The organism is Arthrobacter sp. THG-b23, assembly GCF_059091265.1.
The window spans coordinates 509,778-565,618 of sequence record NZ_JBNHGM010000002.1 but is presented as its reverse complement, the minus strand read 5'-3'; the positions used below and the strand labels follow the sequence as shown (position 1 = coordinate 565,618).

Here is a 55,841-nt window from a genome sequence, read left to right as displayed (position 1 = left end):
CGCGTGGCTGACCGCCGGCGTCGGGGTCCACCCGGTGCGGGAATCGACCAGCGCCGAGACGCCGTTTCCGGCCAGTACCTCGAGGGCGGTGTCCTGGGCCGGGTCCGAGAGGGAATGCGTGTCCTTCCCGACGAACAGCGGTCCGGCGATGCCCTGCCCCGCGCGATACTCCACGATCGCCTGCGTGATGGCGGCAATGTGGTCCTCGTTGAAGGACGCCTTCAGGCTGGAGCCGCGGTGCCCGGAGGTACCGAAAACCACGCGCTGGGACGGGTCGGCCGGATCGGGCTTGACGTCGAAGTACGCGTCGCGCAAAGCGGTCAGGTCAACAAGGTCGCTGGGAAGGGCCACTGTGCCCGCACGGTTTGCCATGCCTCCAGCATGCCAAAAAACCACGGATCCGTGGCGGTTCCGTGACGGATCCGACCCAATGGCCGCCGATCTTCCCGCGCGCCTAGACTGGAAGCAGCACCGCAGCTGCGCGCAGCAGCGAATCAATCCCAGGGGGAATCAACATTATGTCCGGCACGGAGAACAGGCCGCCTTTCAACGACCCGAAGCACCCGGGGTGGTACACGGATCCCAACGCAGGCCAGGCCTTGCCCCAGCCGCCGTCGCTGCCCGAAGCGGCGAACCCGTACTCGTACCAGCCGGGCCCCGGCGCGCAGCCGTACACCGGCCAGCAGCCGTACGGCGGACCGGACTACAACCAGCCGATGTACTACACGCCGCAGGCCGAGCCGAAGGGCCTGAGCATCGCGGCGCTGGTGCTGGGCATCGTCTCCGTGGTGACGTTCGGCTTCATGCTGGTCCCGCAGGTTTTGGCCATCGTGTTCGGCCACATCGCGCTGGGCAAGGAGCGTGCCGGCCGTACCCTCGCGCTGGCCGGCCTGATCATGGGCTACGCGGTCACCGGCATCTGGTGCCTGCTGCTCTTCATCGGCATCCTCAGCGGACTGTAGATCCGTCCAAACACCCATCACGACGGCGATGCCCGGGCGGGATTGAATCCCCGCCCGGGCATCGCCGTCGTTGTGGAGGCCGGTCCTAGCGGATGCCGCCCATCAGCTTCTTCAGGGACGGCACGGCCGCAGCCAGGCCGGCGCCGAGGATGATCGCCGTCACGCCGATAAAGCCGAAGTACGGGGCTTCGTTGGCCGGGTCGTAGTAGCCGGCCAGGATGCCCGCCAGCGTGGTGCCCAGTGAGATGGAGAGCAGGAACAGTGCCACCATCTGGGTCTGGAAGGCCTTCGGCGCCAGCTTGGTGGAGACCGAGGAGCCGGTCGGGGAGAGGAACAGTTCCGCCATGGTGAACAGGAACAGGATGCCGACCATGGCCAGCAGCGGGGTGGAGTTGGCGCCGCCGCCGGTGAGCGGGATGAACGCCAGGAACGCCAGGCCCATCACGACCAGGCCCAGGGCGAACTTCAGCGGCGAGCTGGGCTGCTTGGGGCCGAGCTTGGTCCACAGGGCAGCGAAGATGCCGGCGAAGATGATGATGAACACCGGGTTGATGGACTGCACCCAGCTGGCCGGCATTTCCCAGCCGCCCAGCGTGCGGTCCAGCTGCTTGTCCGCGTACAGGGCCACCACGGTGAACTGCTGCTGGAACAGCGCCCAGAACGCGGCGGAGGCGATGAACAGCGGGATGAAGGCGTAGACGCGCTTGCGCTCCACGGCGTCGACCTGCTTGCTGGAGAGGATCACCACGAAGTACGCCACGGCGGCGATGATCGCCAGCCAGGCCATGATCGGGGCCAGGTTTGAGGCGGTCACAAAGCCGAAGGCCACCAGCAGCACCACGACGACGACGGCGGCCACGGCCACGGCGGCGACCTTGCCGTAGTTGCCGCGCGGCAGCGGGTTGGCCACATGGTGCGCGGCCTCGGGCAGGTTCTTGCGGGTCAGGGCGTACTGGGTGAGGCCGATTGCCATGCCCAGCGCGGCCAGGCCGAAGCCGTAGTGGAAACCGAGCTGCACCTGGGCCAGGCCGGTGAGCAGCGGGCCGAAGAGGCCGCCGATGTTCACGCCCATGTAGAAGATGGAGAAGCCGGCGTCGCGGCGGTCGTCCTTCAGGCTGTAGAGCGAGCCGACCAGCGAGCTGGCGGTGGCCTTGAGGCCGCCGGAGCCGATGGCCACCAGGATCAGGCCGATGGCCAGCCCCACGCCGCCCGGGATCAGGGCCAGCGCGATGTGGCCCAGCATGACCATGATGCCGGTGTAGAAGAGGACCTTCTCGGACCCCAGCATGCGGTCGGCAACCCATGCGCCGAGGATCGAGGAGAGGTACACGCCGCCGCCGTAGGCGCCCACCAGGCCGGTGGCAATTCCTTCGTCAATCCCGAGGCCGCCCTCGGCGACCGAGTAGTACATGTAGTAAAGCAGGATGCCCTGCATGCCGTAGAAGGAGAAACGCTCCCAGAGTTCTACGGAGAAAAGATTCGCCAGCATCCGTGGATGCCCGAAGAAGGTTTTGCCGGTCTGAGTGGACTGTTTTGTTGTTTCCGGCTGCGGGTTCCCGGACTGCACGGTATTGCTCACGGTGTTCTATTCTGACAGTCCGCTACATGTATTGTCATATTCTGCGCCCGGGACGGGGCTGCGTGCTAATGCATATCCGCAGGTCAGGCCGGGGTTCAAGGATTCATTGCGCGCTCTCCAGTTGCGCAGCGGCGGCCAGCAGCACCGCCTCCGAGCCGGGCTTGCCGATCAGCTGGACGCCCATGGACAGACCCTCCTCGGTGGTGCTGACGGGCACCGCGATGGCGGGCAGCCCGCACACGTTGACCAGCGACGTGTACGGCGAGTACTGGCACTGGCGCATGTAGTCAACGTCCGCGCTGTTGGACGTGTACCAGCCCACCGGCCGGGGGGTCTGGGCCAGCGCCGGCGTCAGAACCAGGTCGTACCGGCCGAACTGTGCCCGGGTGTCGTCCTGGAAACGCGCCAGCTCGGCCAAGGCTTCCGGCAACGCCTCCGGCCTGCGCTTCAGGGCGCGGCGCCGGAAGGCGCGGGTGAGCGGCATGAGCTGCGGTTCGCGGCCGGCTGGCAGCTCCAGCCGGTTCAGTCCGGAGGTCCACACCGTGGCAAACGCTTCCGGGTAGCGGTTGTCATAGCTGATCTCTGCTTCCTCCAGCGCGTGGCCCAGCCCCAGCAGCAGCTCCACCGCCGTGTCCAACGCCTCGCGTGCCTCCGGCTCCAGCGACAGCGGATAGGCGGACTCGAACGGAGAGTCGGTGCTGACGCCGATCCGGAATCGCCCTTCGGCGCGTAGCGCGGCAGCCAGGAAGCCGGGTTCCCCCGGGAAGGCCGCGCGGGCCCGCGGCTCGTCCGCCATGGCGTCCATCAGCAGTCCGGCATCGGCCGCCGTGCGGGCCAGGGGCCCGGCGACCACCAGCCGGCCGGCGTCGTCTCCGGTGGTGCCGGCCGGGAGCCGGCCGCGTCCCGGTTTCAGCCCCACCAGCCCGGTGGCGGCCGCCGGGATCCGGATCGAGCCGCCACCGTCGGAGCCGGGGGCGAAGGGAAGCATGCCGGCGGCCACGGCAGCGGCGCTTCCGCCGGAAGAACCGCCCGGACTCAGCGCGGGGTCCAGCGGGTTGCGGGCCGGCGGCGCCACACGGTTCTCGCTGTAGGAGGTTAGGCCGAACTCGGGGACCTGCGTCTTGCCCAGGCTGATGACGCCGGCGGATTCGAGTACGTCCACCAAGGGGTGGTTGGCCAATGCCGGCCGGTGCTCCAAAGCCGCGCTGCCGTGCGTGGTCGGAACGCCGGCCACATCCGTGAGGTCCTTGAAAGCCACCGGCAGGCCGTGCAGCCGGCCCAGGGGCCCGCCGCGTGCCTGGTGGTCGTCCGCGGCGCGTGCCTGTTTGAGCGCCTGGTCGGCCGTGACGGTGATGAAGGCGCCGAGCCTTGGATTCAGGGCGTCGATGCGTTGGAGGTAATGCTCCGTCAGTTCGCGGGCGGACAGTTCGCCGCGGGCCACGGCGTCGCGCTGGGCGACAGCCGTCAAGTCATGCAAAGCAGTCATCGCCCGTAAGCGTAGCCCTGCCCGGCGGTGGGGGCTAATCCCCGCAACCCATCGGCGCGCCGGTGTCTCGCCCTGCCCGTGTCCGCCCGTGGCTGCCGCCCCGCTGTTCCCGCCCGCCCGGTCAGCCGAGGAACCTGGCTTCGATGGGTTCCTCCACCGCGACGGCATCGGGCCCGTCGCCGGCCTGGGCTGTCACGCGGTAGGCCAGTTTCCCGTCGGTCTCGCTGACCGCCTCAGCCAGTTTTGTGCCGCGGTAGACCAGCCCGACGCCGTCGTCGGTGCAATGCGTTTCGCCCAGGATGCCGTCCGCCACGAGCCGGTGCACCAGCGGCCGGCGCTGCGGTTCCGAGTCGTAATGGACGCCGTTGTCGTAGGGCAGCAGTGCCAGCCCGTTCGTGACCAGCCGCAGCTCGGGGCCGAAGGAGTCGGTGGTGCCGCCGCGGAACCAGCAGATGGAGCCGGCGGAGACCCCGGCCAGGACCACGCCGGCCTGCCAGACCCGTCTGAAAATATCCTCCAGCCCGTGGACCCGCCACACGGCGAGCAGGTTTGCCACCGAGCCGCCGCCTACCCACACCACGTCCTGGCCCAGCAGGTGCTCCTCGATGTCCGGCACATTGGGCATGGTGAACAGGTTCAGATGGCTCAGGCCGTAGCCGGCACCCCTGGCCGCCTCGTCCAGCTCGGCTTGGAACCAGCGCTGGTCGCCCCCGGCGGTGCCCAGGTGGACCAGCCGGGGTGCCCGCCCGGTGGGCCCCGCCAGTTCGACGGCGTAGTGCACCAGGTGGTGGAACGCGATCCGGCTGCGAACGCCGGCCTTGATTCCGCCGGACGTCGCGAGGATGGTCGGCTGGTCTGCGGCCATGGGTGCCCCTGTCTCATTAAGGTGCGGCGGACGATCCCACTATAGGCTTGGAAAGGGGGCAAATCGCGGGTACGCCCGGAGCAGGAATTGACCAGCGGCGGAACGGCCTGCCGCGGATAACGGAGGTTGCCATGAGCGATGTAGAGAACGTGGACGTCAACAGCGTCGGCGGCGACGCCACCATTCTGGACGTGCGCGAAGACTACGAATGGGAAGCCGGACATATTGCAGGCGCCGTGCACATTCCGCTCAACGAGCTGCCCCTGCGCCTGGAGGAGCTGGACCCCGACGTGGACCTGCATGTGGTGTGCCGCAGCGGCGGGCGGTCCTTCCGGGCCACCGAATGGCTGATCGGCAACGGATACTCCGCAGTGAACGTCGACGGCGGGATGGGTGCCTGGCTGGACGCCGGCAAGCCGATCGTCTCGGAGAACGGGCAGGAGCCCCGGGTCCAGTAATGGCAGGCGTCTATACCTTCCTGGGGCCGGAGGGAACGTTCACCGAAGCCGCCCTCCTCCAGGTTCCCGGGGCGGCTGACGCGCGCCGGATTCCGGCCGCGAGTGTCGAGGCCGCCGTGGACGCCGTTCGCGCGGGCGAAGCCGGCGCGGCCATGGTTCCGATCGAGAACTCGGTCGAGGGCGGAGTCAGCGCCACGCTGGATGCCATCGCGGGCGGCGAGCCGCTCCGGATCATCGGGGAGGAACTGGTCCCCATCCGGTTTGTGCTGGCCGTCCGGCCCGGCATCGAGCGGGGGGACGTCGCGGTGGTGTCCACCCATCCGCATGCCTGGGCGCAATGCCGCACCTGGTCCGGAGCAAATATTCCCCAGGCGGAATATCTTCCCGCCTCCTCGACGGCCGCGGCAGCGGTGGGACTGCTGGAGCCTGCCGCCGGCTACGATGCGGCGATCTGCTCGCCGCTCGTGGCCCGGCAGCGCGGCCTGCAGGTGCTTGCCGAGGACATCGGCGACATTCCGGACGCCGTCACCCGGTTCATTCTGGTGAGCCGGCCCGGTGCCCTGCCCGTGCCGACCGGCGCCGACAAGACCACGCTGGTGGTCCCGCTGCCGCAGGATCATCCGGGGGCGCTGGGGGCAATCCTGGAACAGTTCTCCAGCCGGGGCGTGAACCTGAGCCGGATCGAGTCCCGCCCTACCGGCCAGTTTTTGGGGGACTATTTCTTCAGCCTCGACGCCGAAGGCCACTTGGCCGAGGAGCGGGTGGCCGACGCCGTCCGCGGGCTGCACCGGCTCAGCCCGGGCATCCGGTTTTTGGGCTCCTACCCGCGCGCCGACCGGCGCGGACTGACGGTTCCGCGCCGCAACCAGGACGAGGCCTTCCGGAAGGCCGACCTATGGGTGCAGGACCTGCTGTTGGCCCGGTGACGGCCTCGCCGGGCTGTCGGCCCGCGGTTATGGTCAGTATGCTGAGGAAAATCGCACCTGCGACCAAAGATCGGAGCACCATGACGCATCAGAACGACAGGGACCAGTACCAGGACGGGGAGCCGACGCCGGTGGAGGCGCTGAACCAGACCCCGAGCGAAAACCGCGCGGGCGACCTCGGGGACCAGGGCAATGACCTGCGCTTCGCCGAGGAGCAGCAGTTGATCGACCAGCAGGCGGCCGGCGAATTCCCGATTCCCCGGGACGAAGACCTGCAGCAGCCGGATGCAGATGTTCCGGTGCTCGAAGCAGACGAACAGCCCATCGACGTTCCGGGCGAGGAACTGCACAACACGGACCGGGCCGATGCCAGCGACGACCCCCTCAACGCCGGTGGCGACGACACGTAAACGCTGACAACACGTCAACGCTGCAGCGCACCGGGCGGCCGCCGGTCCCAGGCCGCCGCCCGGTCGCTGCCGGCGGAGGGGACCGACTCGGTCCGCACCGCCAGCGACCGCGGCCTGACCTGAACGGTCAGCGACGTGACCGGCCCGGACGGATCGCCGTCGAGCTGGCTTCCCATCGGCTCGTGCGCGGTGATGCGGACCTTCCGTCCACGGTGGTACTCGATCACCGGAATCGGGGCGCTGTGCCGCACCAGGGTCTTTGCGGCAATCCACAACCAGCCGATCGCGCTGCGCGGACTGAGCACCACGATGTCCAGTTCGCCGTCGTCGATCTCCGCGGTGGGGATGAAATCGATGCCCGCCGGCAACTTCCCGCAGTTGGCCAGCAGGATGCTGCGGACCCGACGGAGTTGGGCCGGCCCGTCGTCGATGCTGACCATGACCCGCTCCCGCTGGCCGGCAAGGTGGCGGACGCCGGCTTCCGAATAGGCCATCCAGCCGAACCGGCGTTTCAGGTCGTCACGGGTGTCGGCCAAGACGTCCGCATCCACGCCGATGCCGGCGATCACCAGGAAGCTGTCCTGCGACCGTTCGCCGGTTGCCTCGTTCTCCAAGGTGATGTCGGCGGTGTCGATCTTGCGGATGACCCCGTGCAGGGCCACGTGGATGTTGGCCCGCAGGGCACTCGGCTCGAGACCCAGGTTGCGGGCCAGCAGGTTGCCGGTGCCCAGCGGCAGCACGCCCATCGGCACCTGGGTGCCGGCCAACTCCGAGGCAACCACCCGGATCGTGCCGTCTCCGCCGCCGGCGATCACCACGTCGGCACGCTCTGCGATGGCCCGCTTGGCTTGCCCGTGCCCCGGGTCCTCGGGCGTGGTTTCCAGCACCAGGGGCGGGCTCCAACCGGCCGCTGCGCAGGCTGCTTCCACCTCCCGGCGCGCCTCGGCGGCCGCGTTCTTGACCGGGTTCAGGATGAATACGACGCGCTGGTCGGGCAGGTCCGGGGACGGGACAGGAGCGGCCGGCACCGCTTTCGGGCGGGACCCGAACATGCGGCGGAGGCCCGGCCATCCCGCCACCAGGGCGGCCACCGCCGGAACGACGATGAGGGCGGGCATCCATTCGGCAGTCATGTTGGTCATAGACTATCCAGCCCCGCCGGTTTGGCACATTGGAGGCCCCGATCGGCGGCGGAGGCCGCGGATCGAGGCCGGAAAGCCATTTTGGGTACCCTTAGCAGGTGATCGATGTAAACGAACTCCGCGCCAATCCAGAGATTTTCCGTGCCTCCCAGCGCGCCCGGGGCACCGACGAGTCGGTGGTCGACGCCGTGATCGCGGCCGACACCGCCCGCCGGGAAGCGATCAACCGCTACGAGGGCCTGCGCGCCGAACAGAATCTCTTCGGCAAGAAGGTGGCCCAGGCCAAGGGCGAGGAGAAGGCAGAGCTCCTGGCGCAGGTCAAGGAGTTGGCAGCATCGGTCAAGGAAGCCCAGGCCGCGTCCGACGCCGCCCGGAACCAGCAGGAAGCGCTGCTGCGCAGCATTCCCAACCGGATCGAAGACGGTGTTCCGGCCGGCGGCGAGGATGACTTCACCGTGGTCAAGACAGTCGGCGAGCCCCGGGACTTCGCCCGTGACGGGTTCGAGCCGAAGGACCACCTGGCCATCGGGGAGCTGATCGGCGCCATCGACATGGAACGCGGGGCCAAGGTCTCGGGCTCCCGCTTCTACTTCCTCAAGGGCGTGGGTGCCCGGCTGGAGATTGCCCTGATGAACATGGCGCTGGACCAGGCCGTGTCCAACGGCTTCATCCCCATGATCACCCCCACCCTGGTCCGGCCCGAAACCATGCAGGGGACCGGCTTCGATGTGGAGCACGACGACGAGATCTACCGCCTGGAGCGGGACAACCTGTACCTGACGGGCACCTCGGAGGTGGCACTCGCGGGCTACCATGCCGACGAAATCCTGGACCTGTCCGGCGGACCGACGCGGTACGCCGGCTGGAGCTCCTGCTACCGGCGCGAGGCCGGTGCCGCCGGCAAGGACACCCGGGGCATCATCCGCGTGCACCAGTTCAACAAACTGGAAATGTTCATCTACTGCCAGGTTGAGGAGGCCGCCGAGGAACACGCACGCCTGCTCGCCTGGGAAGAAGAAATGCTGGCCAAGGTGGAACTGCCCTACCGGGTGATCGACACCGCCGCGGGAGACCTCGGCATGAGCGCGGCCCGCAAGTTCGACTGCGAGGCCTGGGTGCCCACCCAGCAGGCCTACCGGGAGTTGACGTCCACCTCCAACTGCACCACCTTCCAGGCCCGCCGGTTGAACATCCGCGAACGCCAGGCGTCGGCGGACGGCGAAAAGAAGGGCACGAGGGCAGTGGCCACCCTGAACGGGACCCTGGCCACCACGCGCTGGATCGTTGCCATCCTCGAGCACCACCAGAACGCCGACGGCTCCGTGAACGTGCCTGCGGCACTGCGGCCCTACCTGGGCGGCATGGAGGTCCTGCCGGTGCTCTCCTAGCGCGCCGTTCCGCCCGGCCGGCATGTGGGTGCCGTTGGGGCGGGATGGCGTTCACCGGCACTTCATTCGCCCGTAGAAAATTTCCTACCCGGGTGTATGCCGCCCATGTTTGACTAGGGACATGACAACTACAGCTGATAAGGCTAACGCTGGCACCGAGGACCAGCGGATTGCTACAGAAGATATGACAAACGATAAGAAGAACGCGGCCCGGCGCCACAACTTCGTGGAAAACGGGTCCCGCAAGCTGGTGGCGCTGGACGTGGACGGCACGTTGGTCAACCACGACGGTCACATGAGCGATGCCGTGCGCGAAGCGGCGCGCGCCGTCGTCGACGCCGGCCACGAGGTGGTCGTCTCCACCGGGCGGTCCCTGAATGCAACGCTGCCGATCATCGAGCTGATCGGCGTCACCAAGGGGTATGCCGTCTGCTCCAACGGCGGTGTCACCCTCCGGATCGACACCTCGCTGGAGGACGGCTACGAGGTGATCGACCGGGTGACGTTCAACCCCGGACCGGCCTTGCGGGTGATGCGGTCCAAGCTGCCGACTGCCAAGTTTGCGCTCGAGGACGAAGAGGGCAATTTCCTGGCCACGGAGCGCTTCCAGGACGCCAGCTTTGGGATCGAGGCCATGGGCGTCGACTTCGAGACGCTGCTGGAATCCACGGCCGTGCGCGTGGTGGTTTCCAGCGCCGAAAACACTCCCGAGGAGTTCAAGGAGGCCATCGACACCGCAGGGCTCAAGGGAGTGACGTACTCGGTGGGCTGGACCGCGTGGCTGGACATCGCGGCCAACGGCGTGACCAAAGCCAGTGCGCTGGAATCCCTGCGCCGGAAGCTGGACGTCGAGCCGTCGCATACCGTCGCGATGGGCGACGGCCGCAACGACATCGAAATGCTGGACTGGGCCGCCCGCGGCGTCGCCATGGGACAGGCGCCCGAGGAGGTCGTGGCCGCCGCTCGCGAGGTCACGGGAACCGTGGAGGAAGACGGGGCGGCAGCCGTGCTGCGCAGCCTGCTGGACTGAGGAGATTCCCGGGTTGAACAACCCGGGCACACCGGTTCCCGCCGGCTGCCTGGCGGTCCGGCGGCGGTCCTCAGGCTCCGGTGATGCCGAAGAGGCCGATGACCAGTGCCATGACCAGGAAGGTCACGAGTTCGTGCACGATGTTCAGCACGGTCAACCCAACGGGCCGGCCTTCGAAGGCATCGTGCGTTGCGAAGCGGGCGGCGGTGAAGCCGGCCCAGAGGATGATGGCGGTCAGCACCGTGTTCCACAGGAAGTTGCCGCCGTAGAAATCCTGTGCAATGGCCGCCGAACCCGCCAGCACCCACGCGCTGATCAGGCTGACGACCACCGTGATGATGATCGGGCGTACGGCGTCTTTGCCTTCACCGGGGCTGACGTTGGCGACCCTCATCCAGTAGTTGCCGAAGACCTTCGGCATGTACCAGACAGATCCGACGATCAGGGTCGAAAGGGTAGCCACGATGACCGCCCAGATGTTGATCTCCGGAACCATATGAATACTCCTCTTGTCGTTGTACCACTGACGGAGGCGGGCGCCGTCTCCCTAGGAGTCTAGGCGCCGCGGCCGTTGTTACCGTAACGAACGGGGCGAGTCAGCCGGGCGGCGCGACGGCGGGCAGGGCGGCGGGTCCGTGGACAAGGTTTAGCAGCCGGGCGGCTGCCGGGCGGCAGGCCCACTCCTCCACCCAGTGCGAGCGGACCACCGCCTTGCTCACGGCCTGGCTGGTGATGCCCAGTTCTTCGGCAATGTACTTCTGCTGGCCGCGCGCCCCCGGCGTCATCAGGTCCAGCACCTTCCACTCCGCGTCGGTGCGGGTGGCGACAATCCGGCCGATGAGCCGCACCACGGCTTCTGCTTCCGCCGCGGCCTCCGCATCGGGGCCGGATACGGCCAGCGGAACGCGCTCGCCGGTTTTCTGTGCACGGTTCACCGCGCGGCGTGCGTAGACCAGGCCGAGCCCCTCGGCGTCCTTGACGTCCTGCGGAAGCGGCGGCCGCAGTTCACCCACTCCGATTCCCACATGCCAGCGCCGGCTGCGCAGCGCGATCAGCGCCGCGTCGATGGCCGTGGACGGCTGCTCGACCGCGCCGATCGCTTCGTCGCCGACGGACCGCTGGAAGGGGATCGCCGCGGGCAGGTGGCGCAGCGACCTGATCAATTCGGGCACCAGATCGCCCACCTCGCGGGAATCGCGCTGGTTGATGGTGAGCACGTACATGGCACCAGTATTGCGCCCGTCCGGGCAGGAACAACCGATTCCGGTTGGCTGGTGTGTCCTGCCGCCGGTAGCTCCGACGCATGCAAAAGCGGCCCGGACCTAGGAGGGTCCGGGCCGCAGCCGTTGTTCCCGCCGGTTCCGGCGAGGTTCAGTTCAGGCCCGGCGTGCCCGCCCTGCGGTACGCCGCGCCGGGGCCTTAGCCCTGGTCTGCGAAGCGCCGGATGGAGGCTTCCAGTTCCGCCTCGGCGGCGGCCCGGTCCGCCCAGCCCTCGGCCTTGACCCACTTGCCCGGCTCCAAATCCTTGTAGCGGGTGAAGAAGTGCTCGATTTCCTTGACCAGGAACTCCGGCACGTCGGAAAGCTCCTGGATGTGGTCGAAGCGCTTGTCGGCCGGAACGCACAGCACCTTGGCGTCGCCGCCGCCCTCGTCGGTCATGTTAAAGACGGCAATCGGGCGGGATTCGACCACGACACCCGGCAGCAGGTCATAGTCCTGCAGCATGACCATCGCGTCCAGCGGATCGCCGTCTTCGCCCAGCGTTTCCTCGAAAAAGCCGTAGTGGGTGGGGTACTGCATGGAAGTGAACAGCACCCGGTCCAGGCGGAGGCGGTGGGTTTCATGATCGATCTCGTACTTGACCCGCGAACCCTTGGGGATCTCGATGGTGACGTCATGCTGCATGGCTTCGCTCCTTGGAGGCGTTCAGAATTTTCGCTTCGGCGCCGCCGATGCACAACCGTGACCCGGCGCCAGACTACGCTTAACGATATAGGTCTTGCCCTTCCGTGCCGGCATTGGGGTCGGAGCTGGGCGTGCGCAACACTTCAAGATCCTCGAGGAGGGGCAGCATGGGGCGTGGCTTCCGCGTGCTCACCTCCGGGCTGCTGGCAGTGGTATTCGCCGTGCTGGCTGTCCCCGCCGCATTCAACCTCGCCCAGGCCATCGAATGGCCGGAGCCGGAGCCGGTCATCAGCACCCCGGCCGCGCAGCTGCCGCCCACCGAACTGGCGGTCCCGCCGGCGGCCGAACCGGCCGGCGGGGCACCGGTGCCGGATCCGGCCGTGCTGGGGCCCGCCCTGGACAGGGCCTTGGCGTTCGACGGCGCCGGCGGCTTCACCGGGATCGTCACCGATGCGGCCACGGGTGACGTCCTGTACGACCAGGCCGCCGCCGAGCCGCTGGTTCCGGCGTCCAACCTGAAGCTGCTCACCGCCGTCGCCGCCCTGGATACCATCGGTGCCGACCGCCGGTTCACTACTTCGGTCAAGCGCGGCGGCGAACCGGGCGTGGTGTACCTGGTCGGCGGCGGCGATGCCTTGCTGGGCGCCGGGGATTCCAACCCAGGCGCGGTATGGGGCGAAGCCGGGCTGGCAACGCTGGCAGCCGAAACGGCCGAACAACTCGCCGCCGACGGGTACACCGGTGAACTTTCGGTGGCGGTGGACGACTCCCTCTACTCCGGGGCCGCCCTCAGCGCCGCCTGGGACCCGGGCGATGTGAAGAACGGCGAGATCGCCGCGGTGTACCCGCTTGCCCTGTACGCCGGGCGGGAACAGGCCGACGGCGGCGGCGACCTGGTGGCCGACGCCGCCGCCCTGGCGGGGGCAGCGTTCCGCGACGCGCTGGCCCAGGCCGTGGCCGGGCAGGAGCTCACCGTGAGCGGCGCGGTGGCACGCGAAGCGGCGCCGGCGGACGCAGCCGTGCTCACCGAGGCGGAATCCGCCCCGGTGGCCGACCAGGTGGCCTACATGATGCAGCACTCGGACAACTATCTGGCCGAGGTCCTGGCGCGCAACACCGCCGTGGCGGCAGGGAAACCCGGCTCCTTCGGCGGCGGAACCGAAGCCGTCCGCGAGGCGGTGCAGCGGCTGGGCATTCCGGTGGAGGGCATGGTGCTCGCCGATGCCAGCGGGCTGTCGATGGAGAACCGGGTCAGTCCTGCGCAGCTGGCCGCGGCGGTCAGGCTGATGGCCACCTCCGAGGATGCGGACCTGCGGGCCGGCATCGGTTCCCTGCCGGTCGCCGGCCTGACCGGCACCTTGTCCGGGCGCTATTTGGAAAACAACCCCGCCGGCGCCGGACTGGTCCGGGCCAAGACCGGCACGTTGAACACCGTGACGTCGCTCAGCGGCTACGTGGCCAGCGCCGACGGACGCCTGCTGGTTTTCGCCTTCGTGGCCAACGGCCTGAAAGGCTCGACCGACGCCGCCCGCGTGGCCGCCGACCGGGCGGCGACCGTGCTGGCCGGCTGCGGCTGCCGCTGAGCCGCAGCAGGGAAACCGCGCGCTGCTGAAGTGCTGCCGCTGAGCCCCGGCCGCCGGGCCGCAGCCGCCGGGATGCTTCCAATCGATGCCCGCCGGTAGTGACCCGCTCGCCGCTGATGTGATCTGATGGGACGCATGGACAGTAGCGCACCGACCCCCAGTGAATCCGGCGCCACCCCGGGCCCCGTCCCTCGGCTGGTCAACTGGGAACTGGCCGCGTCGACGGCAGCCACGCTGACCCCGGCCGGCCCCCGGATGAAGGCCGCGGAAATGCGCGCCGCGGTGGCGGAAATGCGCCGTCTGGCCGAAGCATCGGTGGACCACGTGCACCGCATCACGGGGTTGGAGGCTGCCCGCGACCTGCACGACTCCGACGTCCTGATCGTCGACCGCGCCGCCTGGTCCAAGGCCAACGCCCGCAGTTTCGAAGTCATGCTGGCCCCGGCCATCACCACGCTCGCCGAGAAGCGCCCGGATCAGCTCAAGAACGCCACCACGGCAGTGGGCAGCGTGCTCACCGGCACCCAGATGGGCGCCATTCTGTCCTTCCTCTCCAGCAAGGTGTTGGGCCAGTACGACCCGTTCTGTTCCCTGTTGCCCGGCGGCCCGGCAGCCGGGCGGCTGATGCTGGTGGCGCCTAACATCGTCACCGTGGAGCGCGAACTGAATGTGGTGCCCTCCGACTTCCGCCTGTGGGTGTGCCTGCACGAGCAGACCCACCGGGTGCAGTTCGCCGCGGCTCCCTGGCTGCGGGACCACATGATGGAGCAGATCGGCGGGCTCTCGTCCTCGCTGGTGGAAAAAGCGGACACGCTGGGCGAGCGGCTGCAGCAGACCGTCAAGGCCGCCGTCGCCGCGGCCAAGGACAGCGGAAAGGACGACGGCGGAGGGCCGGGTTCATCGCTGAAGGGCTCCCTCCTCGACCTCATCCAGGGCCCGGAAGAGAAGGCCGTTTTCTCCCACCTGACCGCCGTGATGAGCCTGCTGGAGGGCCACGCCAACGTGGTGATGGACGCGGTTGACTCCTCGCTTGTCCCGACGGTGAAGACCATCCGCCAGCGTTTCAACGCGCGCGGCAAGAGCCGCGGGGCGCTGGAGAACTGGGTCCGCAAACTCATGGGGCTCGATGCCAAGGCCCGGCAGTACTCCGACGGTGCCAAGTTCGTCCGCGCAGTGACCCGGCAGATCGGCATGGAGGGTTTCAACACCGTGTGGGAGCGTCCCGAAAACCTGCCCACCGAAGAGGAGATCCATCACCCCGATCTGTGGATCAGCCGGATGGACCTCAGCCGCCCATGAGCGGTGTTGCCGCGGACCGGCGCAAGCCCAAGTTGCATCCGCGCGTGGCGGACGCCCGGCACCAGCTGCGGCAGGCGCTGGAACAGTTCGGGCCGCCGGCAGCGACAGCGGAGACCGCCGAACCGCAGGTGTTGTTGGTGGCCTGCAGCGGGGGACCTGATTCGCTGGCCCTGGCCGTCGCCGCCGAATTCTTCAACCGGCCGGCGCGCAACGGCGTCCGTCCTTACCGGGTGGGGGCCGTCGTCGTCGACCATGGCCTGCAACAGGGCAGCGCGGAGGTGGCCGACGGAGCCCGGCTGCAGCTGGAATCACTGGGACTTGCTCCGGTCCAGGTCCGCCGGGTGGCCGTGGAATCGGCCGGCATGGGGCCGGAGGCAGCCGCCCGGACGGCACGTTACGCGGCGCTCGATGCCGCGGCGGCGGAACTCGGGGCCTCTGCAGTGCTGCTGGGGCACACGCTGGACGACCAGGCCGAGCAGGTGCTGCTGGGTCTGGGCCGCGGTTCGGGCACACGGTCGCTGGCCGGCATGCCGGTGAAACGGGGCCGGTACCTGCGTCCGTTCCTGTCGCTGCGCCGGGAAGACACCGAGGAGGTCTGCGCGGTTGCCGGCCTGCAGCCCTGGCACGACCCCGCGAACAGCGATCCGCATTACATGCGCTCACGCATCCGGACCCGGGTGATGCCGTTCCTGGAGGACGAAATGGGCCCCGGCGTCGCCGAGGCGCTGTGGCGGTCGGCACAGATCCTGGCCGCCGACGCCGACTACCTGCAGGCGCAGGCAGCCGAGGAATACCGCCGGCTTCGGGTGGCGACGCCGGACGGGCTGGAGCTGCCGCGGGAAGGCATGGAACAACTCCCGGCCGCCATGAAACACCGCGTGATCGCCCTGGCCGCCGCGGAACTGGGCGGCGAAAACCCCAGCTACGAACGGCTGCTGGCGGCCGAATCGCTGCTGCGGCGCCAAGGTTCGGCCGGCCCGGTGCAGTTGGCCGGATTCGTCAGTGTCTACCGTCGGACTGCTGCCAATGCGGTTCACCAAGATGGCACCGGCTATGGCAATCTTGTGTTGAGAACAACTGGCCGCAGCCCCGGCCAGACAGACCGCTAGACCCGGGAGCATGTGGTGGATTCCAACGACGTCCAGGCAGACCTCAAGCACGTCCTCTACACCAAGGAGCAGATCCAGCAGCGCGTCGCCGAACTGGCTGCCCAAATCGACAAGGACTATGAAGGGCGCGACCTGTTGATCGTCGGCGTCCTCAAGGGCGCGGTGATGGTCATGGCGGACCTGGCCCGGGCACTGCACAGCCACGTCAAGATGGACTGGATGGCCGTCTCCTCCTACGGCTCCGGCACCCAGTCCTCCGGCGTCGTGCGGATCCTGAAGGACCTCGAGACGGATTTGATGGGCAAGCACGTGCTCATCGTGGAGGACATCATCGACTCGGGCCTCACCCTGTCCTGGCTGAAGACCAACTTGATTTCGCGCGGTCCGGCCAGCGTGGAAATCTGCACCCTGCTGCGCAAGCCCGATGCCGCCAAGGTGGAAATCGACGTCAAGTACGTCGGCTACGAGATCCCGAACGAATTCGTGGTGGGCTACGGGCTGGACTACGCCGAGCGCTACCGCAACCTGGACTTCATCGGCACCCTGGCGCCGCACATCTACGAATAACCGCCGCACCGCCCGCCGCGGGTTAGGCTACGCCGAGAGGGAACTAATGCCCTCCGTCGAGCGTGAAGGAAGACGGACGGTGTATAGCTGTAGTAGCCCACGGGCTGCCATCACGCGCGGACAAGCAGGAGGGACGGGCGCAAGCCCCCAAGTCGCATGAAATTGAAGAACCTTTTCAAGGGACCGATCATCTGGATTGTCCTGGTCCTGGTCATCCTCCTGATCGCCGTGCCCAATTTAGCCGGTCCGCAGTCTTCACGGGTCGACACCAGCGTGGGACTTGAACTGCTGCAGGACAACAAGGCGGAACAAGCCCGGATGAACGACGGCGCCCAGAGCGTCGACCTCACCTTGCGCGAAGACCTGGTCATCGACGACGCCAACAAGGGCAAGTCGATCACCTTCTTCTACAGCCGCGACCGTGGCCCGGACATCGTGGACGCGATCAACGCCTCCGACGTGGACACCTTCACCGACCAGCCGGTGGAGAACAACTGGTTCATGAGCTTCATCAGCCTGATCCTGCCCATCCTGATCATCGGTTTGATCTTCTGGTTCCTGCTCACGCGCATGCAGGGCGGCGGTTCCAAGGTCATGCAGTTCGGCAAGTCCAAGGCGAAGATGATCACCAAGGACATGCCCCAGGTGACCTTCGCCGACGTCGCGGGCGTGGACGAGGCCGTGGAGGAACTGCACGAGATCAAGGAGTTCCTCTCCGAGCCGGCCAAATTCCAGGCCGTCGGGGCCAAGATCCCCAAGGGCGTGCTGCTCTACGGTCCGCCCGGTACCGGCAAGACCTTGCTCGCCCGCGCCGTGGCAGGCGAAGCCGGCGTGCCGTTCTTCTCGATCTCCGGCTCCGACTTCGTGGAGATGTTCGTCGGCGTCGGCGCCTCCCGCGTCCGGGACCTGTTCGAACAGGCCAAGACCAATTCGCCGGCCATCATCTTCGTGGACGAAATCGACGCGGTCGGCCGTCACCGTGGCGCCGGCGTGGGCGGCGGCAACGACGAGCGCGAACAGACGCTGAACCAGCTGCTGGTCGAGATGGACGGATTCGATGTCAAGACCAACGTCATCCTCATCGCCGCCACCAACCGCCCCGACGTGCTGGACCCGGCGTTGCTGCGCCCGGGCCGCTTCGACCGGCAGATCGCCGTCGAGGCCCCCGACCTGGAGGGCCGCCACCAGATCCTGCAGGTGCACGCCGCCGGCAAGCCCATGGCGCCGGGGGTGGACCTGCGTTCCCTGGCCAAGCGTGCGCCCGGATTCACCGGCGCCGACCTGGCCAACGTGCTCAACGAAGCCGCACTCTTGACCGCGAGGTCCAACGCCCAGCTGATCGACGACCGGGCGCTGGACGAAGCCATCGACCGCGTGATGGCCGGGCCGCAAAAGCGCTCCCGCGTGATGAAGGAGCACGAGCGCAAGATTACCGCCTACCACGAAGGCGGGCACGCCTTGGTCGCGGCCGCGCTGCGCTACTCCGCGCCGGTCACCAAGGTCACCATCCTGCCCCGCGGCCGCGCGCTGGGCTACACCATGGTGGTGCCGGAGGACGACAAGTACTCGGTGACCCGCAACGAACTGCTGGACCAGCTCGCGTACGCCATGGGTGGCCGGGTGGCCGAGGAGATTGTCTTCCACGATCCGTCCACCGGCGCGTCCAACGACATCGAGAAGGCCACCGGCACCGCCCGCCAGATGGTCACCCAGTACGGCATGAGCGAACGCGTGGGTGCCGTGAAGCTGGGCCAGGGCGGCGGCGAACCGTTTTTGGGCCGCGACATGTCGCATGAGCGCAACTACTCCGACCACGTCGCCTTCGTGGTGGACGAGGAAGTGCGCCGGCTGATCGACGACGCCCACGACGAGGCCTACGCCATCCTGACCGAGAACCGTGACGTGCTGGACCGGCTGGCCCTGGCCCTGCTGGAACGCGAGACGCTGAACCAGCGTGAGATCGCCGAGATCTTCCACGACCTGCGCCGCCGCGAGCTGCGCGACGTGTGGTTGTCCAAGGAGACCCGTCCGGTCCACAACATCCCGCCGGTGGTGTCGCGGCGCGAGCGGGAAGCTGCCGCCAACGGCCAGCAGCAGGAAGGAAGCCATGCGGCCGTGATCGTGGACCCGAACCCGGCCGGCGGGGACCTGCCCGGGGATGACGGCCGAAGCGGCGTACCCGGCGCCAGCAGCTAGGATCACATACGTGACCGAATACGATGACGTTGTCGCCGAGCTGGATTTTGACCCGCTGATCGACCTGCCCAGGATCGAGAAGGCGGTGCGCGAGATCCTGATCGCCGTCGGGGAAGATCCCGACCGCGAAGGCCTGCGGGACACCCCGCAGCGTGTCGCCCGTTCGTACGCGGAGGTGTTTGCCGGGCTGCACCAGGACCCGGCGGACATCCTCGGCACCACGTTCGACATCAACCATGAGGAAATGGTGCTGGTCAAGGACATCCCGTTCTATTCGACCTGCGAGCACCATCTGGTTCCGTTCCATGGCACCGCCCACATTGGCTACATTCCGTCCCATGACGGTAAGGTGACTGGGTTGAGCAAGCTCGCCCGCCTGGTCGAGATCTACGCCCGGCGACCGCAGGTGCAGGAACGCCTCACCACGCAGATCGTCGAGGCCATGGTCAAGTACCTGGAGCCCAAGGGCGCGATCGTCGTCGTCGAATGCGAACACATGTGCATGTCGATGCGCGGTGTCCGCAAGCCGGGGGCGAAGACAGTCACCTCGGCCGTGCGCGGCCAATTGCGCGAGCCGGCCACCCGAGCCGAGGCCATGAGCCTGATCATCGGACGTTAGCGAAGAGAAGAGACGGTACACCTAGATGGATTCACTCGCCGCAGTCCCCGGAACCGGACCGGCCACGTCGCCACTGCCCGTGCTGCGCAAGGCGCGTGAGCCGAAGAAGTTCGCGGACCTCCCCACCGACCGCGCCGTCGTCATGGCCATCCTGAACGTCACCCCGGACTCGTTCAGCGATGGTGGCGACCACGCCAACAAGGAAGCGGCGATCGCCTACGGGCTGAAGCTGCTGTACGGCGGCGCCGACATCATCGACGTCGGCGGTGAATCCACCCGCCCCAACGCCGATTCGATCACTCCCGAAGAAGAGCAGAAGCGCATCCTCCCGGTCATCGAGGCACTGGTCAAGGCCGGCGCGCTGATCAGCGTGGATACCATGCACGTGGACACGGCGGCCAAGGCGCTGGACGCCGGGGCGGCCATCGTCAACGACGTCTCCGGCATGACCCACGACCCGCACATGCCGGCCCTGGTGGCCGAGCGGAAGGTCCCCTACATCCTGATGCACCGGCGCGGGGATGCCCGGGAGGTCGATCCCAAGGCGGACTACCAGGACGTGGTGTCAGAGGTCCTCGCCGAGCTGACCGAACTGCGCGACAAGTTCCTCGCCGCCGGCGTAGCGCCGGAGCAGATCATCCTTGACCCGGGACTGGGCTTTTCCAAGAACGCCGAACACAACTGGGAGCTGCTGCGCGCCACGGACCGGATCGCGCAACTGGGGCACAAGGTGCTGGTCGGCGCCTCCCGCAAGCGGTTCCTCGGTTCCCTGCTGACCACCGCCGGCAAGGCAGCCGCACCCAAGGAACGCGACGAGGCCACGCTGGCTGTCTCCGCGCTTGCCGCTGCCAACGGCGCGTGGGGCGTGCGCGTGCACGACGCCGGCGCCTCGCTGGACGCGGTCAAAGTCGCCGCCGCCTGGACCAAGTAGGGCGCGACGTGACGCCAGCACCTCCGGTACGGCCGGACCTCATCAAGGTTTCCGGCATCAAGGCCGTGGGCTACCACGGCGTGCTGGAGCACGAGCGCCGCGACGGCCAGCCCTTCATTGTCGACGTGGTCCTGCACACCGATATCCGGGCCGCTGCGGCCGGTGACGACCTGGCGAAGACCGCAAACTACGCCGAGCTCGCCGACAAGGTGGAAGCGATCATCACCGGCGAGGCGCTGCAGCTGATCGAAACACTGGCCGAACGGATAGCGGACCACGTGCTGCGCACGTTCGCCGTGGCGGCGGTCGAGGTCACGGTGCACAAGCCGGAGGCACCCATCCAGGTGGAGTTTTCCGATGTCACGGTCAGCATCTACCGGGAGCAGCCATGAGCGTCCGCGCCGTACTGGCGCTGGGCAGCAACCTCGGCGCACGAAGTGACACCCTTTCGCACGCGGTGGCGGATCTGGTGGACACCCCCCACGTGCGGCTGCGCGAAGTTTCGGCAGTGGTGCAGACCAAGGCGGTGGGCGGTCCCGAGGACCAGCCGGATTACCTGAACATGGTGCTCGAGGTGGAGACCGACCTGGATCCGCATCAGCTGCTGGCCCACTGCCAGGCCGTGGAAAACAAGCACCACCGCACCCGCGAAGTGCGGTGGGGGCCGCGCACGCTGGACGTGGACATCATCACCTACGGCGACCTGACGCTCAACGACGAGGACCTGATCATCCCGCACCCGCGGGCGCACGAACGCGCCTTCGTGCTGGCGCCCTGGGCCTGGATGGACTCGAACGCCACGCTCAACGGCGTCCCGGTCGGCCAACTGGCGAAGGCGGCCGGCGACCTGGACGGCGTGGAACCCTACGAATCCGAGCCGTTCGAAGCCGGTCAATAGTGTCCGGCGGGGTGCGGGCTTCGTGAGGACCATCAGATACCGCTGGCTGGCGACCATCGCCGTCGTCACGGCCGTGCTGGGGTGGCTGGGGAACCTGGTTGCCGCGCGCGGCGGGCTGCCGGTGCCCGTCCTGCACCTCTCCTCGCTGGCAACGATGGCCGCCATCGCCGTTTTCACCCTGGTGCTCGGCCTCAAGGTGCGCCGCTGGCGCAACGGCAAACGGGACAAGGAGCTGAATCCGGTACTCGCGGCCCGCACGCTCGTGCTGGCGCAGGCCTGCGCCTATGCCGGCTCCCTGATCTTCGGGTGGCACACCGGCATCATGGTGGACCAGCTCCTGCTGCTGCTGTACCGGCCGGGCCTCGGGGCGCTCCCGGCCGTGCTGGCTATGATGGGCGGTGGCCTGGTCATGGTGGTGATCGGGCTGGTGGTGGAGCGCTTCTGCAAGCTTCCGCCCGAGGACACCGAAGCGGCCAAGGACAACGGTACCGAGGCCCAAGGCGAGGGGGAGTATGCCTAGCGAAGCGATCGATCCGGCCGGCATCAGCTGGATCCGGGTCTCGCCCAAGTACGTCACCGTGAGGCTGGTCAGCTGGGCCGTTTTCACGATAGTTGCCGTTGCCCTGCTCTCCACACCGCTCGTCCTCGTGCTGACCGGTTTCTGGCCCGGATTCCCGGCGTGGCTCGGCTGGCTGCTGAGCCTGGGCACGCTCGCGCTCTGCGTCTGGGCCGGACTCTTGATTCCTCGCCAGGTCCGGGCCATCGGATACGCCGAACGCGACGAGGACCTGCTGATCAGGCGCGGACTGTTTTTCCAGCGCGTCATGGTGGTTCCCTACGGCCGGATGCAGTACGTGGATGTTGGCGTGGGACCGCTCGAGCGGGCCTTCGGCCTGTGCTCGGTGAAGCTGCACACGGCCAGCCCGCAGACCAACGCCGGCATTCCGGGAGTACCGGCGGCAGAAGGAGCCCGGCTGCGCGAACAACTCTCCGACCGCGGGCAGGCAAGGCTGGCCGGGCTATGACCGTTCCCGGCAGCAACGGGCAGGCTCCGCTGCCCGGGCAGGGGCCGGATGCGCCCGGCGAAGTAGTGCCGGCCTCCCACGGGGTGCCCCTGGCACCGGACGCCGCCGGCACCTGGCACCGGGTGCACCCCATCTCGCCGCTGGTCCGCGGCTGGATAGCGCTGGCGGCGATCGCCTACTTCTTCGGTCGGGACTGGTTCGAAGCCATGTTCCGCGGCGACGAGTTCTGGGGGCTGAGCGGAGGCCGCGCCGTCTGGACCGTGCTGATCATGATGGTGGTCGCCGTGCTGCTGGTGGGCGGGTTCTTCCTGTCCTGGTGGTTCACCCGGTACCAGGTCACCGATGACCATGTCCGCGTAAACTCCGGCGTCCTGTTCCGCCAGCACCGCCAGGCGCGGCTGGACCGGGTGCAGGCGATCGACGTCATCCAACCGCTGCTGGCACGGATCTTCGGCCTGGCCGAACTCAAGTTCGAAGTGGCCGACGCCGGCGAATCGGCGGTGCGGCTGGCCTACCTGCCGCTGGCGTCGGCGCAGCAGCTGCGCGCCACCATCCTGGCCCGGGCCGCCGGCTTGCGCAGCGATCCCGGCCACCCGCAGGAAGCCGTGGCCGAAGCCCCCGAACAGCAGATCCTGGCCATCCCGGGCGGCCGTATCCTCGGCGCCGCGCTGCTTTCCGGCACCACGGTGTTCCTGCTCATCATGCTCATCGCGGCCGGGCTCTCGACCTTTGTGTTCGACGCCGCGTTCGGGCCGGCCTTCCTGGTCCCCGCGGCGTTCGGCGTGGTGGCGGGCTACTGGTCCACCTTCAGCACCGGCTACAACTTCCGCGCCGCCATCTCCCCGGACGGCATCCGGCTCCGCTACGGCCTGCTGGAGACCCGGGCACAGACCGTCCCGCCCGGCCGCGTGCAGGCAGTGGAAATCATGCAGTCGCCGCTGTGGCGCTTCAAGGGCTGGTACCGGATGCGCGTGAACGTGGCCGGCTACGGCCTCAGCGCGGAGAACGCGGGCGCCCGCACCACCTTGCTGCCGGTGGGCACGCAGCAGGAAGTCATGCAAATGCTGGCCCTGGTGCTCCCGGACCCGGGCACCGAGGACCCGTTCACCGTCTTCGGGGCGGGCCTGGACGGGATCGCGGCCAGGGACCAGGACGACGCCGGTGCCTCCGACGGCGGATTCGTCACCTCGCCGCGGCGGGTGCGCTGGCTGTCCTGGCTGACCTGGCGGCGCAACGGCTTCGCCGTCACCGGGACAGCCTTGCTGGCCCGCAGCGGCCGACTCTGGCGCAGCCTCTCGGTGGTCCCGCACGAGCGGACCCAGTCCATCGCGCTGCACCAGGGCCCGCTGGCCCGCCGCCTGCGCGTGGCAGACCTGCGCCTGCACACGACCGCTGGGCCGGTCACGCCGGTGATTTACCAGGTCGACGCCGACAACGCCCGCCGGCTCTTCGACGAGCAGTCGGTCCGGGCCGCCGCGGCCAGGCGGCGCAGCGTGCCGGAGCGCTGGCTGGAAGCCCGGGGGGCCGGATCCGGTCCCATACCGGAGGCGGCCGAAGGGCGCCAGGACGGCGACCGCGGGCCGGAGCAGCAGGACGAACCACGGCGGGAAAGGGAGGGCCGCGATGGCGGGCAGGAGTAGACCCGGGCGGTTGGGCATCGGCGTGATCGGCGCCGGCAAGGTCGGTGCCGTCCTCGGCGCCGCGCTGCGCGGAGTGGGGCACGCCGTCGTCGGGGTGTCCGCGGTGTCCGAGGACAGCCGCGAACGGGCCGAGAACCTGCTGCCCGGCGTTCCGGTGCTGCAGATCCCGGAGATCGTGGAACGGGCCGAACTGGTGCTGCTGGCGGTACCGGACGATGCCCTGCCGGAGCTGGTGGACGGCTTGGCCGCGGCCGGGGTCTGGCAGCCGGGCCAGCTCGTGGTGCACACCTCCGGACGCTACGGCACGGCCGTGCTTGCGCCGGCGCGGGCGAAGGGCGCCATCCCGCTGGCCATCCACCCGGCCATGACGTTCACGGGCATGAGCCTGGACCTCGCCCGGCTCAACGACTGCAGCTTCGGCGTGACGGCCGAGGCCACGGTGCTGCCGATCGCCCAGGCGCTGGTCGTGGAGATGGGCGGCGAGCCGGTGGTCATCGCCGAGAAGGACCGTACGCTCTACCACGCTGCCCTGGCGCACGCCTCGAACCATCTGGTGACCATCGCAGCCCAATCGGCGCAACTGCTGGCGGAAGCCGGCGTGGAGCAACCTGACCGCGTGCTCAGTGCGCTGATGCGGGCTTCCCTGGAGAATGCGCTGGCCTCCGGGGAAGCGGCGCTGACCGGGCCGGTGGCCCGCGGCGACGCCGGCACCGTCCGCAGCCACCACGAAGCGCTGTTGCGCCGCGAAGTGGATTCGGGCGGCACCGACATCCGGCTGGCCTACGAGGAACTGGCCCGCGCAACGGCCCAGCGTGCCGTCCGGCGGGGCCTGTTGAAAGAGGCCCGCGCAACCGAGATTTTGGACATCCTGGCCCAGTCCCGTTCGGAGGAGAACCCGTGACCACCCGCCCCCGCCTCGTGAAAACCCACGCCGAACTGGAGGAAGTCACGGCCGGCCTGCTGGCGGGAGCCGGGGCCGCCGGGCGGCCGTCGCTGGGACTGGTACCGACCATGGGAGCGCTGCACGCCGGCCACGCCGCGCTGGTGCGCGCCGCGCGGCAGGCGTGCGACGTCGTCGTGGTCTCCGTGTTCGTGAATCCGCTGCAATTCGGCGAGCAGGAGGACCTGGACCGCTACCCGCGCACGCTGGAGGCCGATCTGGACCTGCTGGCGACGTGCGGGGCAGACGTGGTGTTTGCGCCCGCCCTGGAAGAGGTCTACCCGGACGGCGAGCCGCTGGTCAGGATTTCCGCCGGGGCGCTCGGCGCGAAGTTCGAGGGTTCCTCCCGCCCGGGCCACTTCGACGGCGCCCTTACCGTGGTGGCCAAGCTGCTCCACTACGGTCTGCCCGCGGCGGCCGGCGCGGCCGATTACCGCGCCTACTTCGGCCAGAAGGACGCGCAGCAGCTCGTGCTGGTCAAGCGCATGGTGGCCGACCTGAACTTCCCGGTGGAAATTGTGGGGCTGCCCACGGTGCGCGACGACGACGGGCTGGCACTCTCCAGCCGCAACCGTTTCCTGAACGAGGCCGAGCGGGAAGCGGCGCTGGTGCTTTCCCGCAGCCTGGCCTACCTGCGCGGACAGGCCGACCGGCACGAACCGCTGGACGTGGACGGCGCGTTGGCCATGATCGGGTCGGTGCCGCTCATCCAGCTGGACTATCTGGAAGTGGTGGATCCCCGGACGCTGGAGCCGCTGGCCTTCAACTGCAGGGAAACCCCGTTCACCGGCGAGGCCCTGGTGCTGCTGGCCGCGAAGGTCGGTCCGGTGCGGCTGATCGACAACGCGCAGCTCGGCTACTGAAGCCCCGGGACGAAGCCCCGGGACGTTTGGCTGGCCCGGCCCCGGTACCGGTACCCTTAACTACCGTGACCCGCGATAATTCCCCCACCCCACATCCCGCAGCCGAGGCTGCCGACGCCTCCGAGCAGATGCATGTGCGCATGGCCAAGCGCGCCAAACTTTTGGAGCGCGGCGTCGAGGCCTACCCGGTGGGCGTGGACCGGACCCACACGCTGGCCGAGGTGCGCGAAAAGTACGGCCACCTCGAGGCGGACGAGACCACCGGCGACATCGTCGGAGTGTCCGGGCGCGTGGTCTTCATCCGCAACACCGGCAAGCTCTGCTTCGCGACCCTGCAGGAAGGCAACGGGGTACGCCTGCAGGCGATGTTGAGCCTGGCGAACATCGGCGAGGAAGCGCTCGCCGACTGGAAGGCGCTGGTGGACCTGGGCGACCATGTGTTCATCCGCGGCGAAGTCATCAGCTCCAAGCGCGGTGAACTGTCAGTGATGGCCGATACCTGGCAGATGGCCTCCAAGGCGCTGCGTCCGCTGCCCGTGCTGCATGCCGGCCTCAATGAAGAGACCCGCGTGCGGCAGCGCTACGTGGACCTCATGGTGCGCGACGAAGCACGCCGGATGGTTTACACCCGTGCTGCTGTCATCCGCTCCATCCGGGAGACCCTCCACTCCCACGGCTACGTGGAAGTGGAGACCCCCATGCTGCAACTGGTCCACGGAGGCGCGACGGCCCGTCCCTTCGAGACACACCTGAATGCCTTCGACCAGGACATGACCCTGCGCATTGCCACGGAGCTTTACCTCAAGCGCGCGGTGGTCGGCGGCATTGACCGGGTCTTCGAGATCGGCCGGATATTCCGCAATGAAGGCGTCGACTCCACCCACAGCCCCGAATTCACCACGCTGGAAAGCTACGAAGCGTATGCCGACCAGTTCGTCATGGGCGAGCGCATGAAAGAAATGATCCTGAATGTGGCCGACACCATAGGCACCCGGGTGATTGAAACCCCGCAAGGCACTATCGACCTGAACGGGGAATGGCGCTGGCTGGGTGTCTATCCCGGCTTGTCCGAAGCGGTGGGCCGGGAAATCACCCCGCAGACCGGCGGCGAGGTGCTGCGCGAAATAGCCGAACAGCATGGCGTGAAGATCGACCCGAAGTGGGATACCCAGAAGACCGTCGTCGAGCTGTTCGGCGAAATCGTCGAGCCGACGCTGCTGCAGCCGACCTTCGTTTACGATTACCCGCCGGCCGCGCAGCCGCTCGCACGCAACCACCGGGACAATCCTGAGTTGATCGAGGCGTGGGACCTGATCATCGGCGGAATGGAACGGGGTACCGCATTCTCGGAGCTGATTGATCCGGTGATTCAGCGCGAACGCCTGACCGAGCAGTCGCGAATGGCAGCGGCGGGAGACGAGGAAGCGATGCAGTTGGACGAAGACTTCCTGCGTGCCCTCGAATACGGTGCGCCGCCGATGGGCGGAATCGGACTCGGCATTGACCGATTGGTGATGCTTTTCACCCAGGTGGGAATCCGCGAAACGATTCTGTTCCCGCTGCTGAAGCCGGAGCTGGGCTGAGCATGGAATATCTGTGGGTACTTGCACCGTCGCTCGGTGTCGGGCTTTTGTTCTATTTCGTGATGAAAGCCATATTCAACGCCGACCGGAAAGAACGCGAAGCGTTGGCGGAGGCCGAGCGTGAAGCCGAAAGGCGCGCGGCCGAAGGCGGCGAAGAATAAGGGCAGGCCCCGGACAATCATCAATTGTCCGGGGTTTTTCCTTTAATCACATTCCCGCGCCAGGTGCAGTGATTTCCCCCATGGTCTAATCCGATATGGACCATGCCGGATTGCGGGCCGACCGAATCAGGCTGTATTGCCTTCAAATGGAGTGTAGGACATAATAAGTATGGTTCGGATTATACCGGACAAATTGATACACCCACCCAAAGGAGCCTTCTGTGGCGCAAGAAGTAAAAATCATTCTGGTTGATGATCTGGATGGTGGCTCGGCCGAGGAAACGGTCCGGTTCAGCCTTGATTCCAGCAGCTACGAAATTGATCTTTCTTCATCGCATGCCGAGGCGCTTCGCGACGCGCTCAAGCCGTACATTTCTGCCGGCCGGAAGATTCCTGCCCGGGGCTCCAAAGCCTCCAAGCCGTCCGGCGGCGCACGCAACCAGGACGCCTCGGCGATCCGCGCGTGGGCACGGGAGAACGGTTACAACGTTAGCGATCGCGGACGTGTGCAATCTGAAATCATCGAGGCCTACAAGGCCGCCCACGGGGGATAACGGGCGGCCCGTTCCACACGGGCAGATCGATCGGCGGGGCGGACAGGCAACTGTCCGCCCCGTTTGCCGTCCTGTGGGGGGCATTACCCCTAGGGCGAACAGGCCGCACAACGGCCATCCGGGCACGTAGCATCAAAGTACGCAGTAGCTAGGAGTGTGCGAGATGTTTGAGAGATTTACCGACCGTGCCCGTCGCGTTGTCGTGCTGGCTCAAGAAGAAGCCCGCATGCTCAACCACAACTACATCGGCACCGAACACATCCTCCTCGGATTGATCCACGAGGGTGAGGGCGTTGCCGCCAAAGCACTGGAGTTCCTCGGCGTCTCGCTGAATGGCGTTCGTGAGCAGGTCCAGGAGATCATCGGCCAGGGCCAGCAGGCTCCGAGCGGCCACATTCCGTTCACGCCGCGCGCCAAGAAGGTGTTGGAGCTGTCGCTGCGCGAGGCACTCCAGCTTGGCCACAACTACATCGGTACCGAGCACATCCTGCTGGGCCTGATCCGCGAAGGCGAAGGCGTGGCCACCCAGGTGCTGGTCAAGCTCGGCGCCGACCTCAACCGCGTGCGCCAGCAGGTCATCCAGCTGCTCTCGGGCTACCAGGGCAAGGAGCCGGTCACCGCCGGCCAGCAGCAGGAGGGCACTCCTGCCGGATCGGTGGTGCTGGATCAGTTCGGCCGGAACCTCACACAGGCTGCGCGTGAATCCAAGCTCGACCCGGTGATCGGGCGCGAGCACGAGATGGAACGCGTCATGCAGGTCCTCTCCCGCCGCACCAAGAACAACCCGGTGTTGATCGGCGAGCCCGGCGTCGGCAAGACCGCCGTCGTGGAGGGCCTGGCCCAGGCAATTGTCCGTGGCGACGTGCCGGAGACCATCAAGGACAAGCAGCTCTACACGCTGGACCTGGGATCCCTGGTGGCCGGTTCACGCTACCGCGGTGACTTCGAGGAGCGGCTGAAGAAGGTCCTGAAGGAAATCCGGACCCGTGGCGACATCATCCTGTTCATCGACGAGATCCACACCCTGGTGGGTGCGGGTGCCGCCGAGGGCGCGATCGACGCAGCCTCCATCCTGAAGCCGATGCTGGCACGTGGCGAACTTCAGACCATTGGTGCCACCACCCTGGACGAGTACCGCAAGCACATCGAGAAGGACGCCGCGCTGGAGCGCCGGTTCCAGCCGATCCAGGTGGAAGAGCCGTCCGTGGAGCACGCCGTGCTGATCCTCAAGGGACTGCGGGACCGCTACGAGGCGCACCACCGTGTGTCCATCACCGACGGTGCCCTGGATGCCGCCGCGCACCTGGCCCACCGGTACATCTCCGACCGCTTCCTGCCGGACAAGGCAATCGACCTGATCGACGAGGCCGGGGCACGGCTGCGCATCCGCCGGATGACCGCACCGCCGGAGCTCAAGGACATCGACGAGCGCATTGCCGAGCTGAAGAAGCAGAAGGAATCGGCCATCGACGCCCAGGACTTCGAAGGCGCTGCCACGCTGCGGGACCAGGAAGGCAGGCTGCAGGACGAGCGGGCCGAGAAGGAACGCGCCTGGAAGTCCGGCGACCTGGACGAGATCGCCGAGGTGGACGAAGACCTGGTGGCAGAAGTGCTGGCCAACTCCACCGGCATTCCCGTGTTCAAGCTGACCGAGGAAGAGTCCAGCCGCCTGATGCACATGGAGGCCGAGCTGCACAAGCGCGTGATCGGCCAGGACGAGGCGATCAAGGCCATCTCGCAGGCGATCCGCCGTACCCGTGCCGGCCTGAAGGACCCCAACCGTCCCTCCGGCTCGTTCATCTTCGCCGGCCCGACCGGCGTCGGCAAGACCGAGCTCGCCAAGGCCCTGGCGGAATTCCTCTTCGGCGAGGAAGACGCGCTGATCACCCTGGATATGTCCGAGTACTCGGAGAAGCACACGGTCTCGCGGCTGTTCGGCGCCCCTCCGGGCTACGTGGGCTACGAGGAAGGCGGGCAGCTGACCGAAAAGGTCCGCCGCCGCCCGTTCTCCGTGGTGCTCTTCGACGAGGTGGAGAAGGCACACGCCGACCTGTTCAACTCGCTGCTGCAGATCCTCGAGGACGGCCGCCTGACGGACAGCCAGGGTCGCGTCGTGGACTTCAAGAACACGGTGATCATCATGACCACCAACCTTGGCACCCGCGACATCTCCAAGGGCGTCATGACCGGTTTCCAGTCCGGCACGGACACCAAGACCGGGTACGAGCGGATGCGGGCCCGGGTCCAGGATGAGCTCAAGCAGCACTTCCGGCCCGAGTTCCTCAACCGCGTTGACGACACCGTGGTCTTCCCGCAGCTGAGCGAGGAAGAGATCGTCCAGATCGTGGATCTGTTCGTCGAGCGCCTGCGGAAGCGGCTCGCGGAAAAGAACCTCAAGATCGACCTGACCGACGCGGCCAAGGTGCTGCTGGCCACCCGCGGCTACGATCCCACGATGGGTGCCCGGCCGCTGCGCCGGACCATCCAGCGGGAGATCGAGGACCAGCTCTCCGAGAAGATCCTTTTCGGCGAGTTCCACCCGGGCGAGACCATCCACGTGGATGTCGAGGGCGAAGACGACGCGGCGACGTTCGTCTTCAGCAGCACCGGAGCACCCAAGGCAATCGAGGGAGTCCCGGACACCCCGGCACTGTCCCAGTAGCCCGCACTGCACTGCGCAGGGAGAACCCCGGCTTCGGCCGGGGTTCTCCCGTTTAACCGCACACGGCCGCCTCGCGTAGCAAAGCCGCGAATTGCGCCCGTCTCCTGTGATCGGGAACACAAGTAGTGTTTACTGAATCCATGCGTTCTGAAGCAGTCACTTCCGAAATGCGGCCGGAGCTGCCCACCCAGCAGGCCGCCGCCACCCCGTTCCACGACCTGGACCGCTTCATCGCGATGCCGCGGCTGGGGTCCCTGGCTCTCAGCCCGGACGGCAACCGGCTGGTCACCTGCGTCAGCGTGCTGAACCCTGCCTCCACCGAATACGTTTCCGCCCTCTGGGAGGTCGATCCGCGCGGTGAGCGCCCGGCGCGCCGGATTACCCGCAGCTCCAAGGGCGAGTCCGGGGCGGCTTTTGCACGCGACGGCGACCTCTACTTCACGTCCGCCCGGCCCGATCCCGAGGACTCGGCTGAGGAACCGGTCCCGGCCCTGTGGCGCTTGCCGGCCGCCGGAGGCGAAGGCCGCATGGTTCTGTCCCGCCCCGGCGGAGTCGCAGCGGTGCGCTGCGCGCGGGACGCTGACACCGTGGTGGTCGACGCCCAGGTCCTGGGCGGGGCCGCCGACGAAGAGGACGACGCGAACCGCCGCGCCGCCCGGAAAGACAAGAAAGTCTCGGCGATCCTGCATTCCGGGTACCCGGTGCGCTTCTGGGACCACGATCTGGGGCCGGGGCAAAAACGGCACTTCGTGCTCGAGGGCAACGCGGAGGAGGCAGCCCGAACCTTGACCGTGGACGACGAGCCGAAGGGCCGGCTGCGCAACATCACCGGCTGGGCGGGAACCGCCTTGCTGGAAACCGCCGCCGAGCTGAGCCCGGACGGCGCCACCCTGGTGGTCAATGTCCGCCGGCCGCTGGCGCGGGGCGACGCCCGGAGCGTGCTCGCCGCCGTCGACACGGCCACCGGCGGGCAGCGGATCCTGCTGGAGAGCCCGGACACCGACTACGCGCCGGGCCCGGTCAGCCCCGACAACCGCACCGTGGTGGTGGCCTGCGAGTCCGTCTCCGCGCCCGGGACCATTCCGTCCCTCACGCTGGGACTGCTCCCGCTGGCCGGCGGTGAGTTGCGGCCGCTGGCCGCCGACTGGGACCGCTGGCCCAGCCCCGCAGCCTGGCTGCCCGACGGGTCGGCGCTGTTGGTCACCGCCGACGACGGCGGCCGCACCCCGGTGTTCAGCATCGACGTCGCGACGGGTGCCGTGCGCCAGGTGACGCACGACGACGCGGCCTACACCGACGTCGTGGTCAGCCCAAACGGGCAGTTCGCCTACGCGCTGCGCAGCTCCTACCTGTTTCCGCCCGAGCCGGTGCGCATCGACCTGTCCTCCGGCGAGGCCACGGTCCTGCCCTCGCCCGCGCCCCGCCCGGAGTTGGGCGGGAGGCTGGAAGAGATCACGACGACGGTGGGCGCCGGGGGCGCGCACATCCCGGTGCGTGCCTGGCTGGCCCTGCCCGGTGACGCATCCGCGCAGAAGCCGGCGCCGCTGGTGTTGTGGGTGCACGGCGGCCCGCTCGGCTCGTGGAATGCGTGGAGCTGGCGCTGGTGCCCCTGGCTGCTGGTGGCGCAGGGTTACGCGGTCCTGCTGCCGGACCCGGCCCTGTCTACCGGCTACGGGGACGACTTCATCCGGCGGGGCTGGGGGCAGTGGGGCCGGGCACCCTATGAGGACCTGATGGCCATCACCGACGCCGCCGTGCAGCGGGAGGACATCGACGGGACGCGGACAGCCGCCATGGGCGGTTCCTTCGGCGGTTACATGGCCAACTGGATCGCCGGGCACACCGACCGTTTCCGGGCCATCGTGACCCACGCCAGCCTCTGGGCGCTGGACCAGTTCGGACCGACGACGGATGTTTCCCCCTACTGGGAGCGGGAGATGACGCCGGAGATGGCGCTGGAAAACTCCCCGCACCTGCACGTGCAGAACATCAACACACCCATGCTGGTGGTGCACGGCGACAAGGACTACCGGGTGCCGATCGGCGAGGGGCTGCGGCTCTGGTACGAACTGTTGTCGCGCTCGCAGCTGGCCGCCGGAGCGGACGGGAAGACCCCGCACCGGTTCCTGTACTTCCCGGACGAGAACCACTGGGTGCTCTCGCCGCAGCATGCCCGGATCTGGTATTCGGTGGTCTGCAACTTCCTCGCCCGGCACGTGCTGGACCAGGAGAGCGAACTGCCGGCCGAGCTGGGGCTTTAGACTGACTGGGTGACCGCCGCCTTCAGTATCCGCCCCGCCCGCACCTCCGATGTCGTCCAGATTCGCCGGCTGGTCAAGCCGTTGGCCGACAAACGGGTGCTGCTGGAGAAGGAGGCGGTGGCGTACTTCGAAGGCATCCAGGAGTTCCGGGTCGCGGAGACGCCGGCTGGTGAAATCGTGGGTTGCGGCGCCGTGCACGTCATGTGGGAGGACATCGCCGAGGTGCGCACACTGGCCACTGCGGCGCACTGGCGCGGCAGGGGAGTGGGCCGGGCCCTGCTCGACGAGCTGATAGCCGCTGCCAAGGACCTGGGCGTCAGCCGCGTTTTCTGCCTCACTTTCGAGGTGGACTTCTTCACCCGGCACGGTTTCGAGGTGATGGCCGACCAGTCGGTGGTGGACCCGGAGGTGTATTCCGAATTGCTGCGTTCCACGGACGAAGGCGTGGCAGAGTTCCTCGACCTGGCCCGGGTTAAGCCCAATACCTTGGGCAACACCCGGATGATCCGCAAACTTTGATCAGCAGTCCGTCGACACGTTCCGCTCCTGCCGCCTAGGGTTGGAGGCGTTGGTGAGGGAACAGCCGGCCCCCCGCCGGCGCGACGGTAAGGATGACCATGGGTGTGGAAGATATCCTCGGCGGCGACAACGCAGAGCAGCAGGACGGCTCCGCCAAACTGCAGGGAGACAAGCTGGACGGCCTCAAGGACAAGGCCGGCGACGTCGTCGACGACCAGCAGGAGCAGCACAGCGACGGCGGGGACGAGTAGGCGGGAACAAGCAGCAGCCGCGCAGCTGCGACGGCGCCCGCGGGGCGGGCCGGAACCGGTTACCTATCCGGGCAGGGCGATGCCGCTGCCCGCGGTGACGGCCAAGCCGTCCGCGATCAGCCCGTCCAGGGCGCGGCCCAACTGTTCGTCGCCGGCAGGCAGCGCGCGCAGTGCCGCGAGCGGCGTCCGGTAGGCCGCAGGCAGATCGGCCAGCTCGACGCTGCCGAGCAGGACCTCGCGCGGAACCGGGTCCTCGGCCTCGCGCAACACGGCCATCATGGCGCCGCGCACCTGCCGGTCGGTGCCCGCCCAGGCCTGGCCTTTGGGCACGTAGTGGGCCTCGGGCCGGCCGGCCTTGACCCAGGCGCAGCGGTCCAGCACCGGGCAGGCATCGCACCGCGGCGATCTCGCCGTACAGATAAGCGCGCCGAGTTCCATGACGCCGGCATTCCACTCCTTGACGCCGTGGACCGGCATCAGCTCCTGCGCCGTGCGCATTTCGGCGGCATTAAGCGACGGCGCCGGCAGCGCGGCTCCGGTGACCAGCCGGGCATGCACGCGGCGGACATTGGTGTCCACCACCGTTTCCGGCAGCCCGAACGCGAAGGAAGCGACGGCGGCTGCGGTGTAGGTTCCGACGCCGGGGAGCTGCAGCAGACTGGCATGGTCATCCGGCACGCGGCCACCGTGCCCGTCCACGATGGCAGCAGCTGCGGCATGCAGGCGCAGCGCACGGCGTGGATACCCCAGCCTGCCCCAGGCCCGGACCGCTTCCCCGGCCGGATCGGCGGCGAGGTCGGCCGGGCGCGGCCAGCGGCGCATCCACTGCTCCCAGACAGGCAGCACCCGGACCACGGGGGTCTGCTGCAGCATGAATTCGCTGACGAGGATGCCCCAGGGGCTGCAGTCCGGGCGGCGCCAGGGCAGGTCCCGCGCGCTGGACGCGAACCAGGTCCGGATACGCGAATGCAGCAGTTCGGCGTCAGCCGGTTCTGTGGAAGGTGCCGGTGCGGCGGCGGGGCGGGGCATGGAACTCCTACGATGTGACCAACCAATACTGTACTGCCCGGCGTGGTGGTGACGGCGCGGGCCGGTGCTGTCCTTAGCCTTAAGGCATGGCAGGCAACGGCACATCCGGCACCCGCGGGCGGGCTCCCGTCCGGCGGCCCAGCCCCGCCGTTTACCGCCGCCGCCGCTTGGTGGTGCTGGCCCTGGCCGTGATCGTGCTGGCGGCCCTGCTGGCGGCCGGGATGTGGGTCGCCGGCCTGCTGGGCCGGGGAGAGCCGGAAGCAGCGGCAGAGGCACCGGGACCGGCGGCCGCCAGCCCCGCGCCCGCCAGCCCCGCATCCCCGGGCACGGCAGGCTGCGAGGACTCCGACGTCGTCGTTCGGGCCGAAACGGACGCCGCGGCCTACGGGAGCGGGGAGAACCCCACCCTGATCCTGGAGGTGGCCAACGAGGGCAAGGTGCCGTGCGAAGTCAACGTCGGCACTGACGCCATGGAATTCCTGGTCACCAGCGGAGAGGACCGGATTTTTTCCTCGAAAGACTGCCAGGTGGACCCCGAGCCACTGATGATGACCCTTGAGCCGGGCAAGGCCGAACAGGCGCGTTTCGTCTGGGAACGGAACAGGACGGCCCCGGGGTGCACTCCTGTGGAAGCCAACCCGCAGCCGGGCACCTACGTCCTGGTCACGAAGCTGGACAAGAAATCCAGCGACAAGACCGTGTTCGAACTGCGCTAGCGCGCGCCGGGAAAATCAGAGGAAGCGGTCCAGGAGGCTGGTCTCGGCGATGCGGGAAAGGCCTTCACGGATCACGCGTGCCCGCTGTTCGCCGATGCCGTCCACGGCCATCAGGTCATCGATGTTGGCCGCCATCAGCGACTGCAGGCCGCCGAAGTGATCGACCAACCGGTCCGCCACCGCCCGCGGCACCGATTTGACTGCGGCCAGCAGGCGGTAACCGCGCGGCTGGACCACGGCGTCGAGGGAATCCTGACCCACCTGGATGCCGATCACGCTGGCGACGCGGCCCAAGTCGATTAGATCGTTCGAGGTGAAACCGCGCAGCGTCTGAAGGGCGGCGCCGACGTCGATGCCACCCTTGATGTCCGCGTAGTCGCGCAGGATCATCTCGCTGTCCGGACCGAGCCCGGAGGTCAGTTCGTCCAGCTGGAGCGAGAGCAGGCGCCCGTCCACGCCGAGTTCCAGTACGTACTGGGAGATTTCGTCGGAGATGCGGCGGACCATTTCCTGCCGCTGCAGGGTCACCGCTACGTCCCGCACGGTGACCATGGCTTCGATTTCCAGCGCGGACAAGGAGCTGGTGACCTGGTCCAGCCGGGCGCGGTAGCGCTCCAGCGTCGCCAGCGCCTGGTTGGCGCGGGCGAGCACCGGTTCGGAGCCCTCCAGCACGTGCCGGATGCCTTCCACATACAACGCGATGATCTGCATCGACTGGCTGACCGAAATGACCGGCAGCCCGGTCTGGATGGCGACCCGTTCGGCGGTGCGGTGGCGGGTGCCGGACTCCTGTGTGGGAATCGACGGGTCCGGGACCAGCTGCACGGCAGCCTTGACGATGTTCGCGGCGTCCTTGTCGCAGACGATGGCACCGTCCATCTTCGCCAGTTCGCGCAGCCGGGTAGGGGAGAAGTCGATCCCGATATCGAAGCCGCCGCTGCTGATGTTTTCCACCTGCTGGTCGTATCCGAGCACGATGAGGGCGCCGGTGCGCCCGCGGAGAATCCGTTCCAACCCGTCGCGCAGCTGGGTTCCCGGAGCTACACGGGCCAGGGTCGCCTTAAGGGCGTCCTCGGGGCTCTTGACCATGGGGGAGTTTCCTTAGGGCCGGCGGGCATGGGGACGAGGCCGTCGTCCGGACGGCCCCAGGCTCCATGATAAGGCCGGACCAGGGCTATTCCCCTCCGGGCGCTTAGCGGAACAGCGTGGACAGCGCTTCGGAGACGGTATGCACTTCCTTGACGGTGAAGCCAGCCGGCACCTGGCCTGCGCCGTCGGGAGAAGCCGGCACGATCGCGTGCGTGAACCCGAGCCGTTCGGCCTCCTGGATCCGCCGCCCGATTCCCGGCACCGGCCGCACTTCGCCGGCCAGGCCCACTTCACCGAAAGCGATCAACTGCGCCGGGAGCGGCTGATTGGTCTTCGCCGAGGCGATGGCCAGCACGGTGGCCAGATCCGTGGCGGGTTCGCTGAGCCGGACCCCGCCCACCGTCGCCACGTAGCTGTCGTCCTTGTGCAGCGACATCGAGGCGCGGCGCTGCAGCACGGCCATCATCATCGCCACACGCGAAGAATCCAGCCCGCTCGTGGCACGTCGCGGCTGCGCGTTGGAGGTCTCGGCCAGCAACGCCTGCACCTCGGCCACCAGCGGCCGCCGGCCCTCCAGCGTCACGGTGATGCAGGTGCCGGAGACCGGGTCCTTGGTCCGGGACACGAACAGGCCGCTCGGGTCGGTCAGTCCTTCGATGCCGCCCTCGGTCAGGTCGAAGCAACCCACCTCGTCGGTCGGACCGTAGCGGTTCTTGACCGCACGCACCAGCCGCAGGCGCGAATGCCGGTCGCCGTCGAACTGGCAAACCACGTCCACGAGATGCTCCAGCAGGCGCGGCCCGGCGATCGAGCCGTCCTTGGTCACATGCCCCACCAGGATGGTGGTCATGCCCTTGCGCTTGGCGGCGTTGATCAGCGAGGCCGCGACCTCACGAACCTGCGTCACACCCCCGGCGGCGCCCTCCACCGCGCTGCTGCTGAGCGTCTGGACCGAGTCGACGATTAGCAGCGCCGGCTCCAGCTGCTCCACATGCCCCAGCGCTATGCCGACGTCGGTCTCGGCGGTCAGGTAAAGGTTGTCCGCCACCGCCGAAATCCGCTCGGCCCGCAACTTCACCTGGGCCGCCGACTCTTCGCCGGTGACGTACAACACGTCGCGGTCCAGCCGGGCCACCCGCGCGGCAACATCCAGCAGCAGGGTGGACTTGCCAATGCCCGGCTCGCCGGCCAGCAGGATGACCGCGCCCGGGACCAGCCCGCCGCCGAGCACCCGGTCGAGTTCGCCCACACCGGTGGCCCGGAACGCCGCGGTGGTGGCATCGACGTCGGCGATTCGTTCCGCGGGCCGGGAGACGGCGGCCGCGGCCGTGGTGCGCGCCACCACCTGGGTGGCCTCTTCAACCGTTCCCCACGCCTGGCACTCGCCGCACCGGCCCACCCACTTGGCCGTGCTCCAACCGCACTCGGCGCAGCGGTAGGCAGGGGCTTTGGACCGGGTCTTGGTGCTCATGGACCCACAGTAACCAAGGCGGCGGACAATCAGAGTCTGGGTAGGTAGGACGTGGCGTCGTCCCGGCTGAGCCCGGCGGCCTTGAGCAGGTCAACCATGAGCGGCCGGAAGACCAGGATCAGGCCCTCGCCCTCCATGGTGACAACGCCGAGGGTCTTCGGGTGCAGCCGCGTGGCAATCTCGGCCAAATCGTTTCGGGCTCCGGAGAGCCGGCGTTCGCGGGCGCCCGGGTCCCGGTCGGAAAGCCCGGCAGCGAGAATCTCGACGGCGTCGGCGGTCTCCTGAAGCACCTCGGAAAAGCATGCGATGGCCTCGTCGGACATGGCTGCATGGTTGATCACGGACGTCAGGCGCCGGGAGAAGACCCGGCTGTTGCGCATGGCCAAATCCGCCATTTCCGCAGCATCCTGCAGGTCCCCCACTTCGTCCCGGTGCCGGCGGTGGGCCGGTGAAATCCGGGCGACTTCACGGGCCGAGCTGAAGCTGCCGCGGACGTCGTCGATCAGGTTTTGGCTGGCCCGCGCCCGGACCAGGGCGTGCCAGGCCTTGGTGGAGTCGCTGTGGGCGAGGGCAACGGAACACTCGCGCAGTACGGAGGCGAGCTCATCCAGCAGCGTCTGCAGCTTGGAACGCGGTTCGGAGCGCGGATCGCCGGGAATCAACATGGTCACGATCATCGCGAAGGAGCCGCCGATGACGGCGTCGAGGCTGCGGGTGAACGGCCCCCCGTCCGGGGCGGGCAGCAGCACCACCAGCACGGACTGCAGCGCCATCTGGGTGGTGAAGATGGTGCCGCTGTCCAAAAACCTGGCCAAGAGGATGGAAACCAGCAGCACCAGGGCCGCCTGCCAGATGCCCGGCCCGAGGAAGTGCAGCAGCAGATCGCCCACCGCTATGCCCAGCGTGCAGCCGATGGCGACTTCGAGCACTTTGCGCACCCGGGGTCCGTTGGAGAAGCCGAGCGCAATGATGGACGAGGTGGCGGCGAACAGCGGGCCTTCGTGGCCCAGGACCTGCTCGGCCACCGCATAAGCGGCTACCGCGCAGAAGGTGATCCGCACCGCCGGCATGACCGAAGACTTGCTGCGGCTGAAGCCGGCCCGCCCGCGTTTGCGCAGGAACGACCGGGCCTGTGCCAACCGGGTGCCTGCGCTCATACTCCCAGTCTAGGCGGGGCCAGTCCGGCCCCCCGGCACGGCGGCGGTCCATAGTATGAGTGCGCTCACAAAGGCAAGACCCTCACGCGGCCGGTTAGCGAATTGTCCGGTCTTGTTCACCTTGTGTTCACTTTGACCGTGCACATTCTTTACGTGGCGCCCATAGCCTCGAAGGAGCACGACGCCAGGGCGGAAATACGTCCGGTCGTCCTGATCCGTTCTCACCCTGAAAGGGACCATACACGTGAAGGCACATCGCATCGGCCGCGCGGCCGCCGTCCTCTCCGTTGCAACGCTGGCGCTGACCGCCTGTGGCTCCGACAACGCCACCGGCAGCCAGGCCGCTGCCGGCAGCACCGAGACGGCAGCAACCGTTTCGGGCACGCTCTCCGGCGCGGGCGCTTCCTCGCAGGATTCCGCCATGCAGGCCTGGATTGCCGGCTTCGGCGCGCAGAACCCCGAGGCCAGCGTGCAGTACTCGCCGGACGGCTCGGGTGCCGGCCGCGACGCCTTCCTGGCCGGCGGCGTGCAGTTCGCCGGCTCGGACGCCTACATGGACGAGGAAGAGTGGGAGCAGGCCAAGGAGGTCTGCGGCCCCGACGGCGCCATGCACATCCCCGGCTACGTCTCCCCGATCGCCGTGGCCTTCAACCTCGAAGGCGTGGACTCCATCAACATGGACGCCGAGACCATCGCCAAGGTCTTCCGCGGCGAAATTGCCAAGTGGAACGATGAAGCCATCGCTTCGCAGAACGAGGGCGTGGAGCTGCCCGACACCCCCATCACCGTGGTCCACCGCTCCGACGAATCCGGCACCACCGAGAACTTCGTGGAGTACCTGGCCGCCGCAGCCGGCGACGTCTGGACCGATGAAGTCTCCGGCGAGTGGCCCGCCAAGCTCCAGGCCGAGAACGCACAGGGCACCTCCGGTGTGGTCTCCGCCACCACCGCGACCAACGGCGCCATCACCTACGCCGACGCTTCGGCCGTAGGCGACCTGGGCACCGTGAAGGTCAAGGTCGGCGAGGAATACGTCGAACTGAGCCCCGAGGCCGCTTCCAAGGCCGTGGAGGCAGCCACCCCGGTTGAAGGCCGCGGCGACGTGGACATGTCCCTGAACCTCGATCGTGACACCACCGAGTCCGGCGCCTACCCGATCGTGCTGGTTTCCTACCACATCTACTGCTCGACATATGCTGATCAGAACACCGTGGACCTGGTGAAGGCCTTCGGCAACTACGTGATCAGCGAAGAAGGACAGCAGGCCGCGCAGGACTCGGCCGGCAATGCGCCGATCTCCGAGACACTGCGCGAGCAGGCAAAGACGGCTATCGACTCCATCTCGGTGAAGTCGTAGCCCTCACGAAGTCCGGTTGGCCCCGCTCCGTCGCAGTTTGACGGGCGGGGCGCAGCCGTGTTCCGACCGGGACGAAATTGCCCGGACGGAACGAAGCCGCAAGACTGGCAGAACAGCTAGACGAAGTACAGAACCCGAAGGGTTGTGAAGTGTCCCAAACATTGACCGAGACCGGCCAGGGCCGCGCCGGCGACAAGGTCTTTTCCGGCCTCGCGCTTGCCGCGGGGTGCCTGATCCTCTTCGTGCTGTTCTGCGTGGCGGCGTTCCTGCTGTGGCAGGCCCTGCCGACGTTCGGGGCAGACCCCGCCGAAATTTCCGGCGGAAACGGCTTCTGGGGCTACATCTGGCCCATCGTCATCGGTACGCTGATCGCCGCGGCGATCGCCCTGCTGCTGGCGACCCCGGTGGGTGTGGGGGTCGCGCTCTTCATCTCCCACTACGCACCGCGGCGGCTCTCCCAGGGCCTCGGCTATGTGGTGGACCTCCTCGCCGCCATCCCCTCGGTGGTCTACGGAGCCTGGGGCATGACGGTGCTGGCCCCCGCGCTGGTCGGTCCCTACACCTGGCTGGCGGAAAACGCCGGCTGGATCCCGATCTTCGAAGGCCCCGCCAGCCAGACCGGCAAGACCATGCTGACGGCCGGAATCGTGCTGTCCGTGATGATCCTGCCGATCATCACCTCGCTCAGCCGCGAGATCTTCCTGCAGGCCCCCAAGCTCCATGAGGAAGCGGCCCTGGCCATGGGGGCCACCCGGTGGGAAATGATCAAGATGGCTGTCTTCCCGTTCGCCCGGCCAGGCATTGTCAGCGCGGTGATGCTGGGCCTGGGACGCGCGCTCGGTGAGACGATGGCGGTGGCCATGGTGCTCTCCGGCGGCGGGCTCATCGCCAGCCTGATCAAGTCGGGCAACCAGACGATCGCCGCCGAGATTGCGCTGAACTTCCCTGAAGCGTACGGGCTGCGGTTGTCCGAACTGATCGCCGCCGGCCTGGTGCTGTTCGTCATTACCCTGGCCGTGAACATGGTCGCCCGCTGGATCATCAGCCGGCACAAGGAATTCTCGGGAGCCAACTGATGTCCAAACTGCTCACTGAAACCCCCGCCCCGGCCAAGCGCAATACTCTCACCAAGAACCAGATGCCCGGCTGGGCCATCTGGGCCGTTGCCGGCGGCTCGCTCATCCTGGGCGCCGCGCTCTCGTCGCTGATCGGTTTCGGCCTGGTCTCCTGGGCATTGTTGTCAGCGGTGATCTTCGTGCTTGCCGGCTACGTGGTGACGCTCTCGGTGGAGGGGGCGCGCAAAGCCAAGGACCGCTTTGCGACCAACCTGGTCTTTGCGGCCTTCATCATCGCGGTCGTGCCGCTGATCTCGGTGATCTGGACCGTGCTGCAGAACGGCGTCGCCGGGCTGAACTACAACCTGGTCTTCACGTCGATGAACGGCATGACCGGCATGATCGACAACGAGACGACCGCCAACGGCACCGACGTGCTCGGCGGCGCCTACCACGGCATCGTCGGCACCCTGCTGATCACCCTCTGGGCCACCATCATTTCGGTGCCGATCGGCCTGCTCACGGCGGTCTATCTGGTCGAATACAGCAAGGGCGGCCCGCTCTCGCGCGGCATCACCTTCTTCGTGGACGTCATGACCGGCATCCCGTCGATCGTGGCGGGCCTGTTCGCTGCCGCGCTGTTCGGGCTGATTTTCGGCCCGAGCACCCGCACCGGCTTCGTGGCCGCCGTCGCCCTCTCCGTGCTGATGATCCCGGTGGTGGTCCGCTCCACCGAGGAAATGCTCAAGATCGTCCCGAACGAGCTCCGCGAGGCGTCCTACGCGCTGGGCGTGCGCAAGTGGCGCACCATCCTGAAGGTAGTGGTGCCGACGGCGATTTCCGGCATCGCCTCCGGCGTCACCTTGGCCATCGCCCGCATCATCGGCGAGACAGCCCCGCTCTTGGTCACCGCGGGCTTCGTGAACAGCATCAACTGGAACGTGTTCGGCGGCTGGATGACCACCCTTCCCACGTTTATTTACCGGCAGCTGATGAACCCGACCTCGCCCACCAACGTGGACCCCAGCGTGCAGCGTGCCTGGGCCGCTGCGCTGATCCTGATCGTCTTCGTGATGCTGCTGAACCTGATTGCCCGGCTGATCGCCCGCATCTTCGCCCCCAAGACCGGCCGCTGAGCCAGAACCAAAGAGAAGGAACCCCCATGTCCAAACGCATCGACGTCAAGGACCTGAACGTCTACTACGGCAACTTCCGGGCGGTGGAAGGCGTCAACATCAACATCGACGCCAAGTCCGTGACAGCTTTCATCGGCCCCTCCGGCTGCGGCAAGTCCACCTTCCTGCGCACGCTCAACCGGATGCACGAAGTGCTGCCCGGCGCCCGGGTGGAGGGCGAAGTCCTGCTCGACGGGGACAACCTCTACGGCCAGGGCGTGGACCCGGTGACCGTGCGCAGCCAGATCGGCATGGTCTTCCAGCGCCCCAACCCGTTCCCCACCATGTCCATCCGCGACAACGTGCTGGCCGGGGTCAAGCTGAACGACAAGCGGATTTCCAAGTCGGACGCGGACGCGCTGGTGGAGAAGTCGCTGACCGGCGCCAACCTGTGGAACGAGGTCAAGGACCGGCTGAACAAGCCCGGCTCCGGCCTCTCCGGCGGCCAGCAGCAGCGCCTGTGCATCGCGCGCGCCATCGCGGTGTCCCCGCAGGTGATTCTGATGGACGAGCCCTGCTCGGCGCTGGACCCCATCTCCACGCTGGCGATCGAGGACCTGATCGAGGAACTCAAGACGGAGTACACCGTGGTGATCGTGACCCACAACATGCAGCAGGCGGCGCGCGTGTCGGACAAGACGGCGTTCTTCAACATCGCCGGCACCGGCAAGCCGGGCAAGCTGATCGAATACGGCGATACCCCGACCATCTTCAGCAACCCCACGCAGAAGGCCACGGAAGACTACGTCTCCGGCCGCTTCGGGTAAACCCGTCCCGCAGCCAGGACGACGGCGGTGCCACCCCCCTGCGGGCGGGAGGCATCGCCGTCGCTGTTTAAGAAGGCCGCCGCCGGAGGGCTAGAGCATCGGATCCAGGGCCAGCAGCAAGATGGCCCCGACGAGCGAGGTTGCCAGCAGGGTCAGCACCCAGGTGGCCAGCACGCGGCTGGCCACCCGCCAACGCACCGCATGCATCCGCTGCGTGGACCCGGCGCCCAGGATGGCCGCCGTCATGGTGTGCGTGCTGGAGAGCGGCATGTGCAGCCCGATGGCCCCGACGAACAGCATGGCGGAGCTGACGCCCTGCGCGGTGGCGCCGTGCAGGGGATCAATTCGCACCAGCCGGGACCCGAGCGTGTGCGAGATCCGCCAGCCGCCGAAGAGCGCGCCCACGGCCAGCAGAACCGCCGCGAACAGCTGCACCCACAGCGGCATCCGGTCGCCGGAGGCATAGCCGGCCGCGGCCAGTCCCAGCAGCACCACGGCCATGGTGCGCTGCCCGTCCTGCAGGCCGTGGCCCAGCGAGAAGGTACCGGCAAAGACCGCCTGGGCCAGCCTGGTGGTCCGGCCGACCTCGCGCGGTGTCCGGTACCGGGCCAGCCACGTCAGCGGGACGATCGCCAGGTAGGAGAGCACGAACGCCACCAAGGGTGAGAGCAACAGCGGCAGGATCAGCTGGCCCCAGATCGGGTTTTCCGTGGCGCTGATGTTCTCGCCGCCCAACAGGGTGGACGCCGCCCCCGCCCCGATCAGGCCGCCGAGCAGCGCATGCGTGGACGACGACGGCATCCGCTGCCACCACGTGAACACTCCCCAGGCGCAGGCGCTCAGCAGCCCGGCCAACAGGATGCCCAGCCCGGAGCGGCCTTCGGGCAGGCCGATCCATCCGGTACTGATCACCAGGGCCAGGGTGCTGGAGATCAGCGCACCGGCCAGGTTGCAGACGGACGCGAGCACGACGGCGACACCCGGGGTGAGCGCGCGGGTGCGCACCGAGGTGGCCACGGCGTTGGAGACATCATGGAAGCCGTTGATGAAGGCAAAGCAGCCGGCGAAAGCGACCACCAGCACCAGGAGGAACAGCTCCACCTACGATTCCTTGACCAGGATCTGGCCTACGTGGTGGGAAGCCTGGCGAAGTGTCTTGGTGGCGGCTATCAGCTGGTCGGCCACGTCGCGGTGCCGGGCGAGCGTGGCGCCCTTGTGTTCCGACAAAAGCTCCGAGACCCACACCCGGTGGGTGCGTTCGGCCCGTTTGGCGAGCCGGACCATCTCGATGCAGTACTCGTCGAGGTCCTCCAGGGAGTTCAGCCGCGGCATGGCGTCCCGGGTCATCTCCGACATCCGCCCGATGACCTCCAGCTGCTCGGAGGCCCGGGCAGACAGGCGCTTGACCCGGTTGAGCGCGATCAGTTCCGCGGCGCCGTCGAGGTGTTCAAACGTGTGCACCAAATGCAGCGAGAGCTGGAACATGTCCTCGCGGGGGAGCGGATTGACGAAGCTGGTACGCAGCGTGGTCAGCAGCGCGAAGCGCAGCCGGGAGACGTTGGCGTCGCGGTCGTGCAGTTCTTCGGAGAGCTTGTCGTAGTCGTCCGCAGGCGCCCCGAGAATCTCCGAGAGGGTCTTGACTCCCGCCATCAGCTCGGCTGCTGTCTGGGCGAGCAGTTCGAGGCTCTTGGTGTCCTGGGGGAAGAGGCTTAGCTTCATGTCACCGGCGGTTTTCTCACTGGTCCGTACGGCGGAAGGGAAGCATCCGCCGTGCCTAGATTAGCGCCTCTTCGCAAACAAAAATTAATGGTGCCGAACTGGGAGCGCCTCTCGGCGGAAGGCCGCTCGAGGCGGCTAAGAGTTGGAGCCCGGGGCTGCCACAGTTCGACACCACCTTCAGTTTTCTACGCCTCACAGCGGATGTCAACAGCCCCGAAAGACCGTGGAAAAACGTGTCAGCAGAAGATATCTGTGGTACACGCGCGCGTCGTTCCGGGCGGGGCCTCTCCGGACGATCCTGCTGTTCCCGCGGCACCACTGTGGGCGTCAGGGCGACGCCGGAAGGCTCGTCGGCGGTAGGGCCCGAGATGCCGCACCGGCACCAGTTGAGCCGTCGCGCCGCCAGCGACGGCGGCCGGGCCGACGGCGGTAGGCCCGTTGGCGGTAGGCCCGTTGGCGGAGATCCCGACAAACGGCAACCAGCCGAGCCCGACGCGCCGCTACGCGACGGCGGTCAGGCCGTGAGGTGCCAGCGACGGCAGCTAGTCGAGCTCGCCGCGCCGCCAGGCGACCGCGGCCGCTTCCAGATCCTCTGCGGTCTTCACGAGCCGGTGCGAATTGAGCGTCAGCTTGGTGGCGTGGTTCTCGTTGGCGGACTCGGCAGAGTCGGCGTGATGGGTCTGGCCCAGCGCGACGATCCGGCAAAAGGCCGCCGACCGGTCAAGGGCCACGTCGAAATCACCGTCGAAGGCGCCGGAGAGAATTGTGTCGGCCATGGCGCGGACCTCGTCGGCGCCGGGCGGTTCGGCCACTCCGGCGATGACCTTGGACACTTCTGCCGATGCCGTCCCGGCCTTGAAATAGGCTGCCAGCTTGTCCGGGTGGGCCTGGGCCGCGGCGCGCAGGGCGTAGAGCCGCCAGAGCGCGCCGGGCAGGGAGCGGGCAGGACTTTCGGACCACATTTCAGCGATGGCCTCGAGCCCCTGTTGGTCAGCCAGCTTGACCAGCCTCTCGGTCACTTCGGGATCATCGGAGCCGCGCCCGCGGTGCACCAAGGCCTGGGCCGCGAGGTGGGCGGCCTCGGAGACGCGTGCCGGGTCGGCGCCGCCGGCGAAGTCCTCAAAATCCAACGGGGCAAAAGGCTTCGGCTTATGCGGCCGGGGGACATTGTTTCCGTTGTTCGGGCTCATGCCTCGACCTTACTCCCGCCTCCAACGCCGGTACAGAGAGGTGTCGACTCGCGATTTCGGGACCTTCCGAGGCAGCCGGCAGGGCGGACACGCGGCGGATTCGGGTGCGCGGTGGTGGGTGCGATAAACTGGGAACCGGCCAAATCCGACCTTGCCTGGGTTCTATCTGGAGCAGAGCGGACCGGCTGGCGGGCCTTTAGCTCAGTTGGTAGAGCATCGGACTTTTAATCCGCGGGTCGCGGGTTCGATCCCCGCAGGGCCCACCGCGAAAGCGGCTTCGACTGGTTGTTTGCCGGTCGGAGCCGCTTTTTTGTGGGCGTCCCGCCTTACGGGCTCCAGTCCGATTCAGCCCACGTTCACGCAAACCTGTCCACGTTCAGGCCAATCTGTCCACGTCTTGGCTATCCACAGGCGCTTGACCTGCGCTTATATCTACAGGCGCTCCCAAACATGGACAACGGCACGACGGGCTTCTTCCCCGGCGCCCAACTGCCCGCAGCCTGCTCGACTGACCGGATCGGGGGCCTCCAGTCGGTGCGCCGGGTAACGGACCCCGGGGCTTCCCGCACGGCGTGGAGCTAGCCTCGGCCGCGGGCTCGTGCCGAGGCCCGGATCACGGCCTCCGGGGCTTCCCGCGGCGTGGAGTTAGCCGGCCGCGGGCTCGCGCCGAGGCGCCGGGTAACGGCCCCCGGGGCTTCCCGCGCGGCGTGGAGCTAGCCTCGGCCGCGGGCTCGCGCCGAGGCGCGGATAACGGGCATTTGGGCGCTCCCTGGCCGGCGGGTGCACAGTTCTATGGCCGGCCGTCACATTGCAAATGTCACAAAAGGGTAACGATAAGGACGGTCCGAGGCACCGCCGTCGTTATTCGGCCACAGCGCAACTGGCACAAGGGATGCGGCGGAATGGGGCCGGGGCGGCATGCGCGGTGAAAACGTTCCGATCCTTGTCAAGTCGGGAAAAGTCAGGTTGATAACGTCTCTGATCTCGTTACGTTGGAAGGGATGGTTGAAGAACTAGCAGAAACCCAGACCAGACCGAGGATCGAAGCAAGCTTCCGTAAACCAACCCTGCACGACGGGCAGTCCCTGTGGCGCATGGCCAGTGATTCCCAGGTCTTGGACCTGAACTCGTCCTACTCCTACCTGCTGTGGACCCGCGACTTCGCCGAGACGTCGATCATCGCCACAGTCGACGGCGAGCCGGCCGGTTTCATCACCGGTTACATGCGCCCCGATGAACCAGGCACTTTGATGGTGTGGCAGGTGGCCGTGGACCGGCGATTCCGCGGCCGCAGGCTCGCGGCGGACATGCTTGACCGCCTGGCCGGACAAGTCCTGGCCGAGCGGGTGGAAACCACCATCACAGCGGACAATGAGGCCTCCGTCCGGCTGTTCGCCGGCTTCGCGTCGCGCCGCGAGGCGCCAATGGAACGCGAACCACTCTTCACCGAAGAGCTCTACCCGGACGGGCATGACACCGAGTACCTGTTCCGGATCGGCCCGCTCAATTAATCCTGCCGGCATCCGCCGCCGGCCAAGCACCACCTCCACCAACGCACATCCGCATGAATCGACCTGCGGCTGCTGCGCGCTGTCCCCTACCCGGGCCGCCCGCTGCCGCACTGAGCAAGGAAGCGTATTCCATGACTGACATTTTCGAGACCCTTGAGTCCGAGGTCCGCGGCTACTGCCGCAGCTGGCCCGCCGTGTTCACCCGCGGCGAGGGCAGCACCCTGACCGCTGAGGACGGGACCACCTACCTGGATTTCTTCGCCGGCGCCGGTGCGCTCAACTACGGCCACAACAACCCGAAGCTGCTGCAGCCGCTGCTGGAGTATCTGGCCAGCGGCGCCGTCGTGCACTCGCTGGACATGAAGACCCCCGCCAAGCGCACGTTCCTGGAAACCTTCCAGCAGGTCATCCTCGAGCCTCGAAACCTCGACTACAAGGTGATGTTTCCCGGCCCCACCGGCACCAACACGGTTGAGGCCGCACTGAAGCTGGCCCGCAAGGTGACGGGCCGCCAGCACATCCTCTCCTTCACCAACGCGTTCCACGGCATGACGCTGGGTTCGCTGTCGGTGACCGGAAACTCGATGAAGCGCCGGGGCGCGGGCATCCCGCTGACCAACAGCTCCAAGATCCCCTACGACGACTACTTCTCCGGCGAAACCACCGATTTCCTGTGGCTGGAGCGGGTGCTCGAAGACAGCGGCTCGGGCGTGGACAAGCCGGCGGCCATCATCGTGGAGACGGTCCAGGGCGAAGGCGGCCTCAATGCCGCCCGGGCCGGCTGGCTGCGCGGCCTGGCCGACCTGTGCAGGAAGCACGAAATCCTGCTGATCGTCGACGATGTGCAGGCCGGTTGCGGCCGCACCGGAACGTTCTTCAGCTTTGAGGAAGCCGGCATCACCCCGGACATCGTCTGCCTGTCCAAGTCCATCTCCGGCTACGGCCTGCCGATGGCGCTGACGCTGTTCCGTCCCGAGCTGGACGTCTGGAGCGCCGGCGAGCACAACGGCACCTTCCGCGGGCACAACCCGGCATTCGTGACGGCCACGGCGGCGCTGGAGACCTACTGGCGGACCGGCGAGTTCCAGAAACAAATCCAGGCCCGGGCTCTGCAACTGCACGAGGGCCTGGAGCGGATCGCCGGCCTCGTGGACGGCGCCAGCGTGCGCGGCCGCGGCCTGCTGGCCGGGGTCAAATTCCCGGATGACGAGACCGCCGGGAAGATTGCCGCGGTGGCCTACGAAAACGGCCTGCTGGTGGAAACGTCCGGCCCGGAGGGCGAAGTGGTGAAGCTGATGCCGGCCCTGACCATCAGCGCAGCCGAACTGGACCGCGGCCTGGACATCTTGGTCGACGCGACCCGCGCGGTGACCGCTGTGCCGGAGCTGGTCGGAGCCCTCTAGGGCGCCGGCCGCACCCTGGCGGCCGCCGCGCCCTGGCGGCCGCCGCACCTTGGCGCGACCGCCGGCCGCACCCTGGCGCCGGCCGCGCCGTGTGGCCAAGCCGCCCCTGCACACCACCAACGAAAATTCCCGACCCCACTTGAGGAGTACCGATGCTTGTTACCAACCTGAACGACCTGAATGACACCGACCGCGACGTAAAGTCCGAGACCTGGCGGAGCCGCCGCATGGTGCTGGCAGGGGAGGGCGTGGGCTTTTCGTTCCACGACACGGTGATCTACGCGGGCACTACCTCCACGTTCCACTACGCCAACCACATCGAGGCCGTCTACTGCGTCCAGGGCGAGGGCACGCTGACCAACGAGGTCACCGGCGAAGTCCACGACCTGCGGGACGGAACCATGTACCTGCTGGACGGGCACGAGAAGCACACGGTCCGCGCCACCACCGAGCTGCGCATGGCCTGCGTGTTCAACCCGCCCGTCACCGGCCGCGAAGTCCACGACGAGAACGGCGTCTACCCGCTCTTCGAGGCCGAGCCGGCCAACTGACTCCGGCAGCCGCGCCCGGACTTCGTCGGCGCCCGGGAATCCACCCCGGCCGGCCGGTAGTTACGGAATGCCGTCACTGAACTGACGGCAGACGACGACGGCGGTGGCCCGCCTTCCGCAGGGCATCATGCGGAAGGCGGGCCACCGCTTTTGCATGACCAAGGTGTTGCCGTGAAGCCTGGTGCTAGCCCGCCAGTTGCGGGAGATCGTCCGGGAGATCGCCGTGGCGGGCGTGGCGAAAGTCGGACGCCGCCAGTCCTGCCGCCACCAGCACAAAGCAGGCAGCCGCCACCCAGAGGATCGGCGGGTAGCCCCACGCATCGGCGGCCAAGCCTCCCAGCGGCGCCCCAATAACGATCATCGCGCGGTTCATGGACCGTGTGGTCGTGTTCATTCGCGCTTGGAGCCGGTCCGGTGTGACGGCCTGCCGGTAGCCCATCTCGTTGGCGTTCTCGGCACCCATGGCGAGGCCACACAGCAACTGTCCGACGGCGACGATGAAGATTGCCTGACCGGGGCTGTCCATGGATGAGGCCATCGCGATGATCGCCCAGGAGACAGCCATCGAAGCCCGGCAGACGATCACAACGCGGCCGGCTCCCCAAGACAGGCCCCACCGGCTGGAGAATGACGCACCAATCAGGGCGCCTACTCCGGCGCAGGCCAGCACCGCACCGAATTCGAAGGGGCCGAGGCCCAGGCCGAGCAACGCATAGGGAACGAAGACGGTCACTAGCACGCTGTTGGCAAGGAACCAGCCGTGTGTTGAAAGGGTCAGCGGCCCGAGCATCCGATGCCGGTAGGTAAAGCGCAGCCCTTCGGCGATGTCGGCCCACAGGCTCTGCCTGCCAGTGGTGGCGGGTGGGGCCGGTTCCGGAGTCTTCAACAGACCCACCACAACTGCCGAGTAGAGATAAGTCATCGAGTTCACCAGAACCGCCAGCGGCGGTCCCAGCAGACCGACCAGTCCGCCGGCCAGGGCCGGTCCCGATGCCTGGGCCACGGACGAACTCTGGTCCAGCCGCGCGTTGGCCGGGAGCAGTGCATGTTGCGGAACCAACCGCGGCAGGAACGATTGCGATGCAGAGTCATTGAGCAGCGACAGTACGCCGAAGCCGGCCACGAAGGCGACCAGGACCGGCAGCTCCAGACGGCCCAGCAACCAGAGCAGCGGAATGAGGCCCAGCAGCAGCCCGCGGCCCAGATCCGTGCCGATGAGTACCGGGCGACGTCGGCCCCGTTCCATCAGCGCCCCGACCAGCAGGCCCAGCACGGCGTACGGCAGCCAGCGCGCGGCGTTAACCAGGCCCACTTCCACCGCCGTCCCGCCGAGCGTCAGGACCACCAGTACCTGCAGGGCCACCGTGGTGAAATACGCCCCGAACTCGGAGACTGTCTCGGCGGTCCACCACGCGAAGAAGCCGGGGAGCCGGAAGACGTCCTTGCCGCGGCCTTCGGGGGTCATCCAAACAGTCTGCCAGCGCCGCCGCCGGGCTCGGCAAGGACCCGCCGATCCCAGCTTCCGGCAGCCAGCACTTACCCGCGGCCCGACCCACACCAGCAAGAAGCCTGCGCACCAGGTAGCCGGCAATCCTCGGGACGGAGATGGGCACCAACTCTGTACGAGGTGCTTTGGTTAATGGTTGCAGTGTCCGCGAGGTGCAATGCAGAATGCAGTAACGGCAGCGGTCGAAGGGGACGGGGCACACCGGATGGCAACAAATTCACGAACCGAGCCGAAGCAGACCGTGCTCAAGGAAAAGTCGGGCACGTGGACAGCAATCCTGATCTGGGTCTCCGCTGCGGTGGCGCTCGTGTTGCTGTTCGCCCAGTCGCAGGAAGAATCCCTCCTGCGGTGGATAGTGTGGCCTGTGGTGGCGGCTTCGTTCGCCTACAGCTTCCTGTGGCTTCCACGCCTTGCCTATGATGACGACTCCGTTCTCATCACCAATAGCTTCCGGTCCCATGCCATTCCCTTTGCCGTCGTCGATGACGTCAGCGTAGGCAGTGCCTTGAGGATCAGGACCGGTGCCGAGACCTACACCAGCTGGGGTGCGCCCTTTCCTCAGAATGCGCGGGCCGCCGGCAACCAGCACAGTGCGTCAGTGGGACCGGCCACGATCACCCCTTGGGACCGGCCTACCTCTGCGGGCCAACGGCAGGGGCTGGAGCAACATCCACTCGTCCGCGTGTGGACAAGGTCCAGGGCCAGCGTCCCGAATTCCGAATCGCCACTGGGACCTGCAGTCGTCACCAGTTGGAACAAATCGGCCGTCGCGATGGCTGTCCTGTGCGCCCTCTTGGTCTGCGGGCAGCAGGTCGCGCTCTTGGTCCTCAACAGCTGAGAGCAGGCCTCGCCACGCGGCCCTGAATTACGGAAACCCGTCGCGATTTCGCTACTCACCGGCATTCAGTTCGAGTGCAGTGGCAGAATGCATTAACTGCTACCGATCGAAGGGGACCGAGTGGCCATCAAGGACAAGCTGGCAGGCGCACGGCGCAAGCTGAAAAGGATCGCGGCGCGCGCCGGGCAGGTTCGCGTGCGCGAGAGTGACTCCGGGCCAACGGCCAGTGCGCAGACCGCGCGGGTGGCGGTGGTGATCCCGGTGTTCAACGCGCTGCCCTACTTGAGGGAACTGCTGGAGTCGCTGGTTGCACAGGACCTGGACCCGGCGCTCTTCGAGGTCATCGCCGTGGACGACGGCTCCACGGACGGCGGAGGCAAGCTGCTGGACGAGTACGCCGCGCGGCATCCGAACTGGCGGGTCATCCACCAACAGAACAGCGGCTGGCCGGGAAAGCCCCGCAACGTAGGGATAGCCTCGAGCAGTTCCGACTACGTTTTCTTCTGCGATGCGGACGACAAGCTGGGGCCCGAAGCGCTGCGCCGGATGGTCGAGTTTGCCGACAAGCACCAGGTCGACGTGCTCGCCCCGCGCATGGTCGGAATCGGTGGCCGGCGCGTGCAGTCCTCGCTCTTCACGGAGACGGTGCCGGACGTTTCGGTGCGCAGAATCCTGGGCACGCTCTCACCGCAAAAGCTGATCCGGCGTGAGCTGCTGGATAAACACGGCATCCGCTTCCCGGAAGGCAAAGTCCGGCTGGAAGACGGCATGATGCTCACCCGCTGCTATCTGGCCTCCCGGAGGAATGCGATTGCGGCCGACTATGACTATTACTTCATCCGCACCCGCGACGACGGAACCAACATCAGCTCCGAGCGCGCCATCCCGGAGGGGTACACCGGATCAGTCGCGGAAATTGCGCGGATCATCAAGGAGAACCATCCGGACCCCGAGCATGCCGAGCTTCTGGTGCTGGACCTGTACCGGCGCAAACTCCTCCGCTTCTACGTGCCCGCCAGGTACCGGTCCATGTCCCCGGGCACGCGGCAGCGGTGGGTGGCGGCCCATGCTGCCTTCGCGGACCAACACATTCCGGAACGCCTGGAAGAACAGCTGACATTTCCCTACCGGCAGCGCTCGCAGCTCATCCGGGCCCGGGATGCAGCAGGCCTGTTGCAGTTGGCGGCCACCGAGGAAGCACTCAAAACGATTCCGCGGGCCCTGCTGCCGCAGCTTGACGGGGAGTCGGTGTCATTGGGGCTGGTGTTCGAGCCGGCCGCAGAGTACGAATCGGTCAGGCTGGTGGCACGCGCCCGCGGGACCGATGCCGAGGTCGGCTTTGACGTCAGGCGCGACGGCGGCGGCTACCGTGCCGTACTGCCTCGGAATGAACTGGCCGGCCTGGGCCCGGTGCTGGTGGATCTGTTCGTCCAGCTCCGGTTGGACGGCATAGACGGTCCGGCCCGCAGGATCTTGGCACCGGAGCAGGGGCTGCCGCTCATTTCCGGAGGCCTGCGCGCCTACGCCACAGTGCATGGAAACCTCAGCTTGGACCAGCGCCGCTAGCTCGCCGCGCAGGGAGGCGTCGGGGGCCCGGACCTCAGGCCGCAATCTCCCGGGCCGTTGCCTCAAGAACTTCCCGGAACGCCAGGATGGCCGGCCGGTTGGCAGAGCCGTGGCGGACTGACGTGAAGACCGTGCGCCGCGGAAGGCCCGGCAGGTCCAGCAGCATGCAGGTGGTGTCCCGGCCGGTCCACACCAGGTCCGGCATGAACGCCACCGCGTTGCCGGATTCAATCAGCCGGATCTGCGCCTGCAGGTCGGCCGTTTCATACCGCACATCCGGCTCGAATCCGGCCTGGCGGCACGCCTGCTCCGCCCAATGCCGGGAAGCTGTGCCGTGCGGCTCCATCACCCATGGCAGCCTCCGGGCGTCGTCGACGGAGGCGACGGTGGTTCCGGCCAAGGCGGAGGGCGGTACCGCGAGCCGGATGGCGTCGCTGGTCAGTTTCTTGCGGTCCAGTTCCGGATGGTGCGGTGCCGCGTGGCCGGGGTATTGTTCGGCCACGACCAGGTCGAAGTCTCGCGCCCACGTCTCGTACAGCGCCGTCTCCGGTTCGCGCTGGACCATCTCGATCCGCACATCCGGGTGCCGCTGCCGCATGGCGGTGAGGGCCTCCGGCAGCAGGGCCAGGGCCGCGGATTGAAACACGGCCAGTCGGACGGTTCCGGTCACCGTGGTCAGCGACGCCGCCAAGTCCGTTTCGGCCCGCTCGAGGGTGGACAGCAGTGACTCAGTGTGTCCCACGAGGATCTCGGCCTGCGGCGTGAGCTGCACGCGGCGTCCGGCTTTTCGCAGCAGTGCCACCCCTGCCTCCTTTTCCAGCAAGGCCAGCTGCTGGGAAACGGATGACGGGCTCAGGTTCAGCGCGGCGGCCACCTCGGCCAATGTTCCGCGGACCTTGACCTCGCGCAGCAGCCGCAGTCTCCGGACATCCAGCACGGCAACTCCATCCATCAGGAAAACCAATGATTATCAGTCGGAAAAGATCGCTTTTACTTCACGAAGTCTAGTCCCATACTGGTCCTGAATGAGCATTGCAATTACGTTGAAGGGACAGATGCTGCCGTGACCGATTCCCTGAAGGAGGCTCCGGTGCAGACCACTCATCTGGCCGATGAGCAGATGGCCGACCTCGCCGCCGACTCCATCAAACTGGTCCGCCACTGGCTGACCGAGGCCGAGAAGGTCCCCGCCGACGCCTCCGCCCGACAGCTGGCCGGCGTCTTGAATGACCCGAACGGGTTGGATTTCACCGTGGGATTCGTCGACGGCGTGATCCGGCCCGAGGACCTAAGTGTTGCGGCCCGCAATTTGGCCGCGCTGGCACCGAAGGTTCCGTCCTTCCTGCCTTGGTACATGCGGGCTGCCGTGCGCGTGGGAGGCACCATGGCCCCGGTCCTCCCGCATGTGGTCATTCCGGTGGCCCGCCGGGTGCTGCGTGAAATGGTGGGCCACCTGATCGTGGACGCGACCGACGCCAAGCTCGGCCCGGCCATCGCAAAGATCCGCCGGGAAGACGTTCGGTTGAACATCAACCTGCTGGGCGAGGCCGTCCTGGGAAGCCGCGAGGCGGAGCGCCGGCTCGAAGGCACCAAACGGCTGCTGGCCCGCGACGACGTCGACTACGTGTCCATCAAGGTCTCCTCCACCGTGGCACCGCACTCGCACTGGGCCTTCGACGAGGCGGTGGAGCACGTCGTCGAAAGCCTGACGCCGCTGTACCGGCAGGCCGCCGGGTCCCCGAAGCCCAAGTTCATCAACCTGGACATGGAGGAGTACAAGGACCTGGAGATGACCATGGCGGTCTTCACCAGGATTTTGGACAATCCGGAGTTCGAGCAGCTGGAGGCCGGCATTGTGCTGCAGGCCTACCTGCCGGACGCACTGAAGGCCATGATCCGGTTGCAGGAGTGGGCCGCCGCCCGCCGCG

55 protein-coding genes and 1 tRNA gene (2 of these 56 cut by a window edge) are annotated in these 55,841 nt (G+C 67.6%); 39 read left to right on the top strand and 17 right to left on the bottom strand.

Features of this window, described 5'->3' with window-relative positions:
• Positions 1-372 carry the 5' end (the start) of a phosphoglucomutase (alpha-D-glucose-1,6-bisphosphate-dependent) gene (pgm, locus tag AC5RVD_RS06330; RefSeq protein WP_494126395.1) on the bottom strand. The gene continues 1,275 nt to the left of window position 1, outside the view, so only the first 372 of its 1,647 coding nucleotides appear in the window; its start codon is at positions 370-372; the stop codon falls past the left edge of the window.
• A 146-nt stretch (positions 373-518) separates the two neighbouring features.
• Between pgm and AC5RVD_RS06325 the strand changes: the two genes are divergently transcribed.
• Complete coding sequence (locus tag AC5RVD_RS06325; protein ID WP_494110977.1) at positions 519-962, top strand: DUF4190 domain-containing protein; 444 nt, start codon at positions 519-521, stop codon at positions 960-962.
• A gap of 85 nt (positions 963-1,047) precedes the next feature.
• Here AC5RVD_RS06325 and AC5RVD_RS06320 read toward each other — a convergent pair whose 3' ends face one another.
• The 3 genes from AC5RVD_RS06320 to AC5RVD_RS06310 all read right to left on the bottom strand — a co-directional run bounded on the left by AC5RVD_RS06320 (position 1,048) and on the right by AC5RVD_RS06310 (position 4,892).
• Positions 1,048-2,541, bottom strand: a complete 1,494-nt coding sequence (locus tag AC5RVD_RS06320; protein WP_494126394.1) for a peptide MFS transporter — start codon at positions 2,539-2,541, stop codon at positions 1,048-1,050.
• Positions 2,542-2,644: 103 nt separating this feature from the next.
• On the bottom strand, positions 2,645-4,027 hold the full coding sequence (locus AC5RVD_RS06315) for an amidase (protein WP_494126393.1): 1,383 nt from the start codon (positions 4,025-4,027) through the stop codon (positions 2,645-2,647).
• 121 nt (positions 4,028-4,148) lie between these two features.
• Positions 4,149-4,892: a Type 1 glutamine amidotransferase-like domain-containing protein gene (locus AC5RVD_RS06310; RefSeq protein ID WP_494126392.1), complete on the bottom strand. Its 744-nt coding sequence runs from the start codon at positions 4,890-4,892 to the stop codon at positions 4,149-4,151.
• Between the two features lie 131 nt (positions 4,893-5,023).
• On the opposite strand from AC5RVD_RS06310, the gene AC5RVD_RS06305 reads away from it, so the two are divergent.
• The 3 genes from AC5RVD_RS06305 (at position 5,024) to AC5RVD_RS06295 (ending at position 6,686) form a co-directional block, all read left to right on the top strand.
• On the top strand, positions 5,024-5,350 hold the full coding sequence (locus AC5RVD_RS06305; protein WP_494110981.1) for a rhodanese-like domain-containing protein: 327 nt from the start codon (positions 5,024-5,026) through the stop codon (positions 5,348-5,350).
• Positions 5,350-6,276, top strand: coding sequence for a prephenate dehydratase (gene pheA, locus AC5RVD_RS06300; protein ID WP_494126391.1), 927 nt, complete (start codon positions 5,350-5,352; stop codon positions 6,274-6,276). The genes AC5RVD_RS06305 and pheA overlap by 1 nt, the downstream gene beginning before the upstream one ends.
• 80 nt (positions 6,277-6,356) lie before the next feature.
• Positions 6,357-6,686 (top strand): hypothetical protein, encoded by a 330-nt coding sequence (locus AC5RVD_RS06295; protein WP_494126390.1) that lies wholly within the window; start codon positions 6,357-6,359, stop codon positions 6,684-6,686.
• Between the two features lie 14 nt (positions 6,687-6,700).
• Here the strand turns inward: AC5RVD_RS06295 and AC5RVD_RS06290 are convergent, their stop codons facing one another.
• On the bottom strand, positions 6,701-7,828 hold the full coding sequence (locus AC5RVD_RS06290) for a diacylglycerol/lipid kinase family protein (protein WP_494126389.1): 1,128 nt from the start codon (positions 7,826-7,828) through the stop codon (positions 6,701-6,703).
• A 98-nt stretch (positions 7,829-7,926) separates the two neighbouring features.
• On the opposite strand from AC5RVD_RS06290, the gene serS reads away from it, so the two are divergent.
• Together serS and AC5RVD_RS06280 are read left to right on the top strand one after the other, a co-directional pair.
• Positions 7,927-9,216, top strand: coding sequence for a serine--tRNA ligase (gene serS / locus AC5RVD_RS06285; protein WP_494110985.1), 1,290 nt, complete (start codon positions 7,927-7,929; stop codon positions 9,214-9,216).
• Positions 9,217-9,337: 121 nt separating this feature from the next.
• Positions 9,338-10,246: an HAD family hydrolase gene (locus AC5RVD_RS06280; protein ID WP_494110986.1), complete on the top strand. Its 909-nt coding sequence runs from the start codon at positions 9,338-9,340 to the stop codon at positions 10,244-10,246.
• 70 nt (positions 10,247-10,316) lie between these two features.
• Here the strand turns inward: AC5RVD_RS06280 and AC5RVD_RS06275 are convergent, their stop codons facing one another.
• The 3 genes from AC5RVD_RS06275 to AC5RVD_RS06265 form a co-directional block, all read right to left on the bottom strand.
• The gene (locus AC5RVD_RS06275; RefSeq protein ID WP_494110987.1) at positions 10,317-10,742 is read right to left on the bottom strand and encodes a DUF1761 domain-containing protein; all 426 of its coding nucleotides are present in this window, start codon (positions 10,740-10,742) and stop codon (positions 10,317-10,319) included.
• 100 nt (positions 10,743-10,842) lie between these two features.
• The gene (locus tag AC5RVD_RS06270; protein ID WP_494126388.1) at positions 10,843-11,469 is read right to left on the bottom strand and encodes a hypothetical protein; all 627 of its coding nucleotides are present in this window, start codon (positions 11,467-11,469) and stop codon (positions 10,843-10,845) included.
• 196 nt (positions 11,470-11,665) lie between these two features.
• A complete protein-coding gene (locus AC5RVD_RS06265) occupies positions 11,666-12,151 on the bottom strand; it encodes an inorganic diphosphatase (RefSeq protein WP_494126387.1) in 486 nt (161 codons plus the stop codon).
• A 167-nt stretch (positions 12,152-12,318) separates the two neighbouring features.
• On the opposite strand from AC5RVD_RS06265, the gene dacB reads away from it, so the two are divergent.
• From dacB to AC5RVD_RS06160, 21 genes are all read left to right on the top strand, one after another.
• The gene (dacB, locus tag AC5RVD_RS06260) at positions 12,319-13,734 is read left to right on the top strand and encodes a D-alanyl-D-alanine carboxypeptidase/D-alanyl-D-alanine endopeptidase (protein ID WP_494126386.1); all 1,416 of its coding nucleotides are present in this window, start codon (positions 12,319-12,321) and stop codon (positions 13,732-13,734) included.
• A gap of 135 nt (positions 13,735-13,869) precedes the next feature.
• A complete protein-coding gene (locus AC5RVD_RS06255; RefSeq protein WP_494126385.1) occupies positions 13,870-15,033 on the top strand; it encodes a zinc-dependent metalloprotease in 1,164 nt (387 codons plus the stop codon).
• Entirely contained in the window at positions 15,030-16,142 is a 1,113-nt protein-coding gene (tilS, locus tag AC5RVD_RS06250; RefSeq protein ID WP_494126384.1) for a tRNA lysidine(34) synthetase TilS, read from the top strand. The genes AC5RVD_RS06255 and tilS overlap by 4 nt, the downstream gene beginning before the upstream one ends.
• Before the next feature lie 15 nt (positions 16,143-16,157).
• Entirely contained in the window at positions 16,158-16,709 is a 552-nt protein-coding gene (gene hpt / locus AC5RVD_RS06245; protein WP_353916673.1) for a hypoxanthine phosphoribosyltransferase, read from the top strand.
• A gap of 156 nt (positions 16,710-16,865) precedes the next feature.
• Positions 16,866-18,905 carry an ATP-dependent zinc metalloprotease FtsH gene (ftsH, locus tag AC5RVD_RS06240; protein ID WP_494110992.1) on the top strand — a complete coding sequence of 680 codons (2,040 nt, stop codon included), beginning with the start codon at positions 16,866-16,868 and terminating at the stop codon, positions 18,903-18,905.
• Between the two features lie 58 nt (positions 18,906-18,963).
• Positions 18,964-19,524 (top strand): GTP cyclohydrolase I FolE, encoded by a 561-nt coding sequence (gene folE, locus AC5RVD_RS06235; RefSeq protein WP_493978378.1) that lies wholly within the window; start codon positions 18,964-18,966, stop codon positions 19,522-19,524.
• Between the two features lie 25 nt (positions 19,525-19,549).
• Entirely contained in the window at positions 19,550-20,455 is a 906-nt protein-coding gene (gene folP, locus AC5RVD_RS06230; protein ID WP_494110993.1) for a dihydropteroate synthase, read from the top strand.
• An 8-nt stretch (positions 20,456-20,463) separates the two neighbouring features.
• Complete coding sequence (folB, locus tag AC5RVD_RS06225; RefSeq protein WP_494126383.1) at positions 20,464-20,847, top strand: dihydroneopterin aldolase; 384 nt, start codon at positions 20,464-20,466, stop codon at positions 20,845-20,847.
• Positions 20,844-21,353 (top strand): 2-amino-4-hydroxy-6-hydroxymethyldihydropteridine diphosphokinase, encoded by a 510-nt coding sequence (gene folK, locus AC5RVD_RS06220; protein WP_494126382.1) that lies wholly within the window; start codon positions 20,844-20,846, stop codon positions 21,351-21,353. Before folB ends, folK begins: the two co-directional genes overlap by 4 nt.
• A 22-nt stretch (positions 21,354-21,375) precedes the next feature.
• A complete protein-coding gene (locus AC5RVD_RS06215) occupies positions 21,376-21,873 on the top strand; it encodes a DUF3180 domain-containing protein (RefSeq protein WP_494126381.1) in 498 nt (165 codons plus the stop codon).
• Entirely contained in the window at positions 21,866-22,378 is a 513-nt protein-coding gene (locus AC5RVD_RS06210; RefSeq protein WP_494126380.1) for a PH domain-containing protein, read from the top strand. The genes AC5RVD_RS06215 and AC5RVD_RS06210 overlap by 8 nt, the downstream gene beginning before the upstream one ends.
• On the top strand, positions 22,375-24,018 hold the full coding sequence (locus AC5RVD_RS06205) for a PH domain-containing protein (RefSeq protein ID WP_494126379.1): 1,644 nt from the start codon (positions 22,375-22,377) through the stop codon (positions 24,016-24,018). Before AC5RVD_RS06210 ends, AC5RVD_RS06205 begins: the two co-directional genes overlap by 4 nt.
• Positions 24,002-24,919, top strand: coding sequence for a Rossmann-like and DUF2520 domain-containing protein (locus tag AC5RVD_RS06200; protein ID WP_494110998.1), 918 nt, complete (start codon positions 24,002-24,004; stop codon positions 24,917-24,919). Before AC5RVD_RS06205 ends, AC5RVD_RS06200 begins: the two co-directional genes overlap by 17 nt.
• Entirely contained in the window at positions 24,916-25,821 is a 906-nt protein-coding gene (gene panC / locus AC5RVD_RS06195) for a pantoate--beta-alanine ligase (RefSeq protein ID WP_494126378.1), read from the top strand. Before AC5RVD_RS06200 ends, panC begins: the two co-directional genes overlap by 4 nt.
• Positions 25,822-25,886: 65 nt before the next feature.
• Positions 25,887-27,404: a lysine--tRNA ligase gene (gene lysS / locus AC5RVD_RS06190; protein WP_494126377.1), complete on the top strand. Its 1,518-nt coding sequence runs from the start codon at positions 25,887-25,889 to the stop codon at positions 27,402-27,404.
• Between the two features lie 2 nt (positions 27,405-27,406).
• Complete coding sequence (locus tag AC5RVD_RS06185; protein ID WP_494126376.1) at positions 27,407-27,565, top strand: hypothetical protein; 159 nt, start codon at positions 27,407-27,409, stop codon at positions 27,563-27,565.
• A 221-nt stretch (positions 27,566-27,786) separates the two neighbouring features.
• Positions 27,787-28,119 carry a histone-like nucleoid-structuring protein Lsr2 gene (locus AC5RVD_RS06180; protein WP_494111002.1) on the top strand — a complete coding sequence of 111 codons (333 nt, stop codon included), beginning with the start codon at positions 27,787-27,789 and terminating at the stop codon, positions 28,117-28,119.
• Positions 28,120-28,282: 163 nt separating this feature from the next.
• Positions 28,283-30,781: an ATP-dependent Clp protease ATP-binding subunit gene (locus tag AC5RVD_RS06175; RefSeq protein WP_494001939.1), complete on the top strand. Its 2,499-nt coding sequence runs from the start codon at positions 28,283-28,285 to the stop codon at positions 30,779-30,781.
• Positions 30,782-30,948: 167 nt separating this feature from the next.
• On the top strand, positions 30,949-33,042 hold the full coding sequence (locus AC5RVD_RS06170; protein WP_494126468.1) for a S9 family peptidase: 2,094 nt from the start codon (positions 30,949-30,951) through the stop codon (positions 33,040-33,042).
• A gap of 9 nt (positions 33,043-33,051) precedes the next feature.
• Complete coding sequence (locus AC5RVD_RS06165) at positions 33,052-33,561, top strand: amino-acid N-acetyltransferase (RefSeq protein ID WP_494126375.1); 510 nt, start codon at positions 33,052-33,054, stop codon at positions 33,559-33,561.
• A 98-nt stretch (positions 33,562-33,659) separates the two neighbouring features.
• Entirely contained in the window at positions 33,660-33,812 is a 153-nt protein-coding gene (locus AC5RVD_RS06160) for a hypothetical protein (protein ID WP_494126374.1), read from the top strand.
• Between the two features lie 63 nt (positions 33,813-33,875).
• On the opposite strand, the gene AC5RVD_RS06155 is transcribed toward AC5RVD_RS06160, so the two are convergent.
• Positions 33,876-34,841 carry an HhH-GPD family protein gene (locus AC5RVD_RS06155; protein WP_494126373.1) on the bottom strand — a complete coding sequence of 322 codons (966 nt, stop codon included), beginning with the start codon at positions 34,839-34,841 and terminating at the stop codon, positions 33,876-33,878.
• Between the two features lie 86 nt (positions 34,842-34,927).
• Here AC5RVD_RS06155 and AC5RVD_RS06150 point away from each other — a divergent pair, with 86 nt between their 5' ends.
• Positions 34,928-35,557, top strand: a complete 630-nt coding sequence (locus tag AC5RVD_RS06150; RefSeq protein ID WP_494122317.1) for a hypothetical protein — start codon at positions 34,928-34,930, stop codon at positions 35,555-35,557.
• Between the two features lie 15 nt (positions 35,558-35,572).
• Here AC5RVD_RS06150 and disA read toward each other — a convergent pair whose 3' ends face one another.
• From disA to AC5RVD_RS06135, 3 genes are all read right to left on the bottom strand, one after another.
• Positions 35,573-36,646 carry a DNA integrity scanning diadenylate cyclase DisA gene (gene disA, locus AC5RVD_RS06145; protein ID WP_494126372.1) on the bottom strand — a complete coding sequence of 358 codons (1,074 nt, stop codon included), beginning with the start codon at positions 36,644-36,646 and terminating at the stop codon, positions 35,573-35,575.
• 103 nt (positions 36,647-36,749) lie between these two features.
• Positions 36,750-38,117, bottom strand: a complete 1,368-nt coding sequence (gene radA, locus AC5RVD_RS06140) for a DNA repair protein RadA (protein ID WP_494126371.1) — start codon at positions 38,115-38,117, stop codon at positions 36,750-36,752.
• Between the two features lie 29 nt (positions 38,118-38,146).
• Positions 38,147-39,274, bottom strand: a complete 1,128-nt coding sequence (locus AC5RVD_RS06135; protein WP_494111008.1) for an FUSC family protein — start codon at positions 39,272-39,274, stop codon at positions 38,147-38,149.
• 244 nt (positions 39,275-39,518) lie between these two features.
• On the opposite strand from AC5RVD_RS06135, the gene pstS reads away from it, so the two are divergent.
• From pstS to pstB, 4 genes are all read left to right on the top strand, one after another.
• Positions 39,519-40,631 carry a phosphate ABC transporter substrate-binding protein PstS gene (gene pstS, locus AC5RVD_RS06130; RefSeq protein WP_494126370.1) on the top strand — a complete coding sequence of 371 codons (1,113 nt, stop codon included), beginning with the start codon at positions 39,519-39,521 and terminating at the stop codon, positions 40,629-40,631.
• A 149-nt stretch (positions 40,632-40,780) separates the two neighbouring features.
• Entirely contained in the window at positions 40,781-41,707 is a 927-nt protein-coding gene (gene pstC / locus AC5RVD_RS06125) for a phosphate ABC transporter permease subunit PstC (RefSeq protein ID WP_494111010.1), read from the top strand.
• Positions 41,707-42,822 (top strand): phosphate ABC transporter permease PstA, encoded by a 1,116-nt coding sequence (gene pstA / locus AC5RVD_RS06120; RefSeq protein ID WP_494111011.1) that lies wholly within the window; start codon positions 41,707-41,709, stop codon positions 42,820-42,822. The genes pstC and pstA overlap by 1 nt, the downstream gene beginning before the upstream one ends.
• Before the next feature lie 26 nt (positions 42,823-42,848).
• Positions 42,849-43,628, top strand: a complete 780-nt coding sequence (gene pstB / locus AC5RVD_RS06115; protein ID WP_494111012.1) for a phosphate ABC transporter ATP-binding protein PstB — start codon at positions 42,849-42,851, stop codon at positions 43,626-43,628.
• A 90-nt stretch (positions 43,629-43,718) separates the two neighbouring features.
• Here pstB and AC5RVD_RS06110 read toward each other — a convergent pair whose 3' ends face one another.
• The 3 genes from AC5RVD_RS06110 to AC5RVD_RS06100 all read right to left on the bottom strand — a co-directional run bounded on the left by AC5RVD_RS06110 (position 43,719) and on the right by AC5RVD_RS06100 (position 46,537).
• Entirely contained in the window at positions 43,719-44,729 is a 1,011-nt protein-coding gene (locus AC5RVD_RS06110) for an inorganic phosphate transporter (RefSeq protein WP_494111013.1), read from the bottom strand.
• Positions 44,730-45,347 carry a nuclease PIN gene (locus AC5RVD_RS06105; protein ID WP_494111014.1) on the bottom strand — a complete coding sequence of 206 codons (618 nt, stop codon included), beginning with the start codon at positions 45,345-45,347 and terminating at the stop codon, positions 44,730-44,732. It abuts the gene before it with no gap.
• 542 nt (positions 45,348-45,889) lie between these two features.
• Positions 45,890-46,537 (bottom strand): hypothetical protein, encoded by a 648-nt coding sequence (locus tag AC5RVD_RS06100; RefSeq protein ID WP_494111015.1) that lies wholly within the window; start codon positions 46,535-46,537, stop codon positions 45,890-45,892.
• Positions 46,538-46,727: 190 nt separating this feature from the next.
• Between AC5RVD_RS06100 and AC5RVD_RS06095 the strand changes: the two genes are divergently transcribed.
• From AC5RVD_RS06095 to AC5RVD_RS06080, 4 genes are all read left to right on the top strand, one after another.
• A tRNA-Lys gene (locus tag AC5RVD_RS06095) sits at positions 46,728-46,800 on the top strand.
• A 738-nt stretch (positions 46,801-47,538) separates the two neighbouring features.
• Positions 47,539-48,048 carry a diaminobutyrate acetyltransferase gene (ectA, locus tag AC5RVD_RS06090; RefSeq protein WP_494126369.1) on the top strand — a complete coding sequence of 170 codons (510 nt, stop codon included), beginning with the start codon at positions 47,539-47,541 and terminating at the stop codon, positions 48,046-48,048.
• Positions 48,049-48,179: 131 nt separating this feature from the next.
• The gene (gene ectB, locus AC5RVD_RS06085) at positions 48,180-49,451 is read left to right on the top strand and encodes a diaminobutyrate--2-oxoglutarate transaminase (RefSeq protein ID WP_494126368.1); all 1,272 of its coding nucleotides are present in this window, start codon (positions 48,180-48,182) and stop codon (positions 49,449-49,451) included.
• A 152-nt stretch (positions 49,452-49,603) separates the two neighbouring features.
• The gene (locus AC5RVD_RS06080; RefSeq protein WP_494126367.1) at positions 49,604-50,002 is read left to right on the top strand and encodes an ectoine synthase; all 399 of its coding nucleotides are present in this window, start codon (positions 49,604-49,606) and stop codon (positions 50,000-50,002) included.
• A gap of 184 nt (positions 50,003-50,186) precedes the next feature.
• Here AC5RVD_RS06080 and AC5RVD_RS06075 read toward each other — a convergent pair whose 3' ends face one another.
• Positions 50,187-51,467, bottom strand: a complete 1,281-nt coding sequence (locus tag AC5RVD_RS06075) for an MFS transporter (RefSeq protein ID WP_494126366.1) — start codon at positions 51,465-51,467, stop codon at positions 50,187-50,189.
• Between the two features lie 199 nt (positions 51,468-51,666).
• Here AC5RVD_RS06075 and AC5RVD_RS06070 point away from each other — a divergent pair, with 199 nt between their 5' ends.
• Positions 51,667-52,347: a hypothetical protein gene (locus tag AC5RVD_RS06070; protein ID WP_494126365.1), complete on the top strand. Its 681-nt coding sequence runs from the start codon at positions 51,667-51,669 to the stop codon at positions 52,345-52,347.
• Positions 52,348-52,467: 120 nt separating this feature from the next.
• The gene (locus AC5RVD_RS06065) at positions 52,468-53,913 is read left to right on the top strand and encodes a glycosyltransferase family 2 protein (protein ID WP_494126364.1); all 1,446 of its coding nucleotides are present in this window, start codon (positions 52,468-52,470) and stop codon (positions 53,911-53,913) included.
• A gap of 34 nt (positions 53,914-53,947) precedes the next feature.
• On the opposite strand, the gene AC5RVD_RS06060 is transcribed toward AC5RVD_RS06065, so the two are convergent.
• Positions 53,948-54,850, bottom strand: a complete 903-nt coding sequence (locus AC5RVD_RS06060) for a LysR family transcriptional regulator (RefSeq protein WP_494111135.1) — start codon at positions 54,848-54,850, stop codon at positions 53,948-53,950.
• A 183-nt stretch (positions 54,851-55,033) separates the two neighbouring features.
• On the opposite strand from AC5RVD_RS06060, the gene AC5RVD_RS06055 reads away from it, so the two are divergent.
• Positions 55,034-55,841: the start of a bifunctional proline dehydrogenase/L-glutamate gamma-semialdehyde dehydrogenase gene (locus AC5RVD_RS06055; RefSeq protein WP_494126467.1), read on the top strand. It continues 2,621 nt past the right edge of the window; 808 of the gene's 3,429 nt are visible here — the first part of the coding sequence; it begins with the start codon at positions 55,034-55,036; its stop codon lies beyond the right edge, outside the window.

What these genes read in the sequence shown, in the direction of transcription:
- AC5RVD_RS06310 (WP_494126392.1), bottom strand. Translation starts at nt 4,892, where the DNA reads ATGGCCGCAGACCAGCCGACCATCCTCGCGACGTCCGGCGGAATCAAG.
- AC5RVD_RS06200 (WP_494110998.1), top strand. Translation starts at nt 24,002, where the DNA reads ATGGCGGGCAGGAGTAGACCCGGGCGGTTGGGCATCGGCGTGATCGGC.
- AC5RVD_RS06100 (WP_494111015.1), bottom strand. Translation starts at nt 46,537, where the DNA reads ATGAGCCCGAACAACGGAAACAATGTCCCCCGGCCGCATAAGCCGAAG.
- pstB (WP_494111012.1), top strand. Translation starts at nt 42,849, where the DNA reads ATGTCCAAACGCATCGACGTCAAGGACCTGAACGTCTACTACGGCAAC.
- AC5RVD_RS06155 (WP_494126373.1), bottom strand. Translation starts at nt 34,841, where the DNA reads ATGCCCCGCCCCGCCGCCGCACCGGCACCTTCCACAGAACCGGCTGAC.
- AC5RVD_RS06075 (WP_494126366.1), bottom strand. Translation starts at nt 51,467, where the DNA reads ATGACCCCCGAAGGCCGCGGCAAGGACGTCTTCCGGCTCCCCGGCTTC.
- AC5RVD_RS06275 (WP_494110987.1), bottom strand. Translation starts at nt 10,742, where the DNA reads ATGGTTCCGGAGATCAACATCTGGGCGGTCATCGTGGCTACCCTTTCG.
- AC5RVD_RS06280 (WP_494110986.1), top strand. Translation starts at nt 9,338, where the DNA reads ATGACAACTACAGCTGATAAGGCTAACGCTGGCACCGAGGACCAGCGG.
- AC5RVD_RS06255 (WP_494126385.1), top strand. Translation starts at nt 13,870, where the DNA reads ATGGACAGTAGCGCACCGACCCCCAGTGAATCCGGCGCCACCCCGGGC.
- disA (WP_494126372.1), bottom strand. Translation starts at nt 36,646, where the DNA reads ATGGTCAAGAGCCCCGAGGACGCCCTTAAGGCGACCCTGGCCCGTGTA.
- folK (WP_494126382.1), top strand. Translation starts at nt 20,844, where the DNA reads ATGAGCGTCCGCGCCGTACTGGCGCTGGGCAGCAACCTCGGCGCACGA.
- dacB (WP_494126386.1), top strand. Translation starts at nt 12,319, where the DNA reads ATGGGGCGTGGCTTCCGCGTGCTCACCTCCGGGCTGCTGGCAGTGGTA.
- AC5RVD_RS06315 (WP_494126393.1), bottom strand. Translation starts at nt 4,027, where the DNA reads ATGACTGCTTTGCATGACTTGACGGCTGTCGCCCAGCGCGACGCCGTG.
- AC5RVD_RS06265 (WP_494126387.1), bottom strand. Translation starts at nt 12,151, where the DNA reads ATGCAGCATGACGTCACCATCGAGATCCCCAAGGGTTCGCGGGTCAAG.
- AC5RVD_RS06270 (WP_494126388.1), bottom strand. Translation starts at nt 11,469, where the DNA reads ATGTACGTGCTCACCATCAACCAGCGCGATTCCCGCGAGGTGGGCGAT.
- ftsH (WP_494110992.1), top strand. Translation starts at nt 16,866, where the DNA reads ATGAAATTGAAGAACCTTTTCAAGGGACCGATCATCTGGATTGTCCTG.
- radA (WP_494126371.1), bottom strand. Translation starts at nt 38,117, where the DNA reads ATGAGCACCAAGACCCGGTCCAAAGCCCCTGCCTACCGCTGCGCCGAG.
- AC5RVD_RS06160 (WP_494126374.1), top strand. Translation starts at nt 33,660, where the DNA reads ATGGGTGTGGAAGATATCCTCGGCGGCGACAACGCAGAGCAGCAGGAC.
- AC5RVD_RS06135 (WP_494111008.1), bottom strand. Translation starts at nt 39,274, where the DNA reads ATGAGCGCAGGCACCCGGTTGGCACAGGCCCGGTCGTTCCTGCGCAAA.
- AC5RVD_RS06105 (WP_494111014.1), bottom strand. Translation starts at nt 45,347, where the DNA reads ATGAAGCTAAGCCTCTTCCCCCAGGACACCAAGAGCCTCGAACTGCTC.
- AC5RVD_RS06305 (WP_494110981.1), top strand. Translation starts at nt 5,024, where the DNA reads ATGAGCGATGTAGAGAACGTGGACGTCAACAGCGTCGGCGGCGACGCC.
- AC5RVD_RS06170 (WP_494126468.1), top strand. Translation starts at nt 30,949, where the DNA reads ATGCGGCCGGAGCTGCCCACCCAGCAGGCCGCCGCCACCCCGTTCCAC.
- ectA (WP_494126369.1), top strand. Translation starts at nt 47,539, where the DNA reads ATGGTTGAAGAACTAGCAGAAACCCAGACCAGACCGAGGATCGAAGCA.
- AC5RVD_RS06205 (WP_494126379.1), top strand. Translation starts at nt 22,375, where the DNA reads ATGACCGTTCCCGGCAGCAACGGGCAGGCTCCGCTGCCCGGGCAGGGG.
- AC5RVD_RS06290 (WP_494126389.1), bottom strand. Translation starts at nt 7,828, where the DNA reads ATGACCAACATGACTGCCGAATGGATGCCCGCCCTCATCGTCGTTCCG.
- AC5RVD_RS06150 (WP_494122317.1), top strand. Translation starts at nt 34,928, where the DNA reads ATGGCAGGCAACGGCACATCCGGCACCCGCGGGCGGGCTCCCGTCCGG.
- AC5RVD_RS06185 (WP_494126376.1), top strand. Translation starts at nt 27,407, where the DNA reads ATGGAATATCTGTGGGTACTTGCACCGTCGCTCGGTGTCGGGCTTTTG.
- AC5RVD_RS06325 (WP_494110977.1), top strand. Translation starts at nt 519, where the DNA reads ATGTCCGGCACGGAGAACAGGCCGCCTTTCAACGACCCGAAGCACCCG.
- AC5RVD_RS06070 (WP_494126365.1), top strand. Translation starts at nt 51,667, where the DNA reads ATGCAGAATGCAGTAACGGCAGCGGTCGAAGGGGACGGGGCACACCGG.
- pstA (WP_494111011.1), top strand. Translation starts at nt 41,707, where the DNA reads ATGTCCAAACTGCTCACTGAAACCCCCGCCCCGGCCAAGCGCAATACT.
- AC5RVD_RS06175 (WP_494001939.1), top strand. Translation starts at nt 28,283, where the DNA reads ATGTTTGAGAGATTTACCGACCGTGCCCGTCGCGTTGTCGTGCTGGCT.
- ectB (WP_494126368.1), top strand. Translation starts at nt 48,180, where the DNA reads ATGACTGACATTTTCGAGACCCTTGAGTCCGAGGTCCGCGGCTACTGC.
- tilS (WP_494126384.1), top strand. Translation starts at nt 15,030, where the DNA reads ATGAGCGGTGTTGCCGCGGACCGGCGCAAGCCCAAGTTGCATCCGCGC.
- AC5RVD_RS06210 (WP_494126380.1), top strand. Translation starts at nt 21,866, where the DNA reads ATGCCTAGCGAAGCGATCGATCCGGCCGGCATCAGCTGGATCCGGGTC.
- AC5RVD_RS06080 (WP_494126367.1), top strand. Translation starts at nt 49,604, where the DNA reads ATGCTTGTTACCAACCTGAACGACCTGAATGACACCGACCGCGACGTA.
- pheA (WP_494126391.1), top strand. Translation starts at nt 5,350, where the DNA reads ATGGCAGGCGTCTATACCTTCCTGGGGCCGGAGGGAACGTTCACCGAA.
- folP (WP_494110993.1), top strand. Translation starts at nt 19,550, where the DNA reads ATGGATTCACTCGCCGCAGTCCCCGGAACCGGACCGGCCACGTCGCCA.
- AC5RVD_RS06295 (WP_494126390.1), top strand. Translation starts at nt 6,357, where the DNA reads ATGACGCATCAGAACGACAGGGACCAGTACCAGGACGGGGAGCCGACG.